Raw genomic sequence first — 54,586 nt, 5'->3', positions numbered from 1 at the left:
GGTCTACGTGCCCTTTCTCGTCCAGGTTCCCAAGCCTTCGCATCCTCCGTCCGTGACTCTCGTCGACAGCCTGAATGAAGTCCGCCCGGGCAAGACGCCGTGAGCGTGAATCACGTTGGCTGGAAATCAGTACCCGCCGTGGCCGCCCGGGGTGTCACATCCGCCGTCCCCCCAGACCTCGTCACAGCCGCGGTTCGACTGGTGGGAATATGCGGAGGCATGAGTCGGAGCTGCCGCCGAAGCGGTTTCCGTCGCGCCCAGCGCGACACCGCCGGCCAGCAGGAGGCCGAGTAAGAAGACTCTGAAGCAACGCTTTGAATACCACACGATGCCATTGTCGGACACCCTCGGGGGCGGCTCCAGTCGAACCGCGGCGCGGGAAAGCCGGGGTGAAGAGGCGGGCGAGTTCAGCGTCCGCCGAACGCCTGATCCGTCGGTACGACCTCCTGTCCCAGCGGCATGAGCGAGAGCGGAATGAGCTTCAGGTTCGCCCAGCCGAACGGAATGCCGATGATCGACAGGAACAGAGGGATGCTCGTGATCAGGTGGGCGAGTGCGAGCCACCAGCCCGCGAAGACGATCCAGATGACGTTGCCGACGAACGACGGCGCCCCAGCACCGGGCCGCTGCACGGTGGTACGCCCGAAGGGCCAGAGCACGAACCCGGCGATGCGCAGTGACGCGATCCCGAACGGGATGGTGACGATCAGGATGAAGCAGATCAGCGCGGCGACCAGGTAACCGATCGCCATCCACAGCCCGCAGAAGACGAGCCACAGGATGTTGAGCAGCAGGTTGAACACCTTCATGACCGGTACCTCTCCAGGCAGCTCGATCGGCGTGCCCGCTGCTGCCAGTATCAGCGGATCACGCGTTCAGGAGGAAGTCAGGAGGAAGTCAGGAGGAAGTCAGGAGGAAGTGGAGCGCCCTTGAGGCGAAGCGCGCGCTCCGGCCGGGCGCCGGCGGGGCCGCGCTCGGTGGTACCCGGAGCCGGTGGGGCGCACACCCGCGTACGTCACCCCGGATTGCGCCCCGCCCACCACCGCCGTACGCCATAGGCCGCCACGCCCGCCGCGAGTACGCCGGCGCCCACGGACACCGAGGCCGCGGGCAGTGCGAAAGCCAGCGTGGCGCAGCCCAGCAGGCCGACCGCGGGCACCACACGGGAGCGCGGGGCCGGGCTCAGCGTCCAGGCCGAGGCGTTCGCGACGGCGTAGTAGGCGAGCACACCGAAGGACGAGAAGCCGATCGCGCCGCGCAAGTCCACCGTCGCGGCCAGTACCGCGACCACGGCGCCCACGGCCAGTTCCGCCCGGTGCGGCACCCGGAAGCGCGGGTGCACGGCCGCCAGCGCGCCCGGCAGGTGCCCGTCCCGTGCCATGGCGAGCGTCGTGCGGGAGACCCCGAGGATCAGCGCGAGCAGTGAGCCCAGCGCGGCCACCGCCGCCCCGGCCCGCACCACGGGCACGAGCCCCGGCACCCCGGCCGCCCGGACCGCGTCGGCCAGGGGTGCCGCCGCCTGCCCGAGCCGGCCCGCGCCGAGGACGCCGAGCACCGCGACGGCCACGCACGCGTACACCACGAGAGCGATGCCCAGGGCCAGCGGGATCGCCCGCGGAATCGTCCGTGCCGGATCGCGCACCTCCTCGCCGAGGGTGGCGATCCGCGCGTACCCGGCGAAGGCGAAGAACAGCAGCCCCGCCGCCTGGAGCACCCCGTCCGCACCTGACGACAGCCCGATGTCCAGCCGCCCGGCGTCGGCCCGCCCCGAGGCCAGGCACACCACGACCACGGCGGCGAGAACGGCCAGGACGACGGCCACGATCGCCCGGGTCAGCCACGCCGACTTCTGGATGCCGCCGTAGTTCACGGCGGTCAGGGACACCACCGCCGCGACCGCCACCGCGTGCGCCTGACCCGGCCACACATAGGCGCCCACCGTGAGGGCCATGGCGGCGCAGGACGCCGTCTTGCCGACCACGAAGGCCCAGCCGGCCAGGTATCCCCAGAAGGCGCCCAGCCGCTCCCTGCCGTACACGTACGTGCCGCCCGAGGCCGGATAGCGGGCGGCGAGCCGCGCCGAGGACATGGCGTTGCAGTAGGCCACCACGGCGGCGAGGCCGAGGCCGGGAAGCAGCCCGGACCCTGCCGCGCGCGCGGCAGGTCCCAGGGCCGAGAAGACACCGGCGCCGATCATCGAACCGAGGCCGACGACCACGGCGTCCCGCACCCCCAGAGTCCGGCGCAGCCCGGCATCGGCACCTGTCATGCGCCGCACCCTACTGAGCGGGGCAACCGGCGGGTGGATTCGTGACGTCCTCTTCATCGACACGGCACGAACACGCGCGCGACGCGCAGCGGTCCGGGAGCGACAACTCTCAGGGAACCGACAGCGCGGACACAGCGCGGAAGGGCAGGTTCACGGCATGAGCATCATCGGTTGGATCATCCTGGGACTGCTGGCCGGAGCCATCGCCAAGGTCCTCCTGCCCGGACGCGACCCCGGCGGCTTCATCGGTACGACCCTCATCGGCATCGCGGGCGCGTTCATCGGTGGCTGGATCTCGGCCCGCTGGCTGGACCACCCCATCAGCAAGCACTTCTACGACGGCGCCACCTGGGCGGCGGCCATCGGCGGCTCGCTGGTGCTGCTGATCGTCTACCGGCTCCTGTTCGGCAACTCACGCGACTGAGAGCGCGGCGCGGCGGCACGCGAGGTACGGCGGCACGCGACGTGCGGCAGTACGTCGCGGCACGGCGATGCGCGAGGGTGGGCACCGCACCGTACGGTTCCGCACCGTGCCCCGCGGGGCGCCCACCCCTGCCCTTCCTACCGGTAGTTCACGAACTGCAGCGCGAAGTCGAAGTCCTTGCCCTTCAGGAGGGCGATGACGGTCTGGAGGTCGTCGCGGCTCTTGGAGCTGACGCGCAGCTCGTCGCCCTGGACCTGCGCTTTCACACCCTTGGGACCCTCGTCCCGGATGATCTTCGCCACCTTCTTCGCGTTCTCCTGGGAGATGCCCTCCTGGATCGTCGCGAAGATCTTGTACTCCTTGCCGGAGAGCTGCGGCTCGCCCGCTTCCAGTGCCTTCAGCGAGATGCCGCGCTTGATGAGCTTCGACTGGAAGACGTCGAGGACAGCCTTCACCCGGTCCTCGGAGTTCGCCTCCATGAGGATCTTGTCACCGGACCACGAGATCGAGGCCCCCACGCCCTTGAAGTCGTAGCGCTGCGAGATCTCCTTGGCGGCCTGGTTGAGGGCGTTGTCGACCTCCTGCCGCTCGACCTTCGAGACGATGTCGAAACTGGAGTCGGCCATGTCCTGTGGCTCCTTGTATCGGGGTGCGTATCGGATGCGTGCCGGCGTGCGCGGCGGCGACCGCCGGGCCCGGTGGAGTACCGGGCCGCATCCGCACCAGCCTAGCCACCCCGCGCCCCGCCGGGTGGAGATCAATCGGGTGGCGAAGCACCCCCGGGCATCGGGTATTGTTTACGTCGTTGCCGGGGAACACCGCCGAAAGCGGGTTCGAACGGCAGCGTTACCCGGCGGTGTGCCCGAGCGGCCAAAGGGAGCAGACTGTAAATCTGCCGGCTCAGCCTTCCCAGGTTCGAATCCTGGCGCCGCCACACGGGAAACAAGGCCCCGTGATCTGCGAGAGCAGGTCACGGGGCCTTTGTCGTTGTCTCCGGACGCCGCTCGCGGGATAGGCCTACCGCTGGTCGCGCTCCGGCCCCGCATCTCACTAGAATCGAACGTGTGAACGAGGACCGTCCGCTGACGCGTCTCGACATGCTGCGCTTCGCCCGCCGCGTCGTCGAACACCAGGCCGCCAGGCAACTCGCCCTGATGGACCGGTGGATCGCCGACGAGGAACGCCGGGAGGCCGAGCGGCGGCGCCGCATCGGCGCCCGGCAGGCCGCGGAGTGGGCCATCGAGCGCGGCCTCAACGGCCGGAGCCCGGTGTACGTCCACGTCGGCGGCTGTACGGGCGCCGGCGGGCGGACCAGGGGCGTCGGCCGGGAGCAGGCGGTACGAGCCCTCACCGAAGAAGGAGTCCCCGCGTGCCCGCTGTGCCGACCGGACACCGCGCTGGGGATTCTCGAATGACCGGCCCGGGTGCGGGCCCGGCCGGTCCGGATGATGCTGGAGCCATGGCCGGGAAACGTCCCATCATCGTGCACCTGCCGTCCCCGACCGGCGGTCGCCGGGTGCGGGTGGACGGCGAGATCCTCGGCCTCGCGCACAACGTGCGGGACCTGGTGGAGTTCCTGCGCCGGGCGGGGCTGGAGATCGAACCGGAGGAGGTGGCCGACTCGCCGCTGATCGACTGGCGCGGAGTGGGCCCCGACCGGTGGGAGGCGGAGACCCGGACCTGATCACGCAGTCGCCGTCGCCCGCGAGAGGTGCGTGAACCGCCCGCTCGGGCACACTGACGGCATGTCCTCCCGACGCAGAACCTGCCCCGTGTGCCACCGCGACATCGCCGTCGTCGCGGGCCGCTTCGCACGGCACGACCCGCCCGGGGCGCGGGAGAACGGGGAACTCGTCTCCTGCGCCGGGTCGCGGCAGCCGGCGCAACTCGGGGCGGTTCAACCGTCTCTGGACGGCTACGCCGTGCCGGACTTCCCCGGGCAGCTGCCGCTGTTCTGAGCCCTGACGGGCCGACAGCGGACGGGCGGCACTTCCCTACGACTCGTCAGCAGGGCGCGCGAGGAAGGAGCGAGGCGGACTCGACCGGTCAACGGCCGGCGGCCCGGCTCAGTTCCCGGCCACCGACTTCACCGCGACCGACACCGGCGTCGAACCGCTGATCAGCTCCAGCGTGAGACCGGCCGTCGCCGGCGTGTCCACCAGCTCCGCGAGAACCGTTGCCACGTCGTCCCGGGGGACCGAACCGCGCCCCGTGTGCGCCTCCAGCCGGACCAGGCCGGTGCCCGCGTCGTCGGTCAGCGCGCCCGGGCGCAGGATCGTCCAGTCCAGCGCCTCCTGCCGGGTGACGTAGGCGTCGGCCTCGCCCTTGGCCCGCAGGTACACGTCGAAGACGTCGTCCCCCCGGTGCGCGGGATCCGCGCCCATCGAGGACACCACCACGAAGCGGCGCACGCGCGCGCGTACGGCCGCGTCCGCGAACAGCACCGCCGCGCCCCTGTCCACCGTGTCCTTGCGGGCCGCGCCGCTGCCCGGTCCCGCGCCGGCCGCGAACACCGCCGCGTCAGCGCCCTGGAGGTGCGCCGCGACCTCCTCCACCGAGGCGGACTCCAGGTCGAGCAGGACCGGCTCGGCTCCGGCCGCGCGCAGATCGTCGCCCTGCTCGGCTCTGCGGATGATGCCCGCGACCTCGTCCCCGCGCGCGGAGAGCAGGCGCTCCAGCCGCAGCGCGATCTGACCATGACCCCCAGCGATGACAATGCGCATGAAACCGACCGTACGCCCGAACAGCCGCATCCGCCGCACAAGTCGACCGCCGCGTGCGAAGCCACCCGAAGGCGCCTCGCGCCCCGGGCGCCCGCGCACTCCCGGACGCTCGCAAGCGCGGGCCCGGTGTGCCCGCGCGCTCGGGTGCCGGTGCGCGGACGGGGCTGTACCGCGCGGTGGGCACCACACGCCGACGCCTCTCCGCAGAGCAGCAATCCTCAAGCGCGCGCCCGCGGGCACCGCCTCACCACCTCGCACCTCCGCACCACCCCGAAGCCCCCTTCACCACCCCGAAGCCCCGTGCGCCCCACTCCGGCGGGGTCCCGCAACCCCGGCCCGCTGCCCTCGCCGACCCCGTTCACGACAGCTCCCCCCGCCCCTGACGCGGCAGGCCCAGTTCCGCTGCCGCCGCCGAGTTGCAGTACTCGCGGACGGCGCTCGTGCGGGCCACCACTCGGCCGCGGTGCACGACGATCCGGCTGTAGGCCAGGGACAGCGCGCCGGAGAGGTGGTCGCCGCGTACGGCCAGCAGTTCGGCCGGGAAGCCCGCTTCCACACGGACCTCCGGCAGACCCAGCACCGCACGTGCCGAGGCGCTCACGGCGTCGTAGGCGTCCTCGGGGCGCAGGCCGTGGGCGGAGGCGAGGAGGTAGGCGGCCTCCAGCGGGTCGCCGCGGCCGACGGGGTTCGAGACGTCACGCAGGGCGCCGCTGCCGGCCGCCACCCGCACCCCGGCCGCGCGCAGCAGCCGTACCGGCGCCGTGCCCCGCCGGTCCGTGCCGCCGCAGCCGCCCTGGGGCAGGCACACGACCGTCACGCCGGCCGCCGCGAGCTGGTCGGCGACGCGGGAGGCGGCGTCGGCGGGCAGGCGCGCGAGACCGGCGCACGGTCCGATCGTCACGCCGGGGCGCAGGCCCCCCGCCATGGCCGCGAGCCGGGAGAGCCGGGCCGGGTCGGCGGCGTCCGTGTGCAGGTCCACCGGGCAGCCGTGTTCGGAGGCGACCTCCAGGACCGTCTCCACGTAGCCGGTGGGATCCGGGTCCAGGTCCGGGCAACCGCCCACCACACCGGCACCCATCTTCACCGCGTCCCGCAGCATCGCGAGCCCGTCGGCCCCGGCCACCCCGGTCAGCAGCCGTGGCATCGCGACCGCCGTCAGCTCCGCCAGGCCCCGCAACGACCGCCGCGCCTGCAGAACGGCGCCCAGCGCGCCGAGCCCCGGCACGTCGCCCACGCGCACGTGCGCGCGTACCGCCGTCGCCCCGTGCCCGAGCTGGAGCAGGGCCGCCTCCGTGGCCCGGCGCTGGACGTCCTCGGGGGCGTACGACGCGGGGCCGGGGCGTTCGGCGGACAGGGCGGTGTCGCCGTGGGCGTGCGGTTCGGCCGGCGCCGGCAGGAGCAGATAGCCGCTCAGGTCCACGCGCGCGGCGCTCGTCCGGGGCGGACCCGGCGCGAGACTGCCGGTGGTGCCCACGGCCTCGATGCGCCCGCCGCCCAGCCGTACGTCCACCGTTCGGCCGTCGGTGAGCCGCGCACCGCAGAGCAGGAGCGCGGCCTGGTCGGACGGCCCGGAGGACCCCGACGGGTTCGACGGCGGTTGCGGCTGCGGCTGGCTGTCGGGCATCGCGCTCCAGGGTGGGGGCCGGGGGGCGGTCGGGCCGGCGTGAGGGAATCGGGGCCCTGCACCGCCCCAAGATCACGCAGAGTGAGTCGAGCCTAGGGCGACGAGCCGCGAGGGACGCGCAGGGGCGCAATAGTCGTACCGGCGTGGTCCGCCGCGGGCGGCTCGGCCGCATGCCCGCACCCGGTCGCCGCACGCGCACGCTCCGCACGCGCGCGTGCCGTCGGTGATCGCGCCGCGTCTTCCGGGGCTCAAGGGGCTGCCGAGCGCGCTGGGGGGAGAGTCCGGACGGGCGGCGGGATACGGATTTGGGTGAACGGCGGCGGACCGTGTAATGTCTTCATCGCTCGCCCCAATAGCTCAGTCGGCAGAGCGTCTCCATGGTAAGGAGAAGGTCAACGGTTCGATTCCGTTTTGGGGCTCTGATGTGAGAGGTTCCCGCCGCGAGGCGGGGGCTGATCTCATCAAAGCGGTGTAGCTCAGTCGGTAGAGCAAGCGGCTCATAATCGCTGTGTCACCGGTTCAAGTCCGGTCACCGCTACTGACAGTAGCCGATTGCGGGGTCGGTCCTTCGATCGGCTACTCTTTCTTGCGTTAAATCAGTCCACCCGTTCGTCATAGGAGCACTCACGTGGCTGCCACCGACGTCCGCCCGAAGATCACGCTGGCCTGCGTGGAGTGCAAGGAGCGGAACTACATCACCAAGAAGAACCGGCGTAACAACCCGGACCGTCTTGAGATGAAGAAGCACTGCCCGCGTTGCAACGCGCACACCGCGCACCGCGAGACGCGATAAACAGGCTCGTCCGTGAGGCCGTCCCCTTCCGAGGGGGCGGCCTCACAGCGTTTTCCCGGCTCGGCACCCGGCTCGCCGCGGCCACCCGCCGCGCCGCCCCCGTGCGCATTCCGCGGCCGGTTTCCGGCTAATTTGGGGCCAGCACAGCAGACATCAGGAGGTGCCGGGCCATGGCGCTCGACCAGTCCTTCGTGGGACGGACCTATCCGCCCACCGCGCCCTATGAGGTGGGCCGGGAGAAGATCCGCGAGTTCGCCGAGGCGGTGGGCGAGACCAACCCGGTGTACACGGACCCCGAGGCCGCCAAGGCTTTCGGCTACTCCGACGTGATCGCCCCGCCGACCTTCGTGTTCTCCATCACCTTCCGCGCTGCCGGCCAGGTCGTCGAGGACCCGCAGCTGGGGCTGGACTACAGCCGTGTGGTGCACGGTGACCAGAAGTTCGTCTACGCCCGCCCGGTCCGCGCAGGCGACCGGCTCACGGTCACCTCCACGATCGAGGCGATCAAGTCCCTCGCGGGCAACGACATCCTGGACATCCGCGGTGAGGTGCACGACGAGGCCGGCGAGCGCGTCGTGACCGCCTGGACCAAGCTCGTGGCCCGCGCGGCCGAGGAGGCGTGAGGACCCGATGACGGCGAAGATCGCCTACGGCGACGTCGAGGTCGGCACCGAACTGCCGGCGCAGACCTTCCCCGTGACCCGCGCCACGCTCGTGCGCTACGCGGGTGCCTCCGGGGACTTCAACCCGATCCACTGGAACGAGAAGTTCGCCAAGGAGGTGGGCCTGCCGGACGTCATCGCGCACGGCATGTTCACCATGGCCGAGGCGATCCGCGTGGTCACCGACTGGACCGGCGACCCGGGCGCGGTCGTGGAGTACGGCGTCCGCTTCACCAAGCCCGTCGTCGTCCCGAACGACGACCAGGGCGCCCTGATCGAGGTCAGCGCCAAGGTCGCGGCCAAGCTGGACGACAACACCGTACGGGTGGACCTGACGGCGACGAGCGCCGGCCAGAAGGTCCTGGGCATGTCCCGGGCGCTCGTACGGCTTGCCTGACGGCCCGCAGCGGTGCGAGTAAGGGGCGTCCTCCGTTGCGGGGCGCCCCTTACGCATGCCGCCCGCGCTCTACGCATGCCGCCCTCGTGTACGGCCCCGCCACCCACCCTTGACGAAGTTAGTGATTGAGTACTAACTTACCGGCATGCCCAGGATGAGCGCAGAGGAGCGACGCGAGAGCGTCATCCGCGCGGCGACCGCCGAGTTCGCGCGCGGCGGATATCACGGCACCTCCACGGAGGCCATCGCCAAGCGGGTCGGTGTCTCGCAGCCGTATCTCTTCCGGCTCTTCCCGGGCAAGAGGGCGATCTTCCTGGCGGCGGCCGAACGCTGCGTGGAGGACACCATCCGCACCTTCGAGCAGGCTTCGGAGGGGCTGCGCGGCGAAGAGGCCCTGCACGCCATGGCGAACGCGTACACCAAGGTCATCGCGGAGCGGCCCGAGTGGCTGATGATGCAGATGCAGATGTACATCGCCGTGGCCGCCGCGGAGCAGGAGGGCGACCGGGAGTTCGGTGAGAGCGTCCGGGCCGGCTGGATGCGGTTGTGGGACACCGTGCGGCTGGCGCTCGGTGCGGACGTCGACGAGACGACCGCCTTCCTGGCGCACGGCATGCTCATCAACTGCCTGGTGGCCATGGGTTTTCCGCCCGAGCACCGGGTGTGGGAGGGGCTGTATCCGTCGGCCCGGCTCACCGGTCGCCTGGAGGTGTAGGGGCCTGGCCCCGTCGTTCTTGCGGGCACGGGCATGCCCAAGAAAGTTAGTCAGCAATAACTAACTAAGATCCCCTGGGGGAGCGATGGCACAGCAGACAGCAATACCCGGCACCCCGTCCCGCGGGGGCGCCGTATGGGCCCTCGTCATCACGAGCGTCGCCGGATTCATGGCGTCCCTGGACAACCTCGTCGTCACCACCGCCCTGCCGTCCATCCGCAAGGACCTCGGCGGGGCGCTGGACGACCTTGAGTGGACCGTGAGCGCCTACACGCTCACCTTCGCCGTCCTGCTCATGTTCGGCGCCGCGCTCGGCGACCGCTTCGGACGCCGGCGGATGTTCATCGCCGGACTCGCCGTCTTCACCGGCGCCTCCGCCGCCGCGGCCATGGCACCCGGCATCGGCTCCCTGATCGCCGCCCGCGCGGTCCAGGGTGTCGGCGCGGCCGTGATGCTGCCGCTCACGCTGACGCTGCTCACGGCGGCCGTGCCCGCGGCCAGGCGCGGGACGGTGTACGGCATCTGGGGTGCCGTGAACGGCCTGGCCGTCGCCTCCGGGCCGCTGATCGGCGGCAGCCTCACCGAGCACGTCTCCTGGCACTGGATCTTCTGGCTGAACGTCCCGCTGGGCCTCGCCGTGCTGCCGCTCGCCCGGCTGCGTCTCGCCGAGTCCCACGGCACCGGCGCCCGGCTCGACGTTCCCGGCACGCTGCTCGCCAGCGGCGGGCTCTTCGGGATCGTCTACGGCCTGGTCCGCGGCCCCGCCGACGGCTGGAGCGACTGCGTGGTGCTGATCGCGCTCGGCGCGGGCGGGGCACTGCTGGCGGGCTTCGTCGGCTACAGCTCCCGCGCGGCCCACCCGATGCTGCCCATGCGGCTGTTCCGCTCCCGGGCCTTCTCCGGCATCAACGCCGCCAGCCTGCTGATGTTCGTCGGCATGTTCGGCTCGATCTTCCTGCTCAGCCAGTACATGCAGGGCGTCCTCGGCTACTCGCCCACCGAGGCGGGACTGCGGATGCTGCCGTGGACCGGCATGCCCATGCTCGTCGCGCCCGTCGCCGGCCTCCTCTCCGACCGGGTCGGCGGCCGGCCGGTCGTCGCCGCGGGCCTGTTCCTCCAGGCGGCCGGGCTCGGCTACATGGCCTGCGTGGTCACCACGGACGCCTCCTACGCCGTCCAGCTGCCCGCCCTGGTCATCAGCGGCGTCGGCATGGCCCTGTACTTCGCGCCGGCCGCCAGCCTGGTCATGGCCAGCGTCCGCCCGCAGGAGCAGGGGATCGCCTCCGGCGCGAACAACGCGCTGCGCGAGGTGGGCGGCGCGCTCGGCATCGCGGTGATGTCGTCGATCTTCTCCGCGCAGGGCGGCTACGAGTCCGCGCAGAGCTTCGTGGACGGTCTGCGGCCGGCCCTGGTCACCGGCTCGGCGGTGGTCGCCCTCGCCGCGGTCGCGGCCCTGGTGATCCCCGGCCGCCGCAGGGCCGCCACCGCGGTCGGCGAGGCGCCCGCGCCGGTCCTCGAAGCCGCCTCCAGCTGACCCGCCACTCCCGGCTAGGAGCCCACGATGCCCACGCTTCCCTGGACCGTGCCGAACCCCCCGCCGGCCGGCGCCGAGGCGCACGTCTTCGCCTCGCGCTTCGAGACCCGCACCCTGTGGGGCGCCCTCCGCTTCCTCGCCCGCACGCCCGCCGTCTGGCGGCAGGCCGGCCGCGCCCCCGGCGCCTACGGGGCCACCCTCAGGGCGCAGCCCCTGCGGAGGACCTTCTGGACCCTGTCCGCGTGGGAGTCGGCCGCCGCGCTCCAGGAGTTCGCCCGCTCCGGAGCCCACCGGCCGACGTCCCGAGCCCTGGCGGCCCAGATGCGCGACGTCAGGTTCGCCACCTGGCAGGCCCCCACCGACGGACTCCCGGTGAGCTGGGAGGAGGCGACACGACGACTGACGTAGCCGCCACTCAGGACGGCACCGCCACGCGCGCGTGGACCTGGCCTGCGGGCCGCGGGTCCACGCGCGCGTGGCGGTGTCTCAGGGGCCAGGCGCGCAGCAGGCGCGGCCGGGAGGACCCGGCACGCGCGGCACTCCTGCCGGCACGGCCCGCGCCGACGCTCTCGTAGTCTTGGGCCCGTGCAGGTACTCCACGACGCCCCCCTTGCCCCTCTGACCACCTTCCGGCTGGGTGGTCCCGCCACCAGGCTGGTGACCGCCGTCACCGACGCCGAGGTGATCGCGGCCGTCCGCGAGGCCGACGACAGCGGTACCCCGCTGCTGGTCATCGGCGGCGGATCGAACCTGGTCATCGGCGACAAGGGCTTCGACGGCACCGCGCTGCGCATCGCCACGCGCGGGGTCGAACTGCGCGGCACCACCCTGGAGCTGGCGGCCGGCGAGGTGTGGACCGACGCCGTCGCCCGCACGGTCGAGGCCGGGCTGGCCGGGATCGAGTGCCTGGCCGGCATCCCCGGATCCGCGGGCGCCACGCCGATCCAGAACGTGGGCGCCTACGGTCAGGAGGTCTCCTCGACGATCACCGAGGTGATCGCCTACGACCGGCGGGCCGGCGAGACCGTCACGCTGACGAACGAGGAGTGCGCCTTCTCGTACCGCCACAGCCGCTTCAAGGCCGACCCCGAGCGCTACGTGGTGCTCCGGGTCCGCTTCGAGCTGGAGGACGCCGGCGGGCTGTCCGCGCCGGTCAGGTACGCCGAGGCGGCCCGCGCGCTCGGTGTGGGGCCGGGGGACCGGGTGCCGCTGGCCGACGCCAGGGAGACCGTGCTGAAGCTGCGTGCCGGCAAGGGCATGGTCCTGGATCCCGAGGACCACGACACCTGGTCGGCGGGCTCCTTCTTCACCAACCCGATCCTCACCGACGAGCAGTTCGCCGCGTTCCACGCGCGCGTGCGCGCACGGCTGGGCGAGGACGTCGAGCCGCCCGCCTACCCGGCGGGGGAGGGCCGTACCAAGACCTCCGCGGCCTGGCTGATCGACAAGGCCGGCTTCACCAAGGGCTACGGCAGCGGCCCCGCCCGCATCTCCACCAAGCACACCCTCGCGCTCACCAACCGGGGCGGCGCCACCACGGAGGACCTGCTCGCCCTGGCCCGCGAGGTGGTCGCCGGCGTCCGCGAGGCCTTCGGGATCACCCTGGTCAACGAGCCGGTGACCGTGGGCGTCAGCCTCTAGGAGCGGCTCCCGGGGCCTCCCGGGCTCTGGCGGCGTCGGCTCAGTCGGCCACTCCGACGCCCTGCTTCAGGGTCTCCCTCGCGTCGATCATCGACAGCATCGCGTGCGCGACGTCCGCGCGCGCGATGAAGCGGCCCTTGGGCGGGAACCCCCCGACGACGGTGCGGTAGCGGCCGGTGAGCGGCTTGTCCTGGAGCCGGGGCGGCCGTACCGACGTCCAGTCCGTGCCGCTGCGGGCCAGCTCGGCCTCCATCTCGCGCAGGTCGGCGTAGATGTCCTTCAGGACCGCCGACACCAGGGCCCGCACCGCGCGGTCGAGGGGCCCGTCGTCCGCGGGGGCGGGACCGACCGGGGCGGCGCTCACCACGAGCAGCCGGCGTACGCCCTCCGCCTCCATCGCGCCCAGGACCGTACGCGTCAGCCGCGTGGCCACCCCGGCGTCCTTGCGGCTGCGCGCGCCCAGGCCCGACAGGACGGCGTCCCGGCCCCGGACGGCGGGCCGCAGCTCCTCGGGGCTGCTCAGGCCGCTGCGGACGACCTCCAGGCGGTCGTCCGCGACAGGGAGCCGGGCCGGGTCCCGTACGACGGCCGTGACCTCGTGACCCGCGCTCAGGGCCTGGCGGACCAGCTCCCGGCCGATCCCTCCGGTGGCCCCGAAGACAGTGAGCTTCATGGTGGGTGCGACTCCCAGGTCCGCAAGTGGTGGGTGAGTACTTACTCACCCTCTTCGGGATCTAGAGTGGGTAAACACTCACCCACGCGTCAAGCCCCGAACGGAGCCCCATGGAGACGAAGCCGGCGCGTGTCCGCATCCTCGACGCGGCCCACGAGCTGATGCTCACCGTCGGACTCGCCCGCGCCACCACCAAGGAGATCGCCCGCGCGGCCGGCTGCTCCGAAGCGGCCCTCTACAAGTACTTCGACAGCAAGGAAGAGCTGTTCGTACGGGTCCTCAGCGAGCGCCTGCCCCGCCTCACCCCGCTGCTCAGCGGCCTCGCCGCCGAACCGGGCCGGGGCACGCTCGCGGAGAACCTCACCGAGATCGCCCGCCAGGCCGCCCTCTTCTACGAGCAGAGCTTCCCGATCGCCGCGTCCCTCTACGCCGAGACCCAGCTCAAGCGCCGCCACGACGAGGCGCTGCGCGCGATCGGCTCCGGCCCGCACCTGCCCATCCAGGGCCTGGACGCCTACCTCCGCGCCGAACAGGCCGCCGGCCGGGTCCGCGCCGACGCCGACACCTACGCCGCCGCCTCCCTCCTCCTCGGCGCCTGCGCCCAGCGCGCGTTCGCCTACGACGCCACCGAGACCGGCGAACGCCCGCCCGTGGACGAGTTCGCCGCCCGCCTGGCGAACACCCTGGTGGGCGGAATCTCCGTCGCGGACACGCCGGGCGGCCCACGACCCTGACGCCATGAGGCACCGCACCTGCGGCTGAGGCTGCGCGAGTTCCGGCCCCGCACCGGGCCGCACGAGTACCGGATCGTCCAGCCCGGCGCACCCTGCGCCACACCTCGCTGCGCGCCCCCGACCCCGAAGCGACCTGCGGCACGCCACGCACGCACGTACCCTCTTCCTCTTCGGTCACCGGGAGGTGTTCGTCGCGACAGCCGCATGCTTCGCGGACGCGGCCGGCCGGGGGCCGTGTCAAAGCCGCGCCGGTGAGGGGCGCATGGCGTACCCGGGGTCGTTCCTGCCCCTGGCCGACCGGCCCGGCGGCGGGCACCCCGTCGAGGTGACGGTCTGCTTCACGCCCTGTCCGCCGTACGCCCACTTCCGGCCGCCGGGCGCGCCAGCCAGTCGTCCACGCCGGCCAGCAGCCGCGCCTTGACGTCCTCCGGGGCGGCCGAACCGCGCACCGACTGCCGGGCCAGCTCCGCCAGCTCGGCGTCCGTGAAGCCGTGCGCCTCGCGGGCGATCTCGTACTGGGCGGCCAGCCGGGAGCCGAACAGCAGCGGGTCGTCGGCGCCCAGTGCCATCGGGACGCCCGCCTCGAAGAGCGTGCGCAGCGGCACGTCCTCCGGCTTCTCGTACACGCCCAGCGCCACGTTCGACGCCGGGCACACCTCGCAGGTCACGCCCCGGTCGGCCAGCCGCTTCAGCAGCCGGGGGTCCTCGGCCGCCCGCACCCCGTGCCCGATCCGCGTGGCGTCCAGGTCGTCCAGGCAGTCCCGGACCGACGCGGGGCCGGTCAGCTCGCCGCCGTGCGGGGCCGACAGCAGACCGCCCTCCCGCGCGATGTGGAAGGCCCGGTCGAAGTCCCGCGCCATGCCCCGCCGCTCGTCGTTGGAGAGCCCGAAGCCGACCACACCCCGGTCCGCGTACCGCACCGCCAGCCGGGCCAGCGTGCGCGCGTCCAGCGGGTGCTTCATCCGGTTCGCCGCCACCAGCACCCGCATGCCGAGCCCGGTCTCCCGCGAGGTCGTGTCCACCGCGTCCAGGATGACCTCCAGGGCCGGGATCAGACCGCCCAGCCGGGGCGCGTACGACGTCGGGTCCACCTGGATCTCCAGCCAGCCCGAGCCGTCCCTCAGGTCCTCCTCGGCGGCTTCCCGGACCAGGCGCTGGATGTCCTCCGGCTCGCGCAGACAGGAGCGCGCGGCGTCGTACAGCCGCTGGAAACGGAACCAGCCCCGCTCGTCCGTGGCCCGCAGTCTCGGCGGTTCCCCGCTGGTCAGCGCCTCCGTCAGCGCGTCGGGCAGCCGGACGCCGTACTTGTCGGCCAGTTCCAGGACGGTGCCCGGTCGCATCGAGCCGGTGAAGTGCAGGTGCAGATGGGCTTTCGGCAGCTCAGAGACATCACGTACACGCTCCATTCCCAGATCCTGCCGTACGTCCCCGCCGTCCCGGTAGCCGTTTCCCCGTACGTGGCCTTGCTCGCACAGACGAACAGGGGCACCTACGGAGGTCCGTAGGTGCCCCTGTCCAGAAATGGACGACTCAGTCCCTGGCCTCGGCGAGCAGCTTCTGGATGCGGCTCACGCCCTCGACCAGGTCCTCGTCACCGAGCGCGTACGACAGCCGCAGATAGCCCGGCGTGCCGAAGGCCTCGCCCGGGACGACCGCGACCTCGGCCTCCTCCAGGATCAGCGCGGCCAGCTCGACGGTGTTCTGCGGACGCTTGCCGCGGATCTCCCTGCCGAGCAGCGCCTTCACCGACGGGTAGGCGTAGAAGGCGCCCTCGGGCTCCGGGCAGACCACGCCGTCGATCTCGTTGAGCATCCGCACGATGGTCCTGCGGCGCCGGTCGAAGGCCTCGCGCATCTTCGCCACGGCGTCGAGGTCGCCGGAGACGGCGGCCAGCGCGGCCACCTGGGCGACGTTGGAGACGTTGGAGGTGGCGTGCGACTGGAGGTTCGTCGCGGCCTTCACCACGTCCTTGGGGCCGATGACCCAGCCCACGCGCCAGCCGGTCATGGCGTACGTCTTCGCCACACCGTTGACCACGATGCACTTGTCGCGCAGCTCGGGGAAGAGCCCCGGCAGGGACACGGCGGCCGCCTCGCCGTAGACCAGGTGCTCGTAGATCTCGTCGGTGAGCACCCACAGGCCGTGCTCGACGGCCCAGCGGCCGATCGCCTCGGTCTCGGACTCGGAGTACACCGCGCCGGTCGGGTTGGACGGGGAGACGAAGAGCACCACCTTCGTCTTCTCCGTGCGCGCCGCCTCCAGCTGCTCGACCGAGACCCGGTAGCCGGAGGTCTCGTCGGCGACGACCTCGACCGGGACACCGCCGGCCAGGCGGATCGACTCCGGGTAGGTCGTCCAGTACGGCGCGGGGACGATGACCTCGTCGCCCGGGTCGAGGATCGCGGCGAACGCCTCGTAGATGGCCTGCTTGCCACCGTTGGTGACCAGGATCTGCGAGACGTCGGGCTCCCAGCCGGAGTCGCGCAGCGTCTTCGCCGCGATGGCGGCCTTCAGCTCGGGCAGGCCGCCGGCCGGGGTGTAGCGGTGGTACTTGGGGTTCTTGCAGGCCTCGACGGCCGCCTCGACGATGTAGTCCGGGGTCGGGAAGTCGGGCTCACCGGCGCCGAAGCCGATCACCGGACGCCCGGCGGCCTTCAGGGCCTTGGCCTTGGCGTCCACGGCGAGGGTGGCGGACTCGGAGATCGCGCCGACTCGGGCGGAGACCCGGCGCTCGGTGGGAGGGATTGCAGCGCTCATGCGGCCCATCGTTCCAGACCGGAAATGACCCCGGCACACGGGTTTCACAGACTGAACAGGAAGGGTCGAGGCGTGAACACGGGTCCGAATCCGGGCCCCGGCCAGGACGATCTTTGGTCACGCCGCCCCGGACGGGCACTTTCTGTTCGACGCCGCGCCCCGGACCACGTACACTCTCACCTCGTTGGCCTTCAGCAGCCGCCGCCGAGCCGGTGCACAACGGGCACCCGGTCGGATGCGGTACGTTGGGGGACACACAAAGGGTCGTAGCTCAATTGGTAGAGCACCGGTCTCCAAAACCGGCGGTTGGGGGTTCAAGTCCCTCCGGCCCTGCTACACACACCGCCAGGATGTGTGCGCATGTACGTACAGCATTGCACCGCCGTGCGGCTCAGAAACCGGGCGCGGCACGGCCACGACCCGGGATCAGGTGAGGACAATGACGGACGCCGTGGGCTCCATCGACACGCCTGACGCCCAGGACGAGGTGTCCGAGTCCAAGAAGAGGGCTCGCAAGGGCGGCAAGCGCGCCAAGAAGGGCCCGCTCAAGCGTCTGGCCACCTTCTACCGCCAGATCATCGCGGAACTCCGCAAGGTCGTCTGGCCCTCGCGCAACCAGCTGACCTCGTACACCACCGTGGTGATCTTCTTCGTCGCCATCATGATCGCCCTGGTGACCGTGATTGACTATGGGCTCAACCACGCGGCCAAGTACGTCTTCGGCTGAGCCAAGAGCGAAGGGCGCCGTGGTACCGGCGCCCGTTTTCGCATGTTCCACCCCTATGTATCCAGGAAGAAGCAGCCATCGTGTCTGACCCGAACCTGAACGACGACGCCACCGAGCCCCGAGGGCTGGCTGCCGAGACGGTGGACGACGAGCTCGACATCGTCGAGGGCGCGGACGAGCAGGACGAGTTCGAGGCTGCCGAGGCCGAGGCGGGTGAGCCGGCCGAGGAGGCCGCCCTGCACGCCGAGGACGAGGACGAAGAGGCCGAGGCCGACGAGGAGGCCGCCGTCGCGGAGGCCGCCGAGGAAGAGCCCGCCGCTCCGGTGGACCCGGTCGAGGCCCTGCGCGAGGAACTGCGCACCCTGCCCGGCGAGTGGTACGTCATCCACACCTACGCCGGCTACGAGAACCGCGTGAAGACCAACCTGGAGCAGCGCGCCGTCTCGCTGAACGTCGAGGACTACATCTTCCAGGCCGAGGTGCCGCAGGAAGAGGTCGTCCAGATCAAGAACGGCGACCGCAAGACCATCAAGCAGAACAAGCTGCCGGGTTACGTCCTGGTCCGCATGGACCTGACCAACGAGTCCTGGGGCGTCGTCCGCAACACCCCGGGCGTCACCGGCTTCGTCGGCAACGCCTACGACCCGTACCCCCTGACCCTGGACGAGATCGTCAAGATGCTCGCCCCGGAGGCCGAGGAGAAGGCCGCCCGCGAGGCCGCCGAGGCCGAGGGCAAGCCCGCCCCGCAGCGCAAGGTCGAGGTCCAGGTGCTGGACTTCGAGGTCGGCGACTCGGTCACCGTCACCGACGGCCCGTTCGCCACCCTCCAGGCGACGATCAACGAGATCAACCCCGACTCGAAGAAGGTCAAGGGCCTGGTGGAGATCTTCGGCCGCGAGACGCCGGTCGAGCTCTCCTTCGACCAGATCCAGAAGAACTAGTTCTTTTCTGGACGTACCGCTTCCGTGCAGGTCAGGAGGGCTGGTTCAGCCCTCCTGACCTGCACGGTTTTTGGCCGCGCATCTATACCCGTTATCGTTGTGCGGTATGCCTGCATCCGGGTGGTCCCCGGAAGCGGGCAGGACCCGAACCGAAAGGACCCGGAGAGCTATGCCTCCCAAGAAGAAGAAGGTCACGGGGCTCATCAAGCTCCAGATCCAGGCCGGCGCCGCCAACCCGGCCCCGCCGGTCGGCCCGGCGCTGGGTCAGCACGGCGTCAACATCATGGAGTTCTGCAAGGCCTACAACGCCGCGACCGAGTCGCAGCGCGGTTGGGTCATCCCGGTGGAGATCACGGTCTACGAGGACCGCTCCTTCACCTTCATCACCAAGACGCCGCCGGCCGCGAAGATGATCCTCAAGGCCGCGGGCATCGAGAAGGGCTCCGGCGAGCCGCACAAGACCAAGGTCGCCAAGATCACCGAGGCGCAGGTCCGCGAGATCGCCCAGACCAAGATGCCCGACCTGAACGCGAACGACCTGGACGCCGCCGCGAAGATCATCGCCGGTACCGCGCGTTCCATGGGCGTCACGGTCGAGGGCTGACCCCCACCCCCCAAGCAGTCATGCGGCCGTAGCCGGTCGCACGTGGCAGGGCCTGCTCGGCCCAAGGACCACGACTCCTTCAGAACACACAGGAGCAAGTTGTGAGCAAGCGCAGCAAGGCTCTCCGCGCTGCGGACGCCAAGGTCGACCGGGAGAAGCTGTACGCCCCGCTCGAGGCCGTCCGTCTGGCCAAGGAGACCTCCACGACCAAGTTCGACGCCACCGTCGAGGTCGCCTTCCGTCTGGGTGTCGACCCGCGCAAGGCCGACCAGATGGTCCGTGGCACCGTGAACCTTCCGCACGGCACCGGCAAGACCGCCCGGGTCCTGGTCTTCGCGACCGGTGACCGTGCTGCGGCCGCGGAGGCCGCCGGCGCCGACATCGTCGGCTCCGACGAACTGATCGACGAGGTGGCGAAGGGCCGTCTGGACTTCGACGCCGTCGTCGCCACCCCGGACCTCATGGGCAAGGTCGGCCGCCTCGGCCGCGTCCTCGGCCCGCGTGGTCTGATGCCGAACCCGAAGACCGGCACCGTCACCCCCGACGTCGCCAAGGCCGTCACCGACATCAAGGGCGGCAAGATCGAGTTCCGCGTCGACAAGCACTCGAACCTGCACTTCATCATCGGCAAGGCGTCCTTCGACGACGCCAAGCTGGTGGAGAACTACGGCGCCGCGCTGGAGGAGATCCTCCGTCTGAAGCCGTCCGCCGCCAAGGGTCGCTACATCAAGAAGGCCGCGGTCAGCACCACCATGGGCCCCGGCATCCCGGTCGACCCGAACCGCACCCGCAACCTCCTCGTCGAGGAGGACCCGGCCGCCGTCTGAGCCCCCCGCTCAGCCCGGTAGCCGCGTCAGGTACGCGTGAAGAAAAGGGCGGGCCCTGGAACCTCACAGGTTCCGGGCCCGTCCTTTCTTTGTGCGACCTTTCGCACGACTGTCAGTGGCCTGGCATACGGTGCAGGCACAGGACACGCATTAGGGGTGGGAGTAGATGATGAGCACGACCGTGCGCCGGGCGGCCCTTTGTACAGCGGTGGTGGCCGCGCTGGCCGGAGTGGCCGCGTGCGGCTCCTCCGACTCCGGCAAGGACGGCGGTGACAAGGCGGCCGGCAAGACCGCGACACACGTCAGCCCCATCGCCGCGCTGCGCTCCGCCGAGAAGTCCACCGACAAGGCCGACTCCGCCAAGGTGCGCTCCACCACGTCCATCGGCGACCTCATGTCGATGACCGCGAACGGCGCCCTCACCTGGGGCGACGGCCTCAAGGGCAACCTCACCATCACCTACACCGGCGGCCAGATGGCCGAGCTGATGAAGAAGGCCGGCACGCAGTCGATGGAGGCGCGGTACCTGCCGGACGCCTACTACGCGCACATGAGCGACGCCTACGCCCAGCAGGCGGGCGGCGGCAAGCACTGGATCAAGTACTCCTACGACGACCTCGCCAAGCTCGGCGGCGCGTCCGGCTCCTACATGAAGGACCAGATCCAGAACGCCACGCCGAACCAGTCCGTGAAGATGCTGCTGGCCTCCGGCGACGTCAAGAAGGTCGGCGAGGAGACGGTCTCCGGCGTCCACACCACCCACTACTCCGGCACGCTGAACGTCGCCGACCTCGCCGGCAAGACCAGCGACCTCAGCGCCGAGCAGCTGTCGGCCCTGAAGAAGCAGCTCAGCCAGGCCGGTGTCACCACCGACACCGTCGACATCTGGATCAACGACCAGGATCTGCTGGTCAAGAAGACCGAGAAGGCCGACACGGCCAACGGCGCCATGACCAACACGACCTTCTACACCGACTACGGCGTGAAGGTCACCGCCGAGGCGCCCCCGGCCGGCGACACCAAGGACTTCGCGGACATGCTGAAGTCCGGCGGCACGCTGGCGGGCGGCACCGGCACGAGCTCCTGACCGGCCTGCACCGGCCCTCCGGGCCTTTGACCGGAGAGGGTGGGCGTGCCTGAGTTGGAGGGCCCCTGTCGCGAGGTGGGGCCCTCCTCGCCGGGTGGAGGGGCCGGGATAGAGCGCCCGCCTGTGCCTGACTGCGGGGCCGCGGTGGCCCTGCTGGAGGGCCGCCCTGCCCGGGTGGAGGACCACCCAGCCCCGGTGGAAGCGCTCGGGCTGCCCCTCCCGAAGGGCTCGCTTTGCCCCGCCCCGCCCCGTCGTAAACGGTCGATTTGCTCGGGGGCGGCCCCGTCCCGTATTCTCTTCCAGAAGCCAAAGACCGCTGGTCGTTGCCGCGCGCTCGAACGAGGGTGCGGTGGCCGAAGGATCCGCTGAAAAGTGGGCGACCCGCGCAGGTGACTGTGGAAGAACTCCCGGAGTGCGCGCGCCGAGCGCGTGTGCGGCCGGTCGAGTCCGCCCCGTGCGCCTGCGCCGGGGCGTTTCGTTTTCCCCAGTCCTCCTTCGGGTCCGCGCGGTCCGAATCACCCGGAAGGAGGCCGAGGCTCTATGGCGAGGCCCGACAAGGCTGCCGCGGTTGCGGAGCTGACGGACAAGTTCCGCAGCTCCAACGCCGCCGTGCTGACCGAGTACCGCGGTCTCACCGTGGCGCAGCTCAAGACGCTGCGCCGGTCGCTCGGTGAGAACGCCCAGTACGCCGTGGTGAAGAACACGCTGACCAAGATTGCGGCCAAGGAGGCCGGGATCACGCTGGAGGACCAGCTCTTCGCTGGCCCGACGGCCGTCGCCTTCGTCACCGGTGACCCGGTGGAGTCGGCGAAGGGTCTGCGTGACTTCGCCAAGGACAACCCCAATCTCGTCATCAAGGGCGGTGTCCTTGACGGCAAGGCGCTGTCCGCCGACGAGATCAAGAAGCTTGCGGACCTCGAGTCCCGCGAGGTTCTGCTCAGCAAGCTGGCCGGTGCCTTCAAGGCGAAGCAGTCCCAGGCTGCCTCCGTCTTCCAGGCGCTGCCGTCGAAGCTCGTCCGCACCGTGGACGCGCTGCGCGCCAAGCAGGCCGAGCAGGGCGGTGCCGAGTAATTCGGCTCGCTTTCTGACCCGCACCAACGGCGCGGGTCGCAGCGGGCCGACGTACGCCCGCCTTATCCAGTACATCCGGCACCTGCCGATTTGAGTGGAAGGACCGCCATCATGGCGAAGCTCACCCAGGACGAGCTGCTTGCCCAGTTCGAGGAGATGACCCTCATCGAGCTCTCCGAGTTCGTGAAGGCCTTCGAGGAGAAGTTCGACGTCACCGCCGCCGCTGCCGCGCCGGTCGTCGTCGCCGGCGGTGCCGCCGGTGGCGCCGAGGCCGCTGCCGAGGAGGAGAAGGACGAGTTCGACGTCATCCTCACCGGCGCCGGCGACAAGAAGATCCAGGTCATCAAGGTCGTGCGTGAGCTGACCTCGCTGGGTCTGAAGGAGGCCAAGGACCTCGTCGACGGCACCCCGAAGCCGGTCCTCGAGAAGGTCAACAAGGAGCAGGCCGACAAGGCCGCCGAGGCCCTCAAGGGCGCCGGCGCGTCCGTCGAGGTCAAGTAAGACCTTCGCGACCGCCGAAACGGCCCTCTAGGGCTGTAACGCGAACGCACCGAAGGGCGATCATCCATCCGGGTGGTCGCCCTTCGGCGTTCCCCGGGGTCCGGCCTGGGCTGCCTTGCACCTCTGTTCGTGAGGGGTAAGGTGATCTTCGTCGTGTCTCCCGATGCTCGGGTTCCGGCAAGGAACCCTTGACGAACCGCACGCAGCGCGCAATTCTCAGGACGCGTCGTCACAAGGATCCGAATCCGAGGCATGGATCGGCGACGAAGAGGGCAGTATCAACGTGCGTTGAGGGCAGGCATGCCGAGGGCGTTGAAGAGGGCGTTGAGGACAACGAGGGTCTTCGAAAACCCGCACTGGACATCAGTGTGCCAAGTGGCTACACTGACCCTTTGCGCTGCCTGTTAGCTGTCCCCTGCCCGTCACCAGGGGTCTGCCCTCACTCGAGCACAGTCGACCGAAGCCCCCCTGACCTGGGGTTTCCGTCCCTGCGTACGGGAGAGGGACCGGTACGCGCGTAGTGAGTCCGAGCCCTCGGAAGGACCCCCTCTTGGCCGCCTCGCGCACTGCCTCGACCGCGAATACGAACAACGGCGCCAGCACCGCCCCGCTGCGCATCTCCTTTGCAAAGATCAAGGAGCCCCTCGAGGTTCCGAACCTGCTCGCGCTGCAGACCGAGAGCTTTGACTGGCTGCTCGGCAACGCCGCCTGGCAGACTCGGGTCGAGGAGGCCCTTGAGAACGGTCAGGACGTCCCCACCAAGTCCGGTCTGGAGGAGATCTTCGAGGAGATCTCCCCGATCGAGGACTTCTCCGGGTCGATGTCGCTGACGTTCCGGGACCACCGCTTCGAGCCGCCCAAGAACTCGATCGACGAGTGCAAGGAGCGCGACTTCACGTACGCCGCCCCGCTCTTCGTCACCGCCGAGTTCACCAACAACGAGACCGGCGAGATCAAGTCCCAGACCGTCTTCATGGGCGACTTCCCGCTCATGACGAACAAGGGCACCTTCGTCATCAACGGCACCGAGCGTGTCGTGGTGTCTCAGCTGGTCCGTTCCCCCGGTGTCTACTTCGACTCCACCATCGACAAGACGTCCGACAAGGACATCTTCTCCGCCAAGATCATCCCGTCCCGGGGCGCCTGGCTGGAGATGGAGATCGACAAGCGCGACATGGTCGGTGTCCGTATCGACCGCAAGCGCAAGCAGTCGGTCACCGTGCTGCTGAAGGCGCTCGGCTGGACGACCGAGCAGATCCTCGAGGAGTTCGGCGACTACGAGTCGATGCGCGCCACCCTGGAGAAGGACCACACCCAGGGCCAGGACGACGCGCTGCTCGACATCTACCGCAAGCTGCGTCCGGGCGAGCCCCCCACGCGTGAGGCCGCGCAGACGCTGCTGGAGAACCTCTACTTCAACCCCAAGCGCTACGACCTCGCCAAGGTCGGCCGCTACAAGGTCAACAAGAAGCTGGGTACGGACACCCCGCTGGACGCGGGCATCCTGACCGTCGAGGACATCATCGCGACGATCAAGTACCTGGTGAAGCTGCACGCCGGCGAGACCGAGACCACCGGTGACAACGGCGAGACGGTCGTCGTCGAGACCGACGACATCGACCACTTCGGCAACCGTCGTCTGCGCAGCGTCGGCGAGCTCATCCAGAACCAGGTCCGCACGGGTCTGGCGCGTATGGAGCGTGTCGTCCGCGAGCGGATGACGACCCAGGACGTCGAGGCGATCACGCCGCAGACCCTGATCAACATCCGGCCGGTCGTCGCCTCCATCAAGGAGTTCTTCGGCACCAGCCAGCTGTCCCAGTTCATGGACCAGAACAACCCGCTGTCGGGTCTCACCCACAAGCGCCGCCTGTCGGCTCTTGGCCCGGGTGGTCTCTCCCGTGAGCGGGCCGGCTTCGAGGTCCGTGACGTGCACCCGTCGCACTACGGCCGTATGTGCCCGATCGAGACGCCGGAAGGCCCGAACATCGGTCTGATCGGCTCGCTCGCCTCCTACGGCCGGGTCAACGCGTTCGGTTTCGTCGAGACCCCGTACCGCAAGGTCATCGACGGCCAGGTCACCGACGAGGTCGACTACCTGACCGCCGACGAGGAGGACCGCTTCGTCATCGCGCAGGCCAACGCGCCGCTGACCAGCGACCTCCGTTTCGAGGAGAGCCGCGTGCTCGTCCGCCGTCGTGGCGGCGAGGTCGACTACGTCGGCCCCGAGGACGTGGACTACATGGACGTCTCGCCGCGCCAGATGGTGTCGGTCGCGACCGCCATGATCCCCTTCCTCGAGCACGACGACGCCAACCGTGCCCTCATGGGCGCGAACATGATGCGCCAGGCCGTCCCGCTGATCCAGGCGGAGGCCCCGCTCGTCGGCACCGGCATGGAGTACCGCTCCGCCGTCGACGCCGGCGACGTCGTCAAGGCCGAGAAGGCCGGTGTGGTCCAGGAGGTCTCCGCGGACTACATCACCACCGCCAACGACGACGGCACGTACATCACGTACCGCCTGGCCAAGTTCGCCCGCTCCAACCAGGGCACCTCGGTCAACCAGAAGGTCATCGTCAACGAGGGCGACCGCGTCGTCGAGGGCCAGGTCCTCGCCGACGGACCGGCCACCCAGAACGGCGAGATGGCCCTCGGCAAGAACCTGCTCGTGGCGTTCATGCCGTGGGAGGGTCACAACTACGAGGACGCGATCATCCTGTCGCAGCGCCTCGTGCAGGACGATGTCCTCTCCTCGATCCACATCGAGGAGCACGAGGTCGACGCCCGTGACACCAAGCTCGGCCCCGAGGAGATCACCCGGGACATCCCGAACGTCTCCGAGGAGGTCCTCGCCGACCTGGACGAGCGCGGCATCATCCGTATCGGTGCCGAGGTCATCGCCGGTGACATCCTCGTCGGCAAGGTCACCCCGAAGGGTGAGACCGAGCTGACGCCGGAGGAGCGCCTGCTGCGCGCGATCTTCGGTGAGAAGGCCCGTGAGGTCCGTGACACCTCGCTGAAGGTGCCGCACGGCGAGACCGGCAAGGTCATCGGTGTGCGCGTCTTCGACCGCGAGGAGGGCGACGAGCTGCCGCCGGGCGTGAACCAGCTGGTCCGCGTCTACGTCGCGCAGAAGCGCAAGATCACCGACGGTGACAAGCTCGCCGGCCGTCACGGCAACAAGGGTGTCATCTCCAAGATCCTGCCGATCGAGGACATGCCGTTCCTGGAGGACGGCACCCCGGTCGACATCATCCTCAACCCGCTGGGTGTGCCGTCCCGAATGAACCCGGGACAGGTCCTGGAGATCCACCTCGGCTGGCTCGCCAGCCGCGGCTGGGACGTCTCCGGCCTCGCGGAGGAGTGGGCCCAGCGCCTGCAGGCCATCGGCGCCGACAAGGTCGAGCCCGGCACCAACGTCGCCACCCCGGTCTTCGACGGTGCGCGTGAGGACGAGCTCGCGGGTCTGCTGCAGCACACCATCCCGAACCGGGACGGCGAGCGCATGGTGCTCCCGACCGGTAAGGCGCGGCTGTTCGACGGCCGCAGCGGTGAGCCGTTCCCGGACCCGATCTCGGTCGGCTACATGTACATCCTGAAGCTGCACCACCTGGTCGACGACAAGCTGCACGCCCGCTCGACCGGCCCGTACTCGATGATCACCCAGCAGCCGCTGGGTGGTAAGGCCCAGTTCGGTGGCCAGCGGTTCGGTGAGATGGAGGTGTGGGCCCTCGAGGCCTACGGCGCCGCGTACGCCCTCCAGGAGCTGCTGACCATCAAGTCCGACGACGTCACCGGCCGCGTGAAGGTCTACGAGGCCATCGTCAAGGGCGAGAACATCCCCGAGCCCGGCATCCCCGAGTCCTTCAAGGTGCTCATCAAGGAGATGCAGTCGCTCTGCCTGAACGTGGAGGTGCTGTCCAGCGACGGTATGTCCATCGAGATGCGCGACACCGACGAGGACGTCTTCCGCGCTGCGGAGGAGCTCGGTATCGACCTGTCCCGGCGCGAGCCGAGCAGCGTCGAAGAGGTCTGACGGGAGTCCGGCGGGGCCCTGACCCACAAGGGCCCCGCCGACCCCCAGGCCCCCGTTTCAGACCACAGACTTAACGACCCTGAGAGGGATTGACGCATAGTGCTCGACGTCAACTTCTTCGACGAGCTCCGGATCGGCCTGGCCACCGCTGACGACATCCGTCAGTGGAGCCACGGCGAGGTCAAGAAGCCCGAGACCATCAACTACCGCACCCTCAAGCCCGAGAAGGACGGACTCTTCTGCGAGAAGATCTTCGGTCCGACCCGGGACTGGGAGTGCTACTGCGGCAAGTACAAGCGCGTCCGCTTCAAGGGCATCATCTGCGAGCGCTGTGGCGTCGAGGTCACGCGCGCCAAGGTGCGCCGTGAGCGGATGGGCCACATCGAGCTGGCCGCCCCCGTCACGCACATCTGGTACTTCAAGGGTGTCCCCTCGCGCCTCGGCTACCTGCTGGACCTGGCGCCCAAGGACCTCGAGAAGGTCATCTACTTCGCCGCGTACATGATCACGTACGTCGACGAGGAGCGCCGTACCCGCGACCTGCCCTCCCTGGAGGCGCACGTCTCGGTCGAGCGCCAGCAGATCGAGAACCGCCGGGACGCCGACCTGGAGGCCCGCGCCAAGAAGCTCGAGGCCGACCTGGCCGAGCTGGAGGCCGAGGGTGCCAAGGCCGACGTGCGCCGCAAGGTGCGCGAGGGTGCCGAGCGCGAGATGAAGCAGCTGCGCGACCGCGCGCAGCGCGAGATCGACCGCCTCGACGAGGTGTGGAACCGGTTCAAGAACCTCAAGGTCCAGGACCTGGAGGGCGACGAGCTGCTCTACCGCGAGCTGCGCGACCGCTTCGGCACCTACTTCGACGGCTCGATGGGCGCCGCGGCGCTGCAGAAGCGCCTGGAGTCCTTCGACCTGGAGGAAGAGGCCGAGAAGCTCCGCGAGATCATCCGTACCGGCAAGGGCCAGAAGAAGACCCGCGCCCTGAAGCGGCTGAAGGTCGTCTCCGCGTTCCTGCAGACCTCCAACAGCCCCAAGGGCATGGTCCTGGACTGCGTCCCGGTCATCCCGCCGGACCTGCGTCCGATGGTGCAGCTGGACGGTGGCCGCTTCGCGACCTCCGACCTGAACGACCTGTACCGCCGTGTCATCAACCGCAACAACCGCCTGAAGCGGCTTCTCGACCTCGGTGCCCCCGAGATCATCGTGAACAACGAGAAGCGCATGCTCCAGGAGGCTGTCGACGCGCTCTTCGACAACGGCCGTCGTGGCCGCCCGGTCACGGGCCCCGGCAACCGTCCGCTGAAGTCGCTGTCGGACATGCTGAAGGGCAAGCAGGGCCGCTTCCGTCAGAACCTGCTCGGCAAGCGAGTCGACTACTCGGCGCGTTCCGTCATCGTCGTCGGCCCGCAGCTGAAGCTGCACCAGTGCGGTCTGCCCAAGGCGATGGCGCTGGAGCTGTTCAAGCCGTTCGTGATGAAGCGCCTGGTCGACCTGAACCACGCGCAGAACATCAAGAGCGCCAAGCGCATGGTGGAGCGCGGCCGTACGGTCGTGTACGACGTCCTCGAAGAGGTCATCGCCGAGCACCCGGTTCTGCTGAACCGTGCTCCCACCCTGCACCGCCTCGGCATCCAGGCCTTCGAGCCGCAGCTGGTCGAGGGCAAGGCCATCCAGATCCACCCGCTCGTCTGCACCGCGTTCAACGCGGACTTCGACGGTGACCAGATGGCCGTGCACCTGCCGCTGTCCGCGGAGGCGCAGGCCGAGGCCCGCATCCTGATGCTGTCCTCGAACAACATCCTCAAGCCGGCCGACGGCCGTCCGGTGACGATGCCGACCCAGGACATGGTCCTCGGTCTGTTCTTCCTCACCACCGACGGCGAGATGCGTGACGTCAAGGGCGAGGGCCGCTCGTTCGCGTCCGTGGCCGAGGCGATCATGGCGTTCGACGCCGGCGAGCTGTCGCTGCAGTCGCGCGTGGACATCCGCTTCCCGGTGGGCACCATCCCGCCGCGCGGCTGGACCCCGCCGGCGCGCGAGGAGGGCGAGCCGGAGTGGCAGCAGGGTGACAGCTTCCGCCTGAACACCACGCTGGGCCGCGCGCTCTTCAACGAGCTGCTGCCCGAGGACTACCCGTTCGTCGACTACGAGGTCGGCAAGAAGCAGCTCTCCGAGATCGTCAACGACCTCGCCGAGCGCTACCCGAAGGTCATCGTGGCGGCGACGCTCGACAACCTGAAGGCGGCCGGCTTCTACTGGGCGACCCGTTCCGGTGTCACCGTGGCCATCTCCGACGTCGTCGTTCCCGAGGCGAAGAAGGAGATCGTCAAGGGCTACGAGGCGCAGGACGAGAAGGTCCAGAAGCAGTACGAGCGCGGTCTGATCACCAAGGACGAGCGCACGCAGGAGCTCATCGCGATCTGGACCAAGGCGACCAACGAGGTCGCCGAGGCGATGAACGACAACTTCCCGAAGACCAACCCGATCTTCATGATGGTGAACTCGGGTGCACGAGGCAACATGATGCAGATGCGTCAGATCGCCGGTATGCGTGGTCTGGTGTCGAATGCGAAGAACGAGACGATCCCGCGTCCGATCAAGGCGTCGTTCCGTGAGGGTCTGTCCGTGCTGGAGTACTTCATCTCCACGCACGGTGCCCGTAAGGGTCTGGCGGACACCGCCCTGCGTACGGCCGACTCGGGTTACCTCACCCGTCGTCTGGTCGACGTCTCGCAGGACGTCATCATCCGCGAGGAGGACTGCGGCACCGACCGTGGCCTGCGGCTGCGGATCGCCGACCGTGGCGCCGACGGCGTGCTGCGCAAGACGGACAACGTCGAGACGTCCGTGTACGCGCGCTGCCTCGCCGAGGACATCGTGGTCGACGGCCAGGTGCTGGCCCCGGCCGGCACCGACCTGGGCGACGTCCTCATCGAGGAGCTCGTCGGCCGTGGCGTCGAGGAGGTCAAGACCCGCTCGGTCCTGACCTGCGAGTCCGCCGTCGGTACCTGCGCGATGTGCTACGGCCGCTCGCTGGCCACCGGCAAGCTGGTCGACATCGGTGAGGCGGTCGGCATCATCGCCGCCCAGTCCATCGGTGAGCCCGGTACCCAGCTGACGATGCGTACCTTCCACACCGGTGGTGTGGCCGGTGACGACATCACCCAGGGTCTGCCGCGTGTCGTCGAGCTCTTCGAGGCCCGTACCCCGAAGGGTGTCGCCCCGATCTCCGAGGCCTCCGGCCGCGTCCGGATCGAGGAGACCGAGAAGACCAAGAAGATCGTCGTCACCCCGGACGACGGCAGCGACGAGACGGCGTACCCGATCTCGAAGCGTGCCAAGGTCCTGGTCCGCGAGGGCGACCACGTCGAGGTGGGCCAGCAGCTCACCGTGGGTGCCACCAACCCGCACGACGTGCTGCGCATCCTGGGTCAGCGTGCCGTCCAGGTCCACCTGGTCGGCGAGGTCCAGAAGGTGTACAACTCGCAGGGTGTGTCGATCCACGACAAGCACATCGAGATCATCATCCGGCAGATGCTCCGCCGCGTGACGATCATCGAGTCCGGCGACGCCGAGCTGCTGCCCGGCGAGCTGGTCGAGCGCTCCCGCTTCGAGCAGGAGAACCGTCGTGTGGTCCAGGAGGGCGGTCACCCGGCCTCCGGTCGTCCGCAGCTGATGGGTATCACCAAGGCCTCGCTGGCGACCGAGTCCTGGCTGTCGGCGGCGTCCTTCCAGGAGACGACGCGAGTCCTCACCGACGCGGCGATCAACGCCAAGTCGGACTCGCTCATCGGCCTCAAGGAGAACGTCATCATCGGTAAGCTCATCCCGGCCGGTACGGGCCTGTCCCGCTACCGCAACATCCGGGTCGAGCCGACCGAGGAGGCCAAGGCCGCGATGTACTCGGCCGTCGGCTACGACGACATCGACTACTCGCCGTTCGGCACGGGCTCCGGCCAGGCCGTGCCGCTGGAGGACTACGACTACGGTCCGTACAACCAGTAAGCGGGCAGCGTGAACTGAAGGGCGGTCACTCCGTTGCGGGGTGGCCGCCCTTCGGCGTCGTGCGGACTCTCGGGTCGCCGTGACGCGGCCGGCCGGTGGGCCGGGCGCCGTCTGCCGGCCGCAGCCGGTCGCCCGTGCGTCCCTGCGGGGTCTGTGAGGCCCGCTGCGGCCCGGGTGCGGCCTGGGAGGCGGAGAGGGCCGGCGAGGGGGCCCAGGGCCATGCCGGCAGCCGAGGCGCGCTCGGCGGCTCTGACACGCGCGCGGCGGCTCCGGCACACGCGCGGCGGCTCCGCGGGGCCGAGGCGGTGCGCGAGCCGCCGCCGACGTGTCCCGATCGCGAATTCCAAGATCACTTAACGTACGGGGACTTGACATCCGTCGCAGCCCGAGGCCCCCGCACCCCATTTGTTTTGACCGCAGCGAATGAGGTAGGTACGCTCAGACCTTGTGCCTGGGGTGTGCCCTGGCTCCTGTGCGTGCCTGCAAACCGCATGGCGAGCCGCGACCGGCCACCGTAATCTGCGCCCTTTTCGCCTTGCGGCGGGAGTCTGGCGGATTCGACACACCCGACCGCGTGGGTCGGCGACGTTCCAGGTTAGCTGTACCCATCGGCACACAGAAACCGGAGAAGTAGTGCCTACGATCCAGCAGCTGGTCCGCAAGGGCCGGCAGGACAAGGTCGAGAAGAACAAGACGCCCGCACTCGAGGGTTCCCCTCAGCGTCGCGGCGTCTGCACGCGTGTGTTCACGACCACCCCGAAGAAGCCGAACTCGGCCCTCCGCAAGGTCGCGCGTGTGCGTCTGACCAGCGGCATCGAGGTCACCGCTTACATTCCGGGTGAGGGACACAACCTGCAGGAGCACTCCATCGTGCTCGTGCGCGGCGGCCGTGTGAAGGACCTGCCGGGTGTTCGCTACAAGATCATCCGCGGCTCGCTCGACACCCAGGGTGTCAAGAACCGCAAGCAGGCTCGCAGCCGTTACGGCGCCAAGAAGGAGAAGTAAGAATGCCTCGTAAGGGCCCCGCCCCGAAGCGCCCGGTCATCATCGACCCGGTCTACGGCTCTCCTCTGGTGACCTCCCTGATCAACAAGGTGCTGCTGAACGGCAAGCGCTCCACCGCCGAGCGCATCGTCTACGGCGCCATGGAGGGCCTGCGCGAGAAGACCGGCAACGACCCGGTCATCACGCTCAAGCGCGCTCTTGAGAACATCAAGCCGACCCTCGAGGTCAAGTCCCGCCGTGTCGGTGGCGCCACCTACCAGGTCCCGGTCGAGGTCAAGCCCGGCCGTGCCAACACCCTGGCGCTGCGCTGGCTGGTCGGTTACTCCCGCGCCCGTCGCGAGAAGACCATGACCGAGCGTCTCCTCAACGAGCTTCTCGATGCCTCCAACGGCCTCGGTGCGGCCGTGAAGAAGCGCGAGGACACCCACAAGATGGCCGAGTCCAACAAGGCCTTCGCGCACTACCGCTGGTAGTCGCTACCCACATCGAGACCGAGAGAAGACTGAAGCCTTATGGCTACCACTTCACTTGACCTGGCCAGGGTCCGAAACATCGGGATCATGGCCCACATCGACGCGGGCAAGACGACCACCACCGAGCGGATCCTGTTCTACACCGGTGTGTCTTACAAGATCGGTGAGGTCCACGACGGCGCTGCCACCATGGACTGGATGGAGCAGGAGCAGGAGCGTGGCATCACGATCACCTCTGCTGCCACCACCTGTCACTGGTCGCTGGAGGACGTCGACCACACCATCAACATCATCGACACGCCGGGTCACGTCGACTTCACCGTCGAGGTGGAGCGTTCCCTGCGCGTGCTCGACGGTGCTGTGACGGTGTTCGACGGCGTCGCCGGTGTTGAGCCCCAGTCCGAGACGGTGTGGCGTCAGGCGGACCGCTACGGCGTGCCGCGTATCTGCTTCGTCAACAAGCTGGACCGCACCGGTGCCGAGTTCCACCGCTGCGTCGACATGATCTCCGACCGTCTGGGCGCGCAGCCGCTGGTCATGCAGCTGCCGATCGGTGCCGAGGCGGACTTCAAGGGCGTCGTCGACCTGGTGAAGATGAAGGCCCTGGTCTGGTCGGCCGAGGCGACCAAGGGCGAGATGTACGACACCGTCGACATCCCCGCCACGCACACCGAGGCCGCCGAGGAGTGGCGCGGCAAGCTGGTCGAGGCCGTCGCCGAGAACGACGAAGAGATCATGGAGCTGTACCTGGAGGGCGAGGAGCCCACCGAGGAGCAGCTGTACGCCGCGATCCGTCGTATCACCATCGCGTCCGGCAAGGGCACCGGCACCACCGTGACCCCGGTGTTCTGCGGCACCGCGTTCAAGAACAAGGGCGTCCAGCCCCTGCTCGACGCGGTCGTGCGCTACCTGCCGTCCCCGGTCGACATCGAGGCCATCGAGGGCCACGACGTCAAGGACCCGGAGACGGTCATCAAGCGCAAGCCGTCCGACGAGGAGCCGCTGTCGGCGCTGGCGTTCAAGATCATGAGCGACCCGCACCTGGGCAAGCTCACCTTCGTCCGCGTGTACTCCGGCCGCCTCGAGTCCGGCACCGCCGTGCTGAACTCGGTCAAGGGCCGCAAGGAGCGCATCGGCAAGATCTACCGCATGCACGCCAACAAGCGTGAGGAGATCGAGTCGGTGGGCGCCGGCGACATCGTCGCCGTCATGGGCCTGAAGCAGACCACCACCGGTGAGACGCTGTGCGACGAGAAGAACCCGGTGATCCTGGAGTCCATGGACTTCCCGGCGCCGGTCATCGAGGTCGCGATCGAGCCCAAGTCCAAGGGTGACCAGGAGAAGCTGGGTGTCGCCATCCAGCGTCTCGCGGAGGAGGACCCCTCCTTCCAGGTGCACACCAACGAGGAGACCGGCCAGACCGTCATCGGCGGTATGGGCGAGCTGCACCTCGAGGTGCTGGTCGACCGGATGAAGCGCGAGTTCAAGGTCGAGGCCAACGTCGGCAAGCCGCAGGTCGCGTACCGCGAGACCATCCGCCAGAAGGTCGACAAGGTCGAGTACACCCACAAGAAGCAGACGGGTGGTACCGGCCAGTTCGGTCGCGTCATCATCTCGATCGAGCCGATCGAGAGTGGCGACATGGCGTACGAGTTCGTGAACCAGGTGACCGGTGGTCGCATCCCGAAGGAGTACATCCCTTCGGTCGACGCCGGCTGCCAGGAGGCGATGCAGTTCGGTATCCTCGCCGGCTACGAGATGACCGGTGTCCGGGTCATCCTGCTGGACGGTGCCTACCACGAGGTCGACTCCTCCGAGCTCGCCTTCAAGATCGCCGGTTCGCAGGCCTTCAAGGAGGCCGCGCGCAAGGCCAAGCCCGTGCTGCTCGAGCCGATGATGGCCGTCGAGGTCACCACGCCCGAGGACTACATGGGTGAGGTCATCGGCGACATCAACTCCCGCCGTGGCCAGATCCAGGCCATGGAGGAGCGGGCTGGTGCCCGCGTCGTGAAGGGCCTCGTGCCCCTGTCGGAGATGTTCGGCTACGTCGGCGACCTCCGCAGCAAGACGTCGGGTCGCGCAAGCTACTCGATGCAGTTCGACTCCTACGCCGAGGTTCCGCGGAACGTCGCCGAGGAGATCATCGCGAAGGCCAAGGGCGAGTAACGCACCGCGTTCACACGCCGTAGGCTTGACTCCGGAGCCTCAAGGGGCAAACGTCCGCAATCGTGAGCGTTTGCCCCGGGTTCCGGGCCTTTACAGCAAAGATCACCTGGCGCCGATGAAGTAAGGCGTACAGAACCACTCCACAGGAGGACCCCAGTGGCGAAGGCGAAGTTCGAGCGGACTAAGCCGCACGTCAACATCGGCACCATCGGTCACATCGACCACGGTAAGACGACCCTCACGGCCGCCATTACCAAGGTGCTGCACGACGCGTACCCGGACCTGAACGAGGCCACCCCGTTCGACAACATCGACAAGGCTCCTGAGGAGCGTCAGCGCGGTATCACCATCTCCATCGCGCACGTCGAGTACCAGACCGAGGCGCGTCACTACGCCCACGTCGACTGCCCGGGTCACGCGGACTACATCAAGAACATGATCACCGGTGCCGCGCAGATGGACGGCGCGATCCTGGTGGTCGCCGCCACCGACGGCCCGATGCCGCAGACCAAGGAGCACGTGCTCCTGGCCCGCCAGGTCGGCGTTCCGTACATCGTCGTCGCCCTGAACAAGGCCGACATGGTGGACGACGAGGAGATCCTGGAGCTCGTCGAGCTCGAGGTCCGTGAGCTCCTCTCCGAGTACGAGTTCCCCGGCGACGACGTTCCGGTCGTCAAGGTCTCCGCGCTCAAGGCCCTCGAGGGCGAGCAGGAGTGGGTGGAGTCCGTCCTCAACCTGATGAAGGCCGTCGACGAGTCGATCCCGCAGCCGGAGCGCGACGTCGACAAGCCGTTCCTCATGCCGATCGAGGACGTCTTCACCATCACCGGTCGCGGTACGGTCGTCACCGGCCGTATCGAGCGTGGTGTCCTCAAGGTCAACGAGAACGTCGACATCATCGGCATCAAGCCGGAGAAGACCTCCACCACGGTCACCGGCATCGAGATGTTCCGCAAGCTGCTCGACGAGGGCCAGGCCGGTGAGAACGTCGGTCTGCTTCTCCGTGGCATCAAGCGCGAGGACGTCGAGCGCGGCCAGGTCATCATCAAGCCGGGCTCGGTCACCCCGCACACCGAGTTCGAGGCGCAGGCCTACATCCTGTCCAAGGACGAGGGTGGCCGCCACACGCCGTTCTTCAACAACTACCGTCCGCAGTTCTACTTCCGCACGACGGACGTGACCGGCGTGGTGACCCTCCCCGAGGGCACCGAGATGGTCATGCCGGGTGACAACACCGAGATGAAGGTGGAGCTCATCCAGCCCGTCGCCATGGAAGAGGGCCTGAAGTTCGCCATCCGTGAGGGTGGCCGCACCGTGGGCGCCGGCCAGGTCACCAAGATCGTCAAGTAAGTTCCGCTTGCTTGCGGGCTTGATGGCTTGAGGGTCGGTTCCCGACCCGAAGGTCTCGACCTGCGAGAGGCCCGTACGACTCCGGTCGTACGGGCCTCTTCGTCTTTCCCGCCCGCGACCGCATACGGTTCTCCGCGTGAGGAAGCGGACCTTGATACACGCGGGGCTCCAGACCGTCGTCCCCTGGCTGGCCGTGGCGGCCGTGGTGATCACCATGGCCTGGCAGCAGGGGCTGTTCTCCTGGGGCGCTTCGCCCGCGTCGGGCCCGGCCCGCACCATCGCGCTCCGGGGAGGCGGTTTCTCCGACGGCGGCCGGTGCGGAGCCAAGGGCTACCACTACTTCCCGGTGCCCGCGGACGCGTCCGCACCCCCCGCGGCACAGTCCGCCGCCCCGACGCCCGGCCCGCAGCTGGTACTGGGCTCCTACGGGTACGAGAAGCTGACCCGCGCCCCCGGCCGTTTCACCATCGGCCTGCTCTTCGCGCCGGGCCCCAGGGGATCGCTGAAGCTGTCGCGGACCCTGGGCGGCGAGGGCGTCGCCGTCGAGATCGAGGGCCCGGACGGGCTGGTCGGCGGAGCGCACGGCCTGCCCGTCACCTGGGATCCCGCCACGCGGTCCGACACCGGTGGCAGCGCCGAGGTGTCCCTGCCGCTGGAGGCACTGTGCCCCGGGCAGGACGCGCGGACCGTGTCGAAGAGGCTCGGGCCGCCGACCGACTCCTCCCGCACCATCACCGGGCAGCCGGCCTACACCCTGACCGTGTCGGTGCGTGACCCGGGGATCGGGGCGCAGCGCAGGTCGGTCGGCCTTCCGCCGGGCGGCAACCTGCTCAGCGCGAACAACCTGGTGCCGGAGGACGGCTTCCTGCTCGCGAGCACGGCGTACTGACGGCTCCCTGACGGCTCCGAAACTATTCGGCGCGTACGACCCGTTCCCCCCGCGCCTGCCTCCCTCCCATATTTGTCATGCCGATGAGCAAATAGATGCCGACGGGGCTGGAGGGGTGAGGTATGTCGTCTGCGCACGTCAGCCGTAGGACGGTGCTCGGCGGGACGGTCCTGGGCGCGGGACTGGCCGCGATGCCCGCGGGAGCCCCGGGGGCCGCCTCCGTCGCCACCGGGGGCGGACCGCAGGTGACGGACCCGGGAGCGTACATCTCGTTCACGGGCGGAGTGTTCTCCCTGGTCGGCGCGCCCGTGGTGGTGAGCGCGGCGGACCACCCCGGGGTCGTACGGGTGGCCGGGGACCTCCGGGACGACCTCGCGCGGGTGACCGGCGTCCGCCCGGGCACGACGATCGGCCGCTTCCCGGTCCTGCTCGGCACGATCGGCCGCAGCCCGCTGATCGACGGCCTGATCCGGTCCGGAAAGCTCGACGTCACGGGCGTACGGGGCAGGTGGGAGACCTCGCTGCAGATGGTCGTGGAGCACCCGATACCCGGCGTGGAGCGGGCGTTCGTCATCGCGGGCAGCGACCCGAGGGGCACGATCTTCGGGGCGTACGACGTCTCCTACGGCATCGGCGTCTCGCCCTGGCACTGGTGGGACGACGTACCGCCGGCCCGGCGCGACGCGGTGTGGGTGAAGGCCGGCCGCTTCACCCAGGGGACCCCGGCGGTGAAGTACCGGGGCGTCTTCATCAACGACGAGAACCCGGCGCTCGGCACCTGGGCGCCGGCGTACTTCGGCCCGGGGAAGGCACCGGGCTACCCCGGAGGCTTCACCGCCGACTTCTACGCGAAGGTCTTCGAGGTACTGCTGCGCCTGAAGGCCAACTACCTGTGGCCGGCGGTGTGGGGCCGGGCCTTCGCGGAGGACGACCCGGACAACCACCGCCGGGCGGCCGAGTACGGCATCGTCATGGGCACGTCCCACGAGGCGCCGATGATGCGGGGCATCGAGGAGTGGAACCGGCACGCCGACTCCGGGACCGACCCCTACGGGGGCACCGGCGAATGGTCGTACCGCCGCAACCCCGAGGCGATCCGCGCGTACTGGCGCGCCGGCATCCAGCGCATGGTCGACCAGGACTTCGAGGGCGTCGTCACCCTCGGCATGCGCGGCAACGGCGACACCAGTCTGCCCGACGGCGACGGCATCGAACTGATGCAGCAGATCATCGCCGACCAGCGCCGCATCATCGAGGAGGTGACCGGCAGGCCAGCGGCCGAGACCCCCCAGGTGTGGACCCTCTACAAGGAGGTCCAGCGCTACTGGGACCGCGGCCTGCGCGCCCCGGACGACGTCACCGTGGTCCTCACGGACGACAACTGGGGCAACATCCGCAAGCACCCCGACAGCCCCCGCGCCGGCGGCTACGGCCTCTACTACCACTTCGACTACGTCGGCGCCGGCCGCAACTACAAGTGGGTCGACACCGCGAACCTGCGCAACGTCTGGGACCAGCTCCACCAGGCGCACGCCTACGGCAACCACGGCCTGTGGGTGGCCAATGTGGGCGACCTGAAGGGCAACGAGCTGCCGACGGAGTTCTTCCTCACCTACGCCTGGAATCCCGATGCCTGGCCGCTGGAGCGCCTCGGCACGTGGGAGGAGCGCTACGCCCGCCAGAACTTCGGCGAGGCGCAGGCGAAGGAGATCGCGTCCCTGCTGGCGGCCTACGGCCGGCTCCAGGCGCGCCGCAAGCCGGAGCTGCTGAACCGCCGGATCACCCTCTCCGGCGACCAGGTGGTGTACGACGACCGGCAGAGCCCGTACCACTTCGCGCACCGGGAGCTGGAACGGGTCACCGAGGAGTGGCGCGCGCTGGGCCGCCGCGCGGAACGCGTCGAGCGCAGACTGCCGGGGCGGCTGCGGGACGCGTGGTTCGAACTGGCCGGCTACGCGGTCACGGCGACGGCGAACCTGTACGCGCTGCGGGAGGCGGAGTTCACGAACCTGCTGTACGCGGCGCAGGGACGGGCCGCGACGAACGACCGCGCGGCACAGGCGGAAGCCGCCCTCGGCCAGGACCTCGCGCTCGCCGACCGCTTCAACTCCCGTGTGGCCGACGGCAAATGGCGGGGCTTCCAGACCCAGCCGCACATCGACTACGGGGACGTCGACCGCTACGGCCCCAACGCGGGCTGGCAGCAGCCGGAGAAGGACAACGTGGCCCTGCCGGACGTGCTGTTCCCGGCGGTACGGCGGATCGACGTGCCGGAGGCGGCCGGGCTGGGCGTGTCCGTGGACGGCGCGGAGGACGCGGGGGAGTGGTGGCCCGGGGGCTCCTCCTCGGCCGCGTCCCTGCCGCCGTTCAGCCCGTACCAGACCCGCCCCCAGCAGTACGTGGAGATCTTCAACCGCGGCCGTACGTCCTTCCCGTACGAGGTCTCGGTCTCGGCGCCCTGGCTGCGCGTGGACCACCCGCGCGGCCGGGTGGACCAGCAGGTCCGCCTGGAGGTGCGGGTGGACTGGTCACGCCTCCCGGCCGGCCGCGCGGAGGCGACCCTGACGGTGCGCGGGGCGGGGGAGTCGGTGCCGGTGCGGTGCGTGGCGGAGCGCCCGGCGGGCGTGGAACCGCGGGGCTTCGTGGAGGCCGGCGGCTACGTGGCGATCGACGCCGAGCACTACGACCGGGCGGTCGGCCGGTGGCGCCGCATCGACGGCATCGGACGCACCGGCGCGGGCATGACGCCATGGCCGGTGACGTCCCCGAGCCGGACCCCCGGGGGCTCCTCCCCGCGCCTGGAATACGAGGTGACGCTGCTGTCCGCGCCCGGCGAGGTGACCGTCTGGGCCCACCTGTCCCCCCGCAACCCGGCCGTCCCCGGCGTCTCCGGCCTGCGCTACGGCGTCTCGCTGGACGACGGCCCGATCCGCACGGTGGACATCACGGCGGGCGCGGACGACGGCGCGCTGAACACGGTCTGGGCCCGCCACACGTCGGACAACATCAACGCGACGGCGACACGCCACTCGGTGCGCTCGGCCGGCGTACACCGGCTGAGGTTCTGGATGGTGGACCCGACGGTGGTGGTGCAGCGCCTGCTGATCGACACGGGCGGCCTGCCGGAGCTGTACCTGGGTCCGCTGGAGAGCCGGCGGGTGGGTCACCCGTAGAGCGGCAGACCCCCCGTCGAGATCGTCCAGTCGGCGATGGTCACGTCCTCCCCGTAGATGAAGTCCTTGCGGGTCGCGTGGCGGGGGCCGTCCGGGGTGGGGTGGATGTCCGTGAAGACGGTGCCGGTGCCGGTGCGGGGGGCGGGAGCCTGGCCGTCAGGCGGTGGGCCAGCAGGGCGGCCGGGCGGATCAAGGGTTTCCTCCGGCAGGCCCGTGGCCCGCTCCAGCCAGGCCGCGACACCGGGGCGAGGTGCTCGGTCTCGGTGGCGGACAGGAGCAGGCGAGGGTCCGTGCGACGCAGGTCCGCAAGGACGACGGTGGCCGCCCGCAGGAGGGCGGGGGAGGGCTCGCCCGCACCGGAGTTCAGTTTCGTCCAGGAAGAGGTGACGCTGCGCCGCCCCGTCGGGGACACAACGGTGTTGCGCCGACAGCTCGAACACATGCTGGAGGTGGCCCGGTTGCCGTTCGTGGAGCTTCAGGTCATGCGCGAGCAGTCGCCCCCACCACCTGGCCGCCTTCGTTGTGTACTCCGCACACAATGCCTGACTCTCCGTAAAGGGCAGGCCAAGATTGCAGCTCGGCTCGCCGATAGCACGCCCCCGGTGGGCTAGCGTGACAAGGGCACGCCAGAGTTGCAGACGGGGGTTGGCATCGTGGCAGGCAGTGACAAGACGGCCGGCGGGGGCCGGCCGGACCTCGCGTCGTCTCCCGCTGAGAAGACGGCCGCGGCGAACACGCTCCACAACGACATCCAGCCGGACACCAAGGCGGCGGGGCAGTGGGCGGACGACGAGACGAGCGCTGTGGTGAAGGCGTTCGACGCGAAGGACGGGCACGGCTGGCTCATCTCCGGTGCCGTGAGCAAGGCGCACAAGACCTGGGGCGAACAGGTCCAGGACTTCGTGAACCGGCTGGCGGGCGACGAGTCGGCCCTCCGGAGCGACTCGACGCTGCTGACCGGGACGGACGTCGGGGTGGGCGGTACCGCGCGCAGGGTGTCGGTGCTCGACACGTACTCGCCGCCGGCGCACTGAGAGTCAGCCGAGCCCACTCCTACGCCACCGCATCCGACGGGGACCCATGCCGACGTACCACGAGATCCTGACGACCGAACTGTCCACGCTCACCACGGCCGCCGACCGCTGGGACGGCATGGCGAAGGAGCTGAACAAGCAGGAGACGGCCTACCGACGGGACGTGCACGGCATCACTCTGCGCCCGACGTGGGCGGGTGAGAGCCAGCAGGCCGCCAATGCTCGCTTCGGTATCAGGCTCACGGAGTTCCAGAGCGCCCAGACGGAGGCCAAGGCGATCGCCTCGCTCCTCCGTGACGCCCACACCCAGTTCGCGGACCTGCGCGGGAAACTGGAGTCCGCCCGAGACGACGCGATCGCCGCGGGCATGAAGGTGTCGGACCAGGGCGTGGTCTCGTACGACACCGGGAAGCTCACCCATGGGGACCGCCAGGCGCTTGCCCACGACCCCGACTACCAGGAAAGCGTGCGCAAGGCCGTCGCCTCCTGGCAGGCCCGTATCGACCAGTGCGTGAAGGACGTGGAAGACGCCGACAAGGGCGCCGAGGTCGCCTTCGCCGCCGCCGTGAAAGGCCCCGGCGCGAGCGACGGCACCGTCCCCGGCTTCAACGGCAAGGCGCAAGGCGACATCGAGAAGTACGAGGCGGACGAGGCCAAGGACATCGCGCGGCGCGTCAACTCCGGCAAGGCCTCGTCGGCCGACTACGAGGAGCTGCAGCGTCTCTTCCACGACAACTCCGGCGACAAGGCGTTCAGCCAGACCCTGCTGGATGAACTGGGTGCGAAGGGCACGCTGCAGCTCTCCAACCGCCTCGACAGCCTCGCCTACTACGACGACACCAAGCACGGCGGCCAGTACCTGGACATGCAGAGGGGCCTGGCCACGACGCTGGCGACGGCGACGAAGGGCCCGCGGTCGGACTTCTACCAGAGCTTCCGTGCGGACCTGCGCAAGGCCGGCACCGAGCAGTTCGAGGTCGACGGCCTCAGCCCGATCCCGGACGAAAAGGTCCGCGGCTACCAGAGCCTCGTCACACTGATGCAGCAGGGCCACGGCTACAACGGACAGTTCCTGAAGGACACCGCGGACGACATCCGGCACGCCGAGGAGTCGTACACACCCGAGGACGGCAACCCGACCGAGTCGATCTGGGGCCTGCGAGACAAGTTCAGCGGCGGGGACCGGGGCTGGTTCGCCAACGATCCGCTCGACGGCGTGCTCGGCATTATGTCCCACGACCCGAAGACCAGCACCGAGTACCTGGACCCGGCCCACAACGACAACCTCCGGTACCTGCTCCACGAGCGGAACTGGGACACCGTCGTGGACCACTACGCGACCCCGCCCGGCGGCACGACAGTCGGCATACCCGTCCTGGCGGAGGACGGCGATGTCCGCAAGGGCTTCGGCGCGGCCCTGGAGGCCGCCACCACCGGGGAGGCGCCGGGCGGCTACCACGCCGCGGGCCCGCACCACGAGCCGCAGGCCCGCATCCTGCAGCACACGATCAACACGCTGTACACGGACAAGCACGCCCAGGAGCTCCCGAAGGGCCTGGTCACGCCACTGGCCCACATCCTGACGTCGTACACACCGGACACGCACGAGACCTACGCCGAGTCCTCCTCGCAGTACGCCATCGACTGGGACAGCGAGGGATCTGTCTGGAGCGACAAGGACGGAGCCCACATGGCTGTGGGGCACCAGCGTCTCGCCGCTGTCATGCGAGGCATTGCCAACGACCCCGAGGCGTTCGGACACGTCTACGGGGCAGAGCAGAGTTACGCGCACCACGTCCTGGACACGATCCCCGCGGACGCCGGCGACAAGACAATCCGCGACCGGATCGTGGAGTCCTCCCGGGCCATGGGCGCCTACGACGGCATACGGTCGGACATCATCTACGACGAGCGGTTCAAGAAGACGCAGTGGGCCGCCGACTTCAATCACGGGCTGGGCACGTCCCTCAGCACGGCGCTGATGTTCAACCCGGTGAAGGACCTCAGCCCCGTCGGGGACCTCACCTCGAAGACCCTCGACGTGTGGACGTACGAGTCGAACAAGGAGCACACGGCCGAGGCGAACCTCGCCGCCACCGAGCAGAACGCCAAGACCTACGACGCCGGGCAGCACGACGTCGAGAAGCTGGTGCGGGCCTGGGCGGACAGCCGCGGCCACGCCATCGACAGCGACTGGACGAAGTACTACGTCCACGCGGGCCAGAACGACTACGAGCACGGCCGTGACCGCACGCTGAGCACGCTGCGTGCGGACCGCTGACACGGCACGGAACGGTCACCCGACGAAAATGAGCGCGATGCAGAAGAAGTCCGGTCTCCGAGGCATCCACGCGGGCTGGTACGCGGGGGTGGCCGTGCTGGTCCTGGGACTCGTGGCGGCCGTCCTGTACGGCTCCGGGGCGTACGATTCCTGGCGTGACGGCCGCTCGCTGGACAAGGCCTGCGACGGCACCCTGGCCCAGGACGGACTGGCCTCGGCGCTGGGGTCCTCGGACCTGAGGGCCGAGCAGGACGACGGCGGTGCCCTGGCCGAGTGCCTCGTGAAGACGTCCCCCGGGACCGGACGCGCCGTGCGGATCACCCTGCGCTGGAGCACCGCGGGGGCACCCTCGGGCAGCCTGGTCTGGTACGACTCGGACTACAACGGAGTGCGGGCGCAGGCGGCGCCGCTCGGAGGCGGCTGGCCCGGCGTCGTCCGCTACGACGGCACCTGGCAGATCATGGTCGCGCTCGACTGCGCGAACGAGAAGGACAAGGCGCTGGTCACCTACGGTGACCTCTACGGCGCCTCCGGCGGGACCGCGCTCACCGGGCTCGGCCGGGTGACCACCGAGACCGCCCGGAAGGCGGCCGGAAAGTACGGCTGCCGGGTGAAGGCCGGCAAGCCACTCAGCAAGGTGTCCACGGCCCGCCTCGGCAAGCCCGGCACGGCGAAGCCGCTCGCGCAGGCGCAGGGGTCCTGCGTCGCGCTGCGTGCCCTGTCGGTGGCCGGGAGCGGTACACCCGGGATCATGGAGTATCCGGCGGACCCGGACGCCCCGCAGACCAACTGCTACATGGTGACCGGTGCGGAGAAGCCCGGCTACGGGCTGTACGCGTACTACGGCGCCGCCGCCAAGGACTACGAGTCGACCGGGTTCGGCGGCCCTGATCACGACTCCGTTGTGGCGACCGCGACCTGCCCCCGGGCCAGCCACGAGGCGGTCTTCGCGGTCTACCACCTCTACGACCGGGACTCCGACAGCTATCCGGTCCCGCACTACTCCGCCTCGTTCGCCCGGTCCGCGCTGAAGCTTTTCGCCGAGCACGAGGCGGAGCAACGCGGCTGTGACGGGGTACGGATCATGGACCGGCCGTGAACGCGGACCCTGGTTTGACCTACGTCACCTTGGGGGTAATCTCTTCGGCTCGATTGGCGGAGCGCCTGCCCCATATGGCAGACTGTCCGAGTTGCTCGGTCGAGTGTTGATGCTGCGCGCCTCCCGCCGGGAGGACCGGAAGCGAGTCCCACAGTACTCGTCGTCCTAACTGCCCTCGGGCAGCACTGGGACGGACGTACGGGAATCTTCCGGGAAGCGTGGGCGCGGCACCGGCCAGGCGCCCGGTGGGCCCGAGGTCCCCGGTCTGCGGTTCCGGAAGGGCCGTGTCAATCCCGCAGGGATGTTCGAACAAGGGACATCTGTGTCAGCGGGGGCGCGACACGCCCGACCGCGTGGGTCGGAGAACGAGGGATGCAGGAACCGCCGGGTTCCAGAGCGTGAGAAGAGACAGGACTACTGAGTAGCCATGGCGGGACAGAAGATCCGCATCCGGCTCAAGGCCTACGACCACGAGGTCATCGACTCCTCGGCGAAGAAGATCGTCGAGACGGTGACCCGTACCGGTGCGTCGGTCGCGGGCCCGGTGCCGCTGCCCACTGAGAAGAACGTGTACTGCGTCATCAAGTCGCCGCACAAGTACAAGGACTCGCGCGAGCACTTCGAGATGCGCACGCACAAGCGCCTGATCGACATCCTCGACCCGACCCCCAAGACCGTTGACTCTCTGATGCGACTCGACCTGCCGGCCGGTGTCGACATCGAGATCAAGCTCTGAGGCTGGTGGGCTGAGAATGGCTAAGCAGATCAAGGGCATCCTGGGCGAGAAGCTCGGCATGACGCAGGTGTGGGACGAGAACAACCGTGTTGTTCCGGTCACCGTCGTCAAGGCCGGCCCCAACGTCGTCACCCAGGTCCGTACGAACGACACTGACGGCTACGAGTCGGTCCAGATCGCCTTCGGCGAGATCGACCCGCGCAAGGTGAACAAGCCCCTCAAGGGCCACTTCGCCAAGGCCGACGTCACCCCGCGTCGTCACCTCGTCGAGATCCGCACGTCGGACGCCTCCGAGTACACGCTCGGCCAGGAGATCACCGCTGCGGTGTTCGAGGCCGGTACCAAGGTCGACGTCACCGGCAAGAGCAAGGGCAAGGGCTTCGCCGGTGTCATGAAGCGCCACAACTTCCGTGGCCTCGGCGCCGGACACGGCACCCAGCGCAAGCACCGCTCCCCCGGTTCCATCGGTGGCTGCGCCACCCCGGGCCGTGTGTTCAAGGGCCTCCGCATGGCGGGTCGCATGGGCAACGAGCGGGTCACCACCCAGAACCTGACCGTCCACGCCGTTGACGCGGAGAAGGGTCTGCTGCTCATCAAGGGCGCGGTTCCCGGTCCGAACGGCGGCCTCGTCCTGGTCCGCACCGCGGCCAAGGGGGCCTGAGGTAACCGATGAGCACTGTTGACATCCTTTCGCCGGCGGGCGAGAAGGCCGGTTCCGTCGAGCTCCCCGCGGAGATCTTCGACGCCAAGGTCAGCGTTCCGCTGATCCACCAGGTCGTCGTCGCGCAGCTGGCCGCCGCCCGTCAGGGCACGCACAAGACCAAGACCCGCGGTGAAGTCCGTGGTGGCGGCAAGAAGCCGTACCGCCAGAAGGGCACCGGTCGCGCCCGTCAGGGTTCGACCCGCGCGCCGCAGTTCGCCGGTGGTGGCGTCGTGCACGGTCCCGTGCCGCGTGACTACTCGCAGCGCACCCCGAAGAAGATGAAGGCCGCCGCCCTGCGCGGTGCCCTCACCGACCGGGCGCGTCACAACCGCATCCACGTCGTCTCCGGCGTGGTCGAGGGCGAGACCCCCAGCACCAAGGCCGCCAAGTCGCTGTTCGGCAAGATCTCGGAGCGCAAGAACCTGCTCCTGGTCGTCGACCGCGCCGACGAGGCCGCGTGGCTGTCCGCCCGTAACCTGCCCCAGGTCCACATCCTGGAGCCGGGCCAGCTGAACACGTACGACGTTCTCGTCTCGGACGACGTGGTCTTCACCCAGGCCGCTTTCGAGTCCTTCGTCGCCGGCCCGAAGGCCAACGACACCGAAGGGAGCGAGGTCTGATGGCCATCCGTCACCCCGCTATCGCCTCGAAGGCCGCCAAGGCCGCCAAGGCCGCGCGCGTCGCCAAGGCGCGTCGCCACGCCGCCGAGGGCAAGAACACCGTCGAGACCCCGCTGAGCAAGTCGTACACGGACCCCCGTGACGTCCTGCTGAAGCCGGTCGTCTCCGAGAAGAGCTACGCGCTGCTCGACGAGAACAAGTACACGTTCGTCGTCGACCCGCGGGCCAACAAGACCCAGATCAAGGAGGCCGTCCAGGCGGTCTTCGACGTCAAGGTCACCGGGGTCAACACGATCAACCGCCAGGGCAAGCGCAAGCGGACCCGCACCGGTTTCGGCCAGCGTGCCGCCACCAAGCGCGCGATCGTGACCCTCGCCGAGGGCGACCGTATCGACATCTTCGGCGGTCCGACCGCGTAAGCGGTCAGGATCGTCCGATATCGGACGAGGACTGAGAAATGGGAATCCGCAAGTACAAGCCGACGACTCCTGGCCGTCGTGGCGCCAGCGTCGCCGACTTCGTCGAGGTCACGCGGTCCACGCCGGAGAAGTCGCTGGTCCGTCCCCTGCACAGCAAGGGCGGCCGTAACAACGCCGGTCGTGTGACCGTTCGCCACCAGGGTGGCGGACACAAGCGCGCCTACCGTGTGATCGACTTCCGTCGTCACGACAAGGACGGCGTGCCGGCGAAGGTCGCGCACATCGAGTACGACCCCAACCGCACCGCGCGCATCGCGCTGCTGCACTACGCCGACGGCGAGAAGCGCTACATCCTCGCCCCGCGCAACCTGCAGCAGGGCGACACCGTGGAGAACGGTCCCGGGGCCGACATCAAGCCGGGCAACAACCTGGCCCTCCGCAACATCCCGGTCGGTACCACGATCCACGCGATCGAGCTCCGTCCCGGTGGCGGTGCCAAGTTCGCCCGCTCCGCCGGTGCCTCCGTGCAGCTGCTCGCGAAGGAGGGCGCCTACGCCCACCTCCGCATGCCGTCCGGTGAGATCCGCCTGGTCGACGTGCGCTGCCGCGCCACCGTCGGCGAGGTCGGCAACGCCGAGCAGAGCAACATCAACTGGGGCAAGGCGGGCCGCAAGCGGTGGCTGGGCGTTCGCCCGACCGTCCGTGGTGTGGTCATGAACCCGGTTGACCACCCGCACGGTGGTGGTGAGGGCCGGACCTCCGGTGGTCGCCACCCTGTGTCCCCGTGGGGCAAGAAGGAAGGCCGTACTCGTTCGCCCAAGAAGGCGTCGAACAAGTACATCGTCCGCCGCCGCAAGACGAACAAGAAGCGCTAAGGACGGGTTGAGATGCCTCGTAGCTTGAAGAAGGGGCCCTTCGTCGACGACCACCTGATGAAGAAGGTGGACACGCAGAACGAAGCCGGCACCAAGAACGTCATCAAGACCTGGTCCCGTCGCTCGATGATCGTCCCGGCCATGCTCGGCCACACGATCGCGGTGCACAACGGCAAGACCCACATCCCGGTGTTCGTCACCGAGTCGATGGTCGGCCACAAGCTCGGCGAGTTCTCGCCGACGCGCACCTTCCGGGGCCACGTCAAGGAAGACCGGAAGTCGAAGCGCCGCTAGTAGCGGATCGCATTCAGACACGTAAGTAACTGAAGGGACAACCATGGAAGCCAGGGCCCAGGCGCGGTACATCCGCGTCACGCCCATGAAGGCCCGCCGCGTGGTGGACCTCATCCGTGGCATGGACGCCACGGAGGCCCAGGCCGTCCTGCGATTCGCTCCGCAGGCCGCCTCGGTGCCGGTGGGCAAGGTGCTGGACAGCGCCATCGCCAACGCCGCGCACAACTACGACCACACCGATGTCGACAGCCTCTTCGTTTCCGAGGCCTACGTCGACGAGGGCCCGACCCTGAAGCGGTTCCGTCCGCGTGCCCAGGGCCGTGCCTACCGGATCCGCAAGCGGACCAGCCACATCACCGTGGTCGTCAGCAGCAAGGAAGGAACCCGGTAATGGGCCAGAAGGTAAACCCGCACGGGTTCCGGCTCGGTGTCACGACCGACTTCAAGTCGCGTTGGTACGCCGACAAGCTGTACAAGGACTACGTCAAGGAAGACGTCGCCATCCGTCGGATGATGACGTCCGGCATGGAGCGCGCCGGCATCTCGAAGGTCGAGATCGAGCGCACCCGTGACCGTGTGCGTGTGGACATCCACACCGCGCGTCCGGGCATCGTGATCGGCCGCCGTGGCGCCGAGGCCGACCGCATCCGCGGTGACCTCGAGAAGCTCACGGGCAAGCAGGTCCAGCTGAACATCCTCGAGGTCAAGAACCCCGAGACCGACGCTCAGCTGGTTGCCCAGGCCGTCGCCGAGCAGCTCTCCTCCCGCGTCTCCTTCCGCCGGGCCATGCGCAAGAGCATGCAGTCCGCCATGAAGGCCGGCGCCAAGGGCATCAAGATCCAGTGCGGTGGCCGCCTCGGCGGCGCCGAGATGTCCCGCTCGGAGTTCTACCGCGAGGGCCGCGTGCCCCTGCACACGCTCCGCGCGAACGTGGACTACGGCTTCTTCGAGGCCAAGACGACCTTCGGCCGCATCGGTGTGAAGGTCTGGATCTACAAGGGCGACGTCAAGAACATCGCCGAGGTCCGCGCCGAGAACGCTGCCGCCCGTGCGGGTAACCGCCCGGCCCGCGGTGGCGCCGACCGCCCGGCCCGTGGTGGCCGCGGTGGCGAGCGGCGCGGTCGCAAGCCGCAGCAGGCTGCCGGCGCCGAGGCCCCCAAGGCCGAGGCTCCCGCCGCCGCTCCGGCTGAGAGCACCGGAACGGAGGCCTGACCGTCATGCTGATCCCCCGTAGGGTCAAGCACCGCAAGCAGCACCACCCGAAGCGCAACGGTATGTCCAAGGGTGGAACGCAGGTTGCGTTCGGCGAGTACGGCATCCAGGCGCTGACCCCGGCCTACGTCACGAACCGCCAGATCGAGGCGGCTCGTATCGCGATGACCCGTCACATCAAGCGTGGCGGCAAGGTCTGGATCAACATCTACCCGGACCGTCCCCTCACCAAGAAGCCGGCCGAGACCCGCATGGGTTCCGGTAAGGGTTCTCCGGAGTGGTGGATCGCCAACGTCAAGCCCGGACGCGTGATGTTCGAGCTGTCGTACCCCAACGAGAAGATCGCCCGTGAGGCGCTGACGCGTGCGGCCCACAAGCTGCCGATGAAGTGCCGGATCGTCAAGCGCGAGGCAGGTGAAGCGTGATGTCGGCCGGTACCAAGGCGTCCGAGCTGCGCGAGCTGGGCAACGAGGAGCTTCTGGCGAAGCTCCGCGAGGCCAAGGAAGAGCTGTTCAACCTCCGCTTCCAGGCGGCGACGGGTCAGCTCGAGAACCACGGTCGGCTGAAGGCCGTCCGCAAGGACATCGCGCGGATCTACACCCTGATGCGTGAGCGCGAGCTGGGCATCGAGACGGTGGAGAGCGCCTGATGAGCGAGAGCAACGTGACTGAGAACACCGAAGCCCGAGGCTTCCGCAAGACCCGTGAGGGTCTGGTCGTCAGCGACAAGATGGACAAGACCGTCGTCGTCGCCGTCGAGGACCGTGTGAAGCACGCGCTGTACGGCAAGGTCATCCGCCGTACGAACAAGCTCAAGGCCCACGACGAGCAGAACGCTGCGGGCGTCGGCGACCGCGTCCTCCTCATGGAGACCCGGCCGCTGTCCGCGACGAAGCGCTGGCGCGTCGTCGAGATCCTCGAGAAGGCCAAGTAATTCCTGCGGGGCAGACCCCGCAGGTCAGTTCCGCCAGGCTCGGCAGGGGCTCCCTGAGAAGGCAGCCCCTGCCGGGAACCGGCAGACGATCAGGAGATAGACGTGATCCAGCAGGAGTCGCGACTGCGTGTCGCCGACAACACTGGTGCGAAGGAGATCCTTTGCATCCGTGTGCTCGGTGGCTCCGGTCGCCGCTACGCGGGCATCGGTGACGTCATCGTCGCCACCGTCAAGGACGCGATCCCCGGTGGCAACGTGAAGAAGGGTGACGTCGTCAAGGCGGTCATCGTTCGCACCGTCAAGGAGCGCCGCCGTCCGGACGGCTCGTACATCCGCTTCGACGAGAACGCCGCCGTCATTCTGAAGAACGACGGCGACCCTCGCGGCACCCGCATCTTCGGCCCGGTCGGGCGTGAGCTGCGCGAGAAGAAGTTCATGAAGATCATCTCGCTGGCTCCGGAGGTGCTGTAAGCATGAAGATCAAGAAGGGCGACCTGGTCCAGGTCATCACCGGCAAGGACAAGGGCAAGCAGGGCAAGGTCATTGCCGCTTACCCGCGCGAGGAGCGCGTCCTGGTCGAGGGTGTCAACCGGGTCAAGAAGCACACCAAGGCCGGTCCGACCGCCAGCGGTTCCCAGGCCGGCGGCATCGTGACCACCGAGGCCCCGATCCACGTGTCCAACGTCCAGCTGGTCGTGGAGAAGGACGGTCAGAAGGTCGTCACGCGTGTCGGCTACCGCTTCGACGAAGAGGGCAACAAGATCCGCGTTGCCAAGCGGACGGGTGAGGACATCTGATGGCTACCACCACCACTCCGCGTCTGAAGCAGAAGTACCGCGAGGAGATCGCGGGCAAGCTGCGTGACGAGTTCAAGTACGAGAACGTCATGCAGGTCCCGGGCCTCGTCAAGATCGTGGTCAACATGGGTGTGGGCGACGCCGCCCGCGACTCCAAGCTGATCGAGGGCGCCATCCGCGACCTCACCACGATCACCGGTCAGAAGCCGGCCGTCACCAAGGCCCGCAAGTCCATCGCGCAGTTCAAGCTGCGTGAGGGTCAGCCGATCGGTGCCCACGTCACGCTCCGTGGCGACCGCATGTGGGAGTTCCTGGACCGCACCCTGTCGCTCGCGCTGCCGCGCATCCGCGACTTCCGCGGCCTGTCCCCCAAGCAGTTCGACGGCCGTGGCAACTACACCTTCGGTCTCACGGAGCAGGTCATGTTCCACGAGATCGACCAGGACAAGATCGACCGCGTCCGGGGTATGGACATCACCGTGGTGACCACGGCGACCAACGACGAAGAGGGCCGTGCCCTTCTCCGTCACCTCGGCTTCCCGTTCAAGGAGGCGTGAGCGAGATGGCGAAGAAGGCTCTCATCGCGAAGGCTGCTCGCAAGCCCAAGTTCGGTGTGCGTGGCTACACCCGCTGCCAGCGCTGCGGCCGTCCCCACTCCGTGTACCGCAAGTTCGGCCTGTGCCGCGTGTGCCTTCGTGAGATGGCTCACCGTGGCGAGCTGCCGGGCGTGACCAAGAGCTCCTGGTAATCCCTGCTTTTAGGGATTCCTGGACCTCTCGGTAAGCAACCGGGACGGCAGGGGCGCCTGCCCTCATGGCTTAGGCTAGGAGGGTTGGGCCTCTGCCGCCCTGAACGACTTACTACGCCGTAGGTCCCCGCGCCGCACCCGTCCCGTCCATGTACGGGGAGAGGGATGGCGCATATAGGAAACCCCGGCGAGAAAGGCCACAGGCCAATTCATGACCATGACTGATCCGATCGCAGACATGCTGACGCGTCTGCGGAACGCGAACTCGGCGTACCACGACTCGGTGTCGATGCCGCACTCCAAGATCAAGTCGCACATCGCGGAGATCCTCCAGCAGGAGGGCTTCATCACGGGCTGGAAGGTCGAGGACGCCGAGGTCGGCAAGAACCTCGTCCTGGAGCTGAAGTTCGGCCCCAACCGTGAGCGCTCCATCGCGGGCATCAAGCGGATCTCCAAGCCCGGTCTCCGGGTGTACGCGAAGTCCACCAACCTGCCGAAGGTGCTCGGCGGCCTCGGCGTGGCGATCATCTCCACGTCGCACGGGCTCCTCACCGACAAGCAGGCCGGCAAGAAGGGCGTGGGTGGGGAAGTCCTCGCCTACGTCTGGTAGCAGAAGGGAACGGAGGAAACAGCTATGTCGCGCATCGGCAAGCTCCCCATCGCGGTTCCCGCCGGCGTGGACGTCACCATCGACGGCCGCACGGTCTCGGTCAAGGGCCCCAAGGGCTCGCTGACCCACACCGTTGCCGCGCCGATCGACATCGCTAAGGGCGAGGACGGCACCCTCCAGGTGACCCGCCCGAACGACGAGCGTCAGAGCAAGGCCCTGCACGGCCTCTCCCGCACGCTGGTGGCGAACATGATCACCGGCGTGACCCAGGGTTACGTGAAGAAGCTCGAGATCAGCGGTGTCGGTTACCGAGTGACCGCCAAGGGTTCCAACCTGGAGTTCGCTCTCGGTTACAGCCACCCGATCGTGGTCGAGGCCCCCGAGGGCATCACCTTCAAGGTGGAGACCCCGACCCGTTTCTCGGTCGAGGGCATCGACAAGCAGAAGGTCGGCGAGGTTGCGGCCAACATCCGCAAGCTGCGCAAGCCCGACCCGTACAAGGCCAAGGGCGTCAAGTACGAGGGCGAAGTCATCCGCCGCAAGGTCGGAAAGGCGGGTAAGTAAGCCATGGCATACGGGCAGAAGATCCTCAAGGGCGACGCCTACAAGCGCGCCGCGATCAAGCGCCGTCACATCCGGATCCGCAAGAAGGTGTCCGGTACGGCGGAGCGTCCCCGTCTGGTCGTGACCCGCTCCAACCGCCACATCGTGGCGCAGGTGATCGACGACCTGAAGGGCCACACCCTGGCGTCGGCGTCCACCCTGGACGCGTCGATCCGTGGTGGCGAGGCGGACAAGTCCGCGCAGGCCAAGCAGGTCGGCGCGCTGGTCGCCGAGCGTGCCAAGGCCGCCGGTGTCGAGGCCGTCGTGTTCGACCGAGGTGGCAACCAGTACGCCGGGCGCATCGCCGCCCTGGCGGACGCCGCCCGCGAAGCCGGGCTCAAGTTCTGAGCCGCTTGTAGCTAGCGGAAAGAGAGAGGTAATCCAATGGCTGGACCCCAGCGCCGCGGAAGCGGTGCCGGTGGCGGCGAGCGGCGGGACCGGAAGGGCCGTGACGGCGGCGCTGCTGCCGCCGAGAAGACCGCGTACGTCGAGCGCGTCGTCGCGATCAACCGCGTCGCCAAGGTTGTGAAGGGTGGTCGTCGCTTCAGCTTCACCGCGCTGGTCGTGGTGGGCGACGGTGACGGCACCGTGGGTGTCGGGTACGGCAAGGCCAAGGAGGTGCCGGCCGCCATCGCCAAGGGCGTTGAGGAGGCCAAGAAGCACTTCTTCAAGGTCCCCCGGATCCAGGGCACCATCCCCCACCCCATCCAGGGTGAGAAGGCTGCCGGCGTCGTGCTGCTCAAGCCCGCGTCCCCGGGTACCGGTGTGATCGCCGGTGGTCCGGTGCGTGCCGTGCTCGAGTGCGCCGGTATCCACGACGTGCTGTCGAAGTCGCTCGGCTCCGACAACGCGATCAACATCGTGCACGCGACCGTGGAGGCCCTGAAGGGTCTGCAGCGCCCCGAGGAGATCGCGGCCCGCCGTGGTCTGCCGCTCGAGGACGTCGCTCCCGCGGCCCTGCTGCGTGCGCGTGCCGGGGTGGGTGCGTAATCATGGCGCAGCTCAAGATCACGCAGGTCAAGTCCTACATCGGCAGCAAGCAGAACCACCGTGACACCCTGCGGTCGCTTGGTCTCAAGGGGATCAACACCGTGGTCGTCAAGGAGGACCGCCCCGAGTTCCGCGGCATGGTGCACACCGTCCGCCACCTCGTGACGGTCGAGGAGGTCGACTGATCATGGCGGAGCAGAACCCGCTGAAGATCCACAACCTCCGTCCCGCCCCGGGCGCCAAGACCGCCAAGACCCGTGTCGGTCGTGGTGAGGCGTCGAAGGGTAAGACGGCCGGTCGTGGTACCAAGGGCACCAAGGCCCGCTACCAGGTTCCGGAGCGCTTCGAGGGTGGCCAGATGCCGCTCCACATGCGCCTCCCGAAGCTGAAGGGCTTCAAGAACCCGTTCAAGACCGAGTACCAGGTCGTGAACCTCGACAAGCTGGCCGCGCTCTACCCCGAGGGTGGCGAGGTCACGGTCGAGGGTCTGGTGGCCAAGGGTGCCGTTCGCAAGAACAGCCTCGTCAAGGTCCTCGGCCAGGGCGAGGTCTCCGTGGCGCTGCAGGTGACGGTCGACGCCGTCTCCGGCTCCGCCAAGGAGAAGATCACCGCCGCCGGCGGCACGGTCACCGAGCTCGTCTGAGTCCTTCGGACGACGCCTCGATGACGTAAACGATCCCGACCGGGGATACCTCACAATGGGGTATCCCCGGTTGGTCGTTCCTAGGGGGGCAGTGTCGCCGGTAAGGTGGCCTGCACTGTTCTTTTTCGTATTCGTCGAACTCAGACCGTCACCCTTGACGCAGTTGCGCGGGGGTCGCAGGAGGCACCGTGCTC

The 54,586-nt window shown here is 69.1% G+C and carries 61 protein-coding genes, 4 tRNA genes and 1 pseudogene (1 of these 66 only partly in view); 57 read left to right on the top strand and 9 right to left on the bottom strand.

Annotated features, from left to right (window positions below):
• Positions 1–407 precede the first annotated feature (407 nt).
• Both ABZV94_RS04105 and ABZV94_RS04100 read right to left on the bottom strand, forming a co-directional pair.
• The gene (locus ABZV94_RS04105) at positions 408–809 is read right to left on the bottom strand and encodes a YccF domain-containing protein (RefSeq protein ID WP_356336887.1); all 402 of its coding nucleotides are present in this window, start codon (positions 807–809) and stop codon (positions 408–410) included.
• Between the two features lie 206 nt (positions 810–1,015).
• Positions 1,016–2,269, bottom strand: coding sequence for an amino acid permease (locus ABZV94_RS04100; protein WP_356336885.1), 1,254 nt, complete (start codon positions 2,267–2,269; stop codon positions 1,016–1,018).
• 157 nt (positions 2,270–2,426) lie between these two features.
• Between ABZV94_RS04100 and ABZV94_RS04095 the strand changes: the two genes are divergently transcribed.
• Positions 2,427–2,693, top strand: coding sequence for a GlsB/YeaQ/YmgE family stress response membrane protein (locus tag ABZV94_RS04095; RefSeq protein ID WP_356336883.1), 267 nt, complete (start codon positions 2,427–2,429; stop codon positions 2,691–2,693).
• Between the two features lie 137 nt (positions 2,694–2,830).
• Here the strand turns inward: ABZV94_RS04095 and ABZV94_RS04090 are convergent, their stop codons facing one another.
• Positions 2,831–3,319, bottom strand: coding sequence for a YajQ family cyclic di-GMP-binding protein (locus ABZV94_RS04090; protein ID WP_356336881.1), 489 nt, complete (start codon positions 3,317–3,319; stop codon positions 2,831–2,833).
• Positions 3,320–3,545: 226 nt separating this feature from the next.
• Here ABZV94_RS04090 and ABZV94_RS04085 point away from each other — a divergent pair.
• From ABZV94_RS04085 to ABZV94_RS04070, 4 genes are all read left to right on the top strand, one after another.
• Positions 3,546–3,627: transfer RNA gene (locus ABZV94_RS04085), tRNA-Tyr, on the top strand.
• Positions 3,628–3,757: 130 nt separating this feature from the next.
• Complete coding sequence (locus tag ABZV94_RS04080; protein WP_356336879.1) at positions 3,758–4,108, top strand: DUF6233 domain-containing protein; 351 nt, start codon at positions 3,758–3,760, stop codon at positions 4,106–4,108.
• A gap of 44 nt (positions 4,109–4,152) precedes the next feature.
• Positions 4,153–4,377 carry a hypothetical protein gene (locus ABZV94_RS04075; protein WP_030641125.1) on the top strand — a complete coding sequence of 75 codons (225 nt, stop codon included), beginning with the start codon at positions 4,153–4,155 and terminating at the stop codon, positions 4,375–4,377.
• A gap of 61 nt (positions 4,378–4,438) precedes the next feature.
• On the top strand, positions 4,439–4,651 hold the full coding sequence (locus ABZV94_RS04070) for a hypothetical protein (protein ID WP_030641127.1): 213 nt from the start codon (positions 4,439–4,441) through the stop codon (positions 4,649–4,651).
• Between the two features lie 108 nt (positions 4,652–4,759).
• Here the strand turns inward: ABZV94_RS04070 and ABZV94_RS04065 are convergent, their stop codons facing one another.
• Together ABZV94_RS04065 and ABZV94_RS04060 are read right to left on the bottom strand one after the other, a co-directional pair.
• On the bottom strand, positions 4,760–5,416 hold the full coding sequence (locus ABZV94_RS04065; protein WP_356336877.1) for an NAD(P)H-binding protein: 657 nt from the start codon (positions 5,414–5,416) through the stop codon (positions 4,760–4,762).
• Between the two features lie 358 nt (positions 5,417–5,774).
• Positions 5,775–7,040 carry an amidohydrolase family protein gene (locus ABZV94_RS04060; protein WP_356336875.1) on the bottom strand — a complete coding sequence of 422 codons (1,266 nt, stop codon included), beginning with the start codon at positions 7,038–7,040 and terminating at the stop codon, positions 5,775–5,777.
• Positions 7,041–7,386: 346 nt separating this feature from the next.
• Here ABZV94_RS04060 and ABZV94_RS04055 point away from each other — a divergent pair.
• The 9 genes from ABZV94_RS04055 (at position 7,387) to ABZV94_RS04015 (ending at position 12,782) form a co-directional block, all read left to right on the top strand.
• A tRNA-Thr gene (locus ABZV94_RS04055) sits at positions 7,387–7,459 on the top strand.
• A 46-nt stretch (positions 7,460–7,505) separates the two neighbouring features.
• Positions 7,506–7,578: transfer RNA gene (locus ABZV94_RS04050), tRNA-Met, on the top strand.
• A 90-nt stretch (positions 7,579–7,668) separates the two neighbouring features.
• Entirely contained in the window at positions 7,669–7,833 is a 165-nt protein-coding gene (gene rpmG, locus ABZV94_RS04045) for a 50S ribosomal protein L33 (protein ID WP_003948671.1), read from the top strand.
• A 170-nt stretch (positions 7,834–8,003) separates the two neighbouring features.
• The gene (locus ABZV94_RS04040) at positions 8,004–8,456 is read left to right on the top strand and encodes a MaoC family dehydratase N-terminal domain-containing protein (RefSeq protein ID WP_356336873.1); all 453 of its coding nucleotides are present in this window, start codon (positions 8,004–8,006) and stop codon (positions 8,454–8,456) included.
• Between the two features lie 7 nt (positions 8,457–8,463).
• Entirely contained in the window at positions 8,464–8,892 is a 429-nt protein-coding gene (locus ABZV94_RS04035) for a MaoC family dehydratase (RefSeq protein ID WP_356336871.1), read from the top strand.
• Positions 8,893–9,037: 145 nt separating this feature from the next.
• Entirely contained in the window at positions 9,038–9,607 is a 570-nt protein-coding gene (locus tag ABZV94_RS04030) for a helix-turn-helix domain-containing protein (protein ID WP_356336868.1), read from the top strand.
• Positions 9,608–9,692: 85 nt separating this feature from the next.
• Entirely contained in the window at positions 9,693–11,141 is a 1,449-nt protein-coding gene (locus ABZV94_RS04025; RefSeq protein WP_356336866.1) for an MFS transporter, read from the top strand.
• 27 nt (positions 11,142–11,168) lie between these two features.
• Entirely contained in the window at positions 11,169–11,549 is a 381-nt protein-coding gene (locus tag ABZV94_RS04020) for a DUF3291 domain-containing protein (protein WP_356336864.1), read from the top strand.
• Between the two features lie 177 nt (positions 11,550–11,726).
• Positions 11,727–12,782: a UDP-N-acetylmuramate dehydrogenase gene (locus tag ABZV94_RS04015; protein WP_356336862.1), complete on the top strand. Its 1,056-nt coding sequence runs from the start codon at positions 11,727–11,729 to the stop codon at positions 12,780–12,782.
• A gap of 40 nt (positions 12,783–12,822) precedes the next feature.
• Here ABZV94_RS04015 and ABZV94_RS04010 read toward each other — a convergent pair whose 3' ends face one another.
• Entirely contained in the window at positions 12,823–13,455 is a 633-nt protein-coding gene (locus tag ABZV94_RS04010) for an NAD(P)H-binding protein (protein ID WP_356336860.1), read from the bottom strand.
• 110 nt (positions 13,456–13,565) lie between these two features.
• On the opposite strand from ABZV94_RS04010, the gene ABZV94_RS04005 reads away from it, so the two are divergent.
• Positions 13,566–14,189 (top strand): helix-turn-helix domain-containing protein, encoded by a 624-nt coding sequence (locus ABZV94_RS04005; RefSeq protein ID WP_356336858.1) that lies wholly within the window; start codon positions 13,566–13,568, stop codon positions 14,187–14,189.
• 338 nt (positions 14,190–14,527) lie between these two features.
• Here the strand turns inward: ABZV94_RS04005 and ABZV94_RS04000 are convergent, their stop codons facing one another.
• Positions 14,528–15,595, bottom strand: a complete 1,068-nt coding sequence (locus ABZV94_RS04000) for an adenosine deaminase (RefSeq protein WP_356336857.1) — start codon at positions 15,593–15,595, stop codon at positions 14,528–14,530.
• 124 nt (positions 15,596–15,719) lie between these two features.
• Positions 15,720–16,946, bottom strand: coding sequence for a pyridoxal phosphate-dependent aminotransferase (locus tag ABZV94_RS03995; protein WP_356336856.1), 1,227 nt, complete (start codon positions 16,944–16,946; stop codon positions 15,720–15,722).
• A 260-nt stretch (positions 16,947–17,206) separates the two neighbouring features.
• On the opposite strand from ABZV94_RS03995, the gene ABZV94_RS03990 reads away from it, so the two are divergent.
• The 16 genes from ABZV94_RS03990 to ABZV94_RS03915 all read left to right on the top strand — a co-directional run bounded on the left by ABZV94_RS03990 (position 17,207) and on the right by ABZV94_RS03915 (position 39,795).
• Positions 17,207–17,279, top strand: a tRNA-Trp gene (locus ABZV94_RS03990).
• 106 nt (positions 17,280–17,385) lie between these two features.
• Positions 17,386–17,673, top strand: a complete 288-nt coding sequence (gene secE, locus ABZV94_RS03985) for a preprotein translocase subunit SecE (RefSeq protein ID WP_014674349.1) — start codon at positions 17,386–17,388, stop codon at positions 17,671–17,673.
• Positions 17,674–17,753: 80 nt separating this feature from the next.
• Positions 17,754–18,614: a transcription termination/antitermination protein NusG gene (gene nusG / locus ABZV94_RS03980; RefSeq protein WP_132786967.1), complete on the top strand. Its 861-nt coding sequence runs from the start codon at positions 17,754–17,756 to the stop codon at positions 18,612–18,614.
• Between the two features lie 169 nt (positions 18,615–18,783).
• Positions 18,784–19,218: a 50S ribosomal protein L11 gene (gene rplK / locus ABZV94_RS03975; protein WP_030345386.1), complete on the top strand. Its 435-nt coding sequence runs from the start codon at positions 18,784–18,786 to the stop codon at positions 19,216–19,218.
• A gap of 101 nt (positions 19,219–19,319) precedes the next feature.
• Positions 19,320–20,045, top strand: a complete 726-nt coding sequence (gene rplA / locus ABZV94_RS03970) for a 50S ribosomal protein L1 (RefSeq protein ID WP_103812786.1) — start codon at positions 19,320–19,322, stop codon at positions 20,043–20,045.
• Positions 20,046–20,211: 166 nt separating this feature from the next.
• Positions 20,212–21,132, top strand: a complete 921-nt coding sequence (locus ABZV94_RS03965; RefSeq protein ID WP_356336852.1) for a hypothetical protein — start codon at positions 20,212–20,214, stop codon at positions 21,130–21,132.
• A gap of 540 nt (positions 21,133–21,672) precedes the next feature.
• Entirely contained in the window at positions 21,673–22,203 is a 531-nt protein-coding gene (rplJ, locus tag ABZV94_RS03960) for a 50S ribosomal protein L10 (RefSeq protein WP_356336851.1), read from the top strand.
• 111 nt (positions 22,204–22,314) lie between these two features.
• Positions 22,315–22,704 carry a 50S ribosomal protein L7/L12 gene (gene rplL, locus ABZV94_RS03955; RefSeq protein WP_356336849.1) on the top strand — a complete coding sequence of 130 codons (390 nt, stop codon included), beginning with the start codon at positions 22,315–22,317 and terminating at the stop codon, positions 22,702–22,704.
• Between the two features lie 550 nt (positions 22,705–23,254).
• The gene (gene rpoB, locus ABZV94_RS03950; RefSeq protein ID WP_356336847.1) at positions 23,255–26,740 is read left to right on the top strand and encodes a DNA-directed RNA polymerase subunit beta; all 3,486 of its coding nucleotides are present in this window, start codon (positions 23,255–23,257) and stop codon (positions 26,738–26,740) included.
• Between the two features lie 99 nt (positions 26,741–26,839).
• A complete protein-coding gene (locus ABZV94_RS03945; protein ID WP_356336845.1) occupies positions 26,840–30,739 on the top strand; it encodes a DNA-directed RNA polymerase subunit beta' in 3,900 nt (1,299 codons plus the stop codon).
• A gap of 633 nt (positions 30,740–31,372) precedes the next feature.
• Complete coding sequence (rpsL, locus tag ABZV94_RS03940) at positions 31,373–31,744, top strand: 30S ribosomal protein S12 (protein WP_003948652.1); 372 nt, start codon at positions 31,373–31,375, stop codon at positions 31,742–31,744.
• 2 nt (positions 31,745–31,746) lie between these two features.
• The gene (gene rpsG / locus ABZV94_RS03935) at positions 31,747–32,217 is read left to right on the top strand and encodes a 30S ribosomal protein S7 (protein WP_003998848.1); all 471 of its coding nucleotides are present in this window, start codon (positions 31,747–31,749) and stop codon (positions 32,215–32,217) included.
• A 39-nt stretch (positions 32,218–32,256) separates the two neighbouring features.
• A complete protein-coding gene (fusA, locus tag ABZV94_RS03930; protein WP_356336843.1) occupies positions 32,257–34,383 on the top strand; it encodes an elongation factor G in 2,127 nt (708 codons plus the stop codon).
• A gap of 156 nt (positions 34,384–34,539) precedes the next feature.
• Positions 34,540–35,733, top strand: coding sequence for an elongation factor Tu (tuf, locus tag ABZV94_RS03925; protein ID WP_344349877.1), 1,194 nt, complete (start codon positions 34,540–34,542; stop codon positions 35,731–35,733).
• Between the two features lie 136 nt (positions 35,734–35,869).
• A complete protein-coding gene (locus ABZV94_RS03920) occupies positions 35,870–36,622 on the top strand; it encodes a hypothetical protein (protein ID WP_356336841.1) in 753 nt (250 codons plus the stop codon).
• A gap of 191 nt (positions 36,623–36,813) precedes the next feature.
• Complete coding sequence (locus ABZV94_RS03915) at positions 36,814–39,795, top strand: glycosyl hydrolase 115 family protein (RefSeq protein WP_356336919.1); 2,982 nt, start codon at positions 36,814–36,816, stop codon at positions 39,793–39,795.
• Here the strand turns inward: ABZV94_RS03915 and ABZV94_RS03910 are convergent.
• A pseudogene (locus ABZV94_RS03910) lies at positions 39,786–39,935 on the bottom strand (Uma2 family endonuclease); the annotation flags it as partial. The gene ABZV94_RS03915 and the pseudogene ABZV94_RS03910 sit on opposite strands and share 10 nt — an antisense overlap.
• Here ABZV94_RS03910 and ABZV94_RS03905 point away from each other — a divergent pair.
• From ABZV94_RS03905 to secY, 26 genes are all read left to right on the top strand, one after another.
• Positions 39,873–40,406, top strand: a complete 534-nt coding sequence (locus ABZV94_RS03905; RefSeq protein WP_356336917.1) for a Scr1 family TA system antitoxin-like transcriptional regulator — start codon at positions 39,873–39,875, stop codon at positions 40,404–40,406. The pseudogene ABZV94_RS03910 and the gene ABZV94_RS03905 overlap by 63 nt on opposite strands.
• A 42-nt stretch (positions 40,407–40,448) precedes the next feature.
• Positions 40,449–40,829: a hypothetical protein gene (locus ABZV94_RS03900; protein ID WP_356336838.1), complete on the top strand. Its 381-nt coding sequence runs from the start codon at positions 40,449–40,451 to the stop codon at positions 40,827–40,829.
• Between the two features lie 46 nt (positions 40,830–40,875).
• Positions 40,876–43,110, top strand: a complete 2,235-nt coding sequence (locus ABZV94_RS03895) for a hypothetical protein (protein ID WP_356336836.1) — start codon at positions 40,876–40,878, stop codon at positions 43,108–43,110.
• A gap of 37 nt (positions 43,111–43,147) precedes the next feature.
• A complete protein-coding gene (locus ABZV94_RS03890) occupies positions 43,148–44,209 on the top strand; it encodes a hypothetical protein (RefSeq protein ID WP_356336834.1) in 1,062 nt (353 codons plus the stop codon).
• A gap of 427 nt (positions 44,210–44,636) precedes the next feature.
• The gene (gene rpsJ, locus ABZV94_RS03885) at positions 44,637–44,945 is read left to right on the top strand and encodes a 30S ribosomal protein S10 (RefSeq protein WP_003948644.1); all 309 of its coding nucleotides are present in this window, start codon (positions 44,637–44,639) and stop codon (positions 44,943–44,945) included.
• A 16-nt stretch (positions 44,946–44,961) separates the two neighbouring features.
• Positions 44,962–45,606: a 50S ribosomal protein L3 gene (gene rplC, locus ABZV94_RS03880; protein WP_356336832.1), complete on the top strand. Its 645-nt coding sequence runs from the start codon at positions 44,962–44,964 to the stop codon at positions 45,604–45,606.
• 8 nt (positions 45,607–45,614) lie between these two features.
• Complete coding sequence (gene rplD, locus ABZV94_RS03875) at positions 45,615–46,268, top strand: 50S ribosomal protein L4 (RefSeq protein WP_103812795.1); 654 nt, start codon at positions 45,615–45,617, stop codon at positions 46,266–46,268.
• Complete coding sequence (rplW, locus tag ABZV94_RS03870; RefSeq protein ID WP_014674371.1) at positions 46,268–46,687, top strand: 50S ribosomal protein L23; 420 nt, start codon at positions 46,268–46,270, stop codon at positions 46,685–46,687. The genes rplD and rplW overlap by 1 nt, the downstream gene beginning before the upstream one ends.
• Positions 46,688–46,725: 38 nt before the next feature.
• Positions 46,726–47,562, top strand: coding sequence for a 50S ribosomal protein L2 (rplB, locus tag ABZV94_RS03865; protein WP_030601203.1), 837 nt, complete (start codon positions 46,726–46,728; stop codon positions 47,560–47,562).
• Between the two features lie 12 nt (positions 47,563–47,574).
• The gene (gene rpsS / locus ABZV94_RS03860) at positions 47,575–47,856 is read left to right on the top strand and encodes a 30S ribosomal protein S19 (protein ID WP_030641188.1); all 282 of its coding nucleotides are present in this window, start codon (positions 47,575–47,577) and stop codon (positions 47,854–47,856) included.
• Positions 47,857–47,899: 43 nt separating this feature from the next.
• Complete coding sequence (gene rplV / locus ABZV94_RS03855; protein ID WP_030778516.1) at positions 47,900–48,247, top strand: 50S ribosomal protein L22; 348 nt, start codon at positions 47,900–47,902, stop codon at positions 48,245–48,247.
• Positions 48,247–49,068, top strand: a complete 822-nt coding sequence (gene rpsC, locus ABZV94_RS03850; protein WP_014674374.1) for a 30S ribosomal protein S3 — start codon at positions 48,247–48,249, stop codon at positions 49,066–49,068. Before rplV ends, rpsC begins: the two co-directional genes overlap by 1 nt.
• Before the next feature lie 5 nt (positions 49,069–49,073).
• Positions 49,074–49,493: a 50S ribosomal protein L16 gene (gene rplP / locus ABZV94_RS03845; protein ID WP_009190136.1), complete on the top strand. Its 420-nt coding sequence runs from the start codon at positions 49,074–49,076 to the stop codon at positions 49,491–49,493.
• A complete protein-coding gene (gene rpmC / locus ABZV94_RS03840; RefSeq protein ID WP_003974259.1) occupies positions 49,493–49,717 on the top strand; it encodes a 50S ribosomal protein L29 in 225 nt (74 codons plus the stop codon). The genes rplP and rpmC overlap by 1 nt, the downstream gene beginning before the upstream one ends.
• The gene (gene rpsQ, locus ABZV94_RS03835) at positions 49,717–50,001 is read left to right on the top strand and encodes a 30S ribosomal protein S17 (RefSeq protein WP_014674375.1); all 285 of its coding nucleotides are present in this window, start codon (positions 49,717–49,719) and stop codon (positions 49,999–50,001) included. The genes rpmC and rpsQ overlap by 1 nt, the downstream gene beginning before the upstream one ends.
• Before the next feature lie 102 nt (positions 50,002–50,103).
• A complete protein-coding gene (rplN, locus tag ABZV94_RS03830; RefSeq protein ID WP_003998823.1) occupies positions 50,104–50,472 on the top strand; it encodes a 50S ribosomal protein L14 in 369 nt (122 codons plus the stop codon).
• A 2-nt stretch (positions 50,473–50,474) separates the two neighbouring features.
• Positions 50,475–50,798 (top strand): 50S ribosomal protein L24, encoded by a 324-nt coding sequence (gene rplX / locus ABZV94_RS03825; RefSeq protein WP_014674376.1) that lies wholly within the window; start codon positions 50,475–50,477, stop codon positions 50,796–50,798.
• On the top strand, positions 50,798–51,355 hold the full coding sequence (rplE, locus tag ABZV94_RS03820; RefSeq protein ID WP_030345436.1) for a 50S ribosomal protein L5: 558 nt from the start codon (positions 50,798–50,800) through the stop codon (positions 51,353–51,355). The genes rplX and rplE overlap by 1 nt, the downstream gene beginning before the upstream one ends.
• A gap of 5 nt (positions 51,356–51,360) precedes the next feature.
• Positions 51,361–51,546: a type Z 30S ribosomal protein S14 gene (locus tag ABZV94_RS03815; RefSeq protein WP_003948630.1), complete on the top strand. Its 186-nt coding sequence runs from the start codon at positions 51,361–51,363 to the stop codon at positions 51,544–51,546.
• A 211-nt stretch (positions 51,547–51,757) separates the two neighbouring features.
• Positions 51,758–52,156 (top strand): 30S ribosomal protein S8, encoded by a 399-nt coding sequence (rpsH, locus tag ABZV94_RS03810; protein WP_014674378.1) that lies wholly within the window; start codon positions 51,758–51,760, stop codon positions 52,154–52,156.
• Between the two features lie 24 nt (positions 52,157–52,180).
• Entirely contained in the window at positions 52,181–52,720 is a 540-nt protein-coding gene (gene rplF, locus ABZV94_RS03805; RefSeq protein WP_356336827.1) for a 50S ribosomal protein L6, read from the top strand.
• A gap of 3 nt (positions 52,721–52,723) precedes the next feature.
• Complete coding sequence (rplR, locus tag ABZV94_RS03800; protein WP_356336824.1) at positions 52,724–53,107, top strand: 50S ribosomal protein L18; 384 nt, start codon at positions 52,724–52,726, stop codon at positions 53,105–53,107.
• Positions 53,108–53,143: 36 nt separating this feature from the next.
• Positions 53,144–53,749, top strand: coding sequence for a 30S ribosomal protein S5 (gene rpsE / locus ABZV94_RS03795; RefSeq protein WP_014674381.1), 606 nt, complete (start codon positions 53,144–53,146; stop codon positions 53,747–53,749).
• Positions 53,750–53,751: 2 nt separating this feature from the next.
• Positions 53,752–53,934 (top strand): 50S ribosomal protein L30, encoded by a 183-nt coding sequence (rpmD, locus tag ABZV94_RS03790; RefSeq protein ID WP_003998814.1) that lies wholly within the window; start codon positions 53,752–53,754, stop codon positions 53,932–53,934.
• A 2-nt stretch (positions 53,935–53,936) separates the two neighbouring features.
• A complete protein-coding gene (rplO, locus tag ABZV94_RS03785; protein WP_030745257.1) occupies positions 53,937–54,392 on the top strand; it encodes a 50S ribosomal protein L15 in 456 nt (151 codons plus the stop codon).
• A 188-nt stretch (positions 54,393–54,580) separates the two neighbouring features.
• On the top strand, positions 54,581–54,586 hold the 5' portion of the coding sequence (secY, locus tag ABZV94_RS03780) for a preprotein translocase subunit SecY (RefSeq protein ID WP_014674383.1). 1,308 nt of this gene lie beyond the right edge of the window; the window shows 6 of its 1,314 coding nt (coding positions 1–6); the start codon lies at positions 54,581–54,583; its stop codon lies off the right edge, out of view.

It is taken from the genome of Streptomyces sp. NPDC004658 (assembly GCF_040609555.1).
In the GTDB taxonomy this organism is placed as follows: Bacteria; Actinomycetota; Actinomycetes; order Streptomycetales; family Streptomycetaceae; genus Streptomyces.
The sequence above is the reverse complement of the archived record's forward strand: the minus strand, read 5'-3'. Positions and strand labels throughout refer to the sequence as shown.

What these genes read in the sequence shown, in the direction of transcription:
- rpsC (WP_014674374.1), top strand. Translation starts at nt 48,247, where the DNA reads ATGGGCCAGAAGGTAAACCCGCACGGGTTCCGGCTCGGTGTCACGACC.
- rpsE (WP_014674381.1), top strand. Translation starts at nt 53,144, where the DNA reads ATGGCTGGACCCCAGCGCCGCGGAAGCGGTGCCGGTGGCGGCGAGCGG.
- ABZV94_RS04100 (WP_356336885.1), bottom strand. Translation starts at nt 2,269, where the DNA reads ATGACAGGTGCCGATGCCGGGCTGCGCCGGACTCTGGGGGTGCGGGAC.
- rpsQ (WP_014674375.1), top strand. Translation starts at nt 49,717, where the DNA reads ATGAGCGAGAGCAACGTGACTGAGAACACCGAAGCCCGAGGCTTCCGC.
- rplV (WP_030778516.1), top strand. Translation starts at nt 47,900, where the DNA reads ATGGAAGCCAGGGCCCAGGCGCGGTACATCCGCGTCACGCCCATGAAG.
- rplC (WP_356336832.1), top strand. Translation starts at nt 44,962, where the DNA reads ATGGCTAAGCAGATCAAGGGCATCCTGGGCGAGAAGCTCGGCATGACG.
- rpmD (WP_003998814.1), top strand. Translation starts at nt 53,752, where the DNA reads ATGGCGCAGCTCAAGATCACGCAGGTCAAGTCCTACATCGGCAGCAAG.
- rpsH (WP_014674378.1), top strand. Translation starts at nt 51,758, where the DNA reads ATGACCATGACTGATCCGATCGCAGACATGCTGACGCGTCTGCGGAAC.
- ABZV94_RS04105 (WP_356336887.1), bottom strand. Translation starts at nt 809, where the DNA reads ATGAAGGTGTTCAACCTGCTGCTCAACATCCTGTGGCTCGTCTTCTGC.
- ABZV94_RS04000 (WP_356336857.1), bottom strand. Translation starts at nt 15,595, where the DNA reads ATGGAGCGTGTACGTGATGTCTCTGAGCTGCCGAAAGCCCATCTGCAC.
- rplD (WP_103812795.1), top strand. Translation starts at nt 45,615, where the DNA reads ATGAGCACTGTTGACATCCTTTCGCCGGCGGGCGAGAAGGCCGGTTCC.
- ABZV94_RS03915 (WP_356336919.1), top strand. Translation starts at nt 36,814, where the DNA reads ATGCCCGCGGGAGCCCCGGGGGCCGCCTCCGTCGCCACCGGGGGCGGA.
- ABZV94_RS04010 (WP_356336860.1), bottom strand. Translation starts at nt 13,455, where the DNA reads ATGAAGCTCACTGTCTTCGGGGCCACCGGAGGGATCGGCCGGGAGCTG.
- rplR (WP_356336824.1), top strand. Translation starts at nt 52,724, where the DNA reads ATGGCATACGGGCAGAAGATCCTCAAGGGCGACGCCTACAAGCGCGCC.
- ABZV94_RS04035 (WP_356336871.1), top strand. Translation starts at nt 8,464, where the DNA reads ATGACGGCGAAGATCGCCTACGGCGACGTCGAGGTCGGCACCGAACTG.
- rpsJ (WP_003948644.1), top strand. Translation starts at nt 44,637, where the DNA reads ATGGCGGGACAGAAGATCCGCATCCGGCTCAAGGCCTACGACCACGAG.
- ABZV94_RS04075 (WP_030641125.1), top strand. Translation starts at nt 4,153, where the DNA reads ATGGCCGGGAAACGTCCCATCATCGTGCACCTGCCGTCCCCGACCGGC.
- ABZV94_RS03815 (WP_003948630.1), top strand. Translation starts at nt 51,361, where the DNA reads ATGGCGAAGAAGGCTCTCATCGCGAAGGCTGCTCGCAAGCCCAAGTTC.
- rplP (WP_009190136.1), top strand. Translation starts at nt 49,074, where the DNA reads ATGCTGATCCCCCGTAGGGTCAAGCACCGCAAGCAGCACCACCCGAAG.
- rplK (WP_030345386.1), top strand. Translation starts at nt 18,784, where the DNA reads ATGCCTCCCAAGAAGAAGAAGGTCACGGGGCTCATCAAGCTCCAGATC.
- ABZV94_RS04060 (WP_356336875.1), bottom strand. Translation starts at nt 7,040, where the DNA reads ATGCCCGACAGCCAGCCGCAGCCGCAACCGCCGTCGAACCCGTCGGGG.
- ABZV94_RS04090 (WP_356336881.1), bottom strand. Translation starts at nt 3,319, where the DNA reads ATGGCCGACTCCAGTTTCGACATCGTCTCGAAGGTCGAGCGGCAGGAG.
- ABZV94_RS03895 (WP_356336836.1), top strand. Translation starts at nt 40,876, where the DNA reads ATGCCGACGTACCACGAGATCCTGACGACCGAACTGTCCACGCTCACC.
- rplL (WP_356336849.1), top strand. Translation starts at nt 22,315, where the DNA reads ATGGCGAAGCTCACCCAGGACGAGCTGCTTGCCCAGTTCGAGGAGATG.
- ABZV94_RS04065 (WP_356336877.1), bottom strand. Translation starts at nt 5,416, where the DNA reads ATGCGCATTGTCATCGCTGGGGGTCATGGTCAGATCGCGCTGCGGCTG.
- ABZV94_RS04030 (WP_356336868.1), top strand. Translation starts at nt 9,038, where the DNA reads ATGCCCAGGATGAGCGCAGAGGAGCGACGCGAGAGCGTCATCCGCGCG.
- ABZV94_RS04070 (WP_030641127.1), top strand. Translation starts at nt 4,439, where the DNA reads ATGTCCTCCCGACGCAGAACCTGCCCCGTGTGCCACCGCGACATCGCC.
- ABZV94_RS04020 (WP_356336864.1), top strand. Translation starts at nt 11,169, where the DNA reads ATGCCCACGCTTCCCTGGACCGTGCCGAACCCCCCGCCGGCCGGCGCC.
- rplW (WP_014674371.1), top strand. Translation starts at nt 46,268, where the DNA reads ATGGCCATCCGTCACCCCGCTATCGCCTCGAAGGCCGCCAAGGCCGCC.
- rplF (WP_356336827.1), top strand. Translation starts at nt 52,181, where the DNA reads ATGTCGCGCATCGGCAAGCTCCCCATCGCGGTTCCCGCCGGCGTGGAC.
- ABZV94_RS04005 (WP_356336858.1), top strand. Translation starts at nt 13,566, where the DNA reads ATGGAGACGAAGCCGGCGCGTGTCCGCATCCTCGACGCGGCCCACGAG.
- rplE (WP_030345436.1), top strand. Translation starts at nt 50,798, where the DNA reads ATGGCTACCACCACCACTCCGCGTCTGAAGCAGAAGTACCGCGAGGAG.
- rpmC (WP_003974259.1), top strand. Translation starts at nt 49,493, where the DNA reads ATGTCGGCCGGTACCAAGGCGTCCGAGCTGCGCGAGCTGGGCAACGAG.
- fusA (WP_356336843.1), top strand. Translation starts at nt 32,257, where the DNA reads ATGGCTACCACTTCACTTGACCTGGCCAGGGTCCGAAACATCGGGATC.
- ABZV94_RS04025 (WP_356336866.1), top strand. Translation starts at nt 9,693, where the DNA reads ATGGCACAGCAGACAGCAATACCCGGCACCCCGTCCCGCGGGGGCGCC.
- secE (WP_014674349.1), top strand. Translation starts at nt 17,386, where the DNA reads ATGACGGACGCCGTGGGCTCCATCGACACGCCTGACGCCCAGGACGAG.
- ABZV94_RS04095 (WP_356336883.1), top strand. Translation starts at nt 2,427, where the DNA reads ATGAGCATCATCGGTTGGATCATCCTGGGACTGCTGGCCGGAGCCATC.
- rplB (WP_030601203.1), top strand. Translation starts at nt 46,726, where the DNA reads ATGGGAATCCGCAAGTACAAGCCGACGACTCCTGGCCGTCGTGGCGCC.
- rplO (WP_030745257.1), top strand. Translation starts at nt 53,937, where the DNA reads ATGGCGGAGCAGAACCCGCTGAAGATCCACAACCTCCGTCCCGCCCCG.
- rpsS (WP_030641188.1), top strand. Translation starts at nt 47,575, where the DNA reads ATGCCTCGTAGCTTGAAGAAGGGGCCCTTCGTCGACGACCACCTGATG.
- ABZV94_RS04040 (WP_356336873.1), top strand. Translation starts at nt 8,004, where the DNA reads ATGGCGCTCGACCAGTCCTTCGTGGGACGGACCTATCCGCCCACCGCG.
- rplX (WP_014674376.1), top strand. Translation starts at nt 50,475, where the DNA reads ATGAAGATCAAGAAGGGCGACCTGGTCCAGGTCATCACCGGCAAGGAC.
- ABZV94_RS03995 (WP_356336856.1), bottom strand. Translation starts at nt 16,946, where the DNA reads ATGAGCGCTGCAATCCCTCCCACCGAGCGCCGGGTCTCCGCCCGAGTC.
- rplJ (WP_356336851.1), top strand. Translation starts at nt 21,673, where the DNA reads ATGGCGAGGCCCGACAAGGCTGCCGCGGTTGCGGAGCTGACGGACAAG.
- ABZV94_RS03890 (WP_356336834.1), top strand. Translation starts at nt 43,148, where the DNA reads ATGCAGAAGAAGTCCGGTCTCCGAGGCATCCACGCGGGCTGGTACGCG.
- rpsG (WP_003998848.1), top strand. Translation starts at nt 31,747, where the DNA reads ATGCCTCGTAAGGGCCCCGCCCCGAAGCGCCCGGTCATCATCGACCCG.
- ABZV94_RS03965 (WP_356336852.1), top strand. Translation starts at nt 20,212, where the DNA reads ATGATGAGCACGACCGTGCGCCGGGCGGCCCTTTGTACAGCGGTGGTG.